The organism is Lysinibacillus sphaericus OT4b.31, assembly GCF_000392615.1.
Taxonomy (GTDB): Bacteria; Bacillota; Bacilli; order Bacillales_A; family Planococcaceae; genus Lysinibacillus; species Lysinibacillus sphaericus_B.
Genome location: NZ_KB933398.1, coordinates 2,186,033 through 2,243,703 on the forward strand (window position 1 = coordinate 2,186,033; position 57,671 = coordinate 2,243,703).

Annotated in this window: 49 protein-coding genes, 1 pseudogene and 1 riboswitch (2 of these 51 running past the window's edge); of the genes and pseudogenes, 32 read left to right on the top strand and 18 right to left on the bottom strand. The window is 36.0% G+C overall.

All coding sequences use genetic code 11. From position 1 onward, the window contains the following. A protein-coding gene (locus tag H131_RS10015) for an MFS transporter (RefSeq protein ID WP_010859009.1) crosses the window boundary here: on the top strand, positions 1-1,157 show its 3' portion. The gene continues 34 nt to the left of window position 1, outside the view; only the last 1,157 of its 1,191 coding nucleotides appear in the window; its start codon lies off the left edge, out of view; its stop codon occupies positions 1,155-1,157. Positions 1,158-1,578: 421 nt separating this feature from the next. On the opposite strand, the gene H131_RS10020 is transcribed toward H131_RS10015, so the two are convergent. From H131_RS10020 to H131_RS10040, 5 genes are all read right to left on the bottom strand, one after another. Continuing rightward, the gene (locus H131_RS10020) at positions 1,579-2,193 is read right to left on the bottom strand and encodes a C40 family peptidase (protein ID WP_010859010.1); all 615 of its coding nucleotides are present in this window, start codon (positions 2,191-2,193) and stop codon (positions 1,579-1,581) included. 437 nt (positions 2,194-2,630) lie between these two features. Next, entirely contained in the window at positions 2,631-3,377 is a 747-nt protein-coding gene (locus tag H131_RS10025; protein ID WP_010859011.1) for an amino acid ABC transporter ATP-binding protein, read from the bottom strand. Positions 3,378-3,388: 11 nt separating this feature from the next. Next, positions 3,389-4,045, bottom strand: coding sequence for an amino acid ABC transporter permease (locus H131_RS10030; protein WP_010859012.1), 657 nt, complete (start codon positions 4,043-4,045; stop codon positions 3,389-3,391). A gap of 194 nt (positions 4,046-4,239) precedes the next feature. Next, complete coding sequence (locus tag H131_RS10035; RefSeq protein WP_010859013.1) at positions 4,240-5,034, bottom strand: amino acid ABC transporter substrate-binding protein; 795 nt, start codon at positions 5,032-5,034, stop codon at positions 4,240-4,242. Between the two features lie 343 nt (positions 5,035-5,377). After that, entirely contained in the window at positions 5,378-5,770 is a 393-nt protein-coding gene (locus H131_RS10040) for a ribonuclease HI family protein (RefSeq protein WP_010859014.1), read from the bottom strand. A gap of 184 nt (positions 5,771-5,954) precedes the next feature. Between H131_RS10040 and H131_RS10045 the strand changes: the two genes are divergently transcribed. Continuing rightward, positions 5,955-6,146, top strand: coding sequence for a zinc-finger domain-containing protein (locus H131_RS10045; RefSeq protein WP_010859015.1), 192 nt, complete (start codon positions 5,955-5,957; stop codon positions 6,144-6,146). Positions 6,147-6,454: 308 nt separating this feature from the next. Here the strand turns inward: H131_RS10045 and H131_RS10050 are convergent, their stop codons facing one another. Next, positions 6,455-7,438 carry an SEC-C domain-containing protein gene (locus H131_RS10050; RefSeq protein WP_010859016.1) on the bottom strand — a complete coding sequence of 328 codons (984 nt, stop codon included), beginning with the start codon at positions 7,436-7,438 and terminating at the stop codon, positions 6,455-6,457. A 225-nt stretch (positions 7,439-7,663) separates the two neighbouring features. On the opposite strand from H131_RS10050, the gene H131_RS24345 reads away from it, so the two are divergent. Then, positions 7,664-7,858 (top strand): hypothetical protein, encoded by a 195-nt coding sequence (locus tag H131_RS24345; protein ID WP_155242394.1) that lies wholly within the window; start codon positions 7,664-7,666, stop codon positions 7,856-7,858. A 3-nt stretch (positions 7,859-7,861) separates the two neighbouring features. Here H131_RS24345 and pepF read toward each other — a convergent pair whose 3' ends face one another. Beyond that, positions 7,862-9,709, bottom strand: a complete 1,848-nt coding sequence (pepF, locus tag H131_RS10055) for an oligoendopeptidase F (RefSeq protein WP_010859017.1) — start codon at positions 9,707-9,709, stop codon at positions 7,862-7,864. 355 nt (positions 9,710-10,064) lie between these two features. On the opposite strand from pepF, the gene H131_RS10060 reads away from it, so the two are divergent. Both H131_RS10060 and H131_RS10065 read left to right on the top strand, forming a co-directional pair. Further along, entirely contained in the window at positions 10,065-10,505 is a 441-nt protein-coding gene (locus H131_RS10060; RefSeq protein ID WP_010859018.1) for a Dps family protein, read from the top strand. Between the two features lie 135 nt (positions 10,506-10,640). Next, a complete protein-coding gene (locus H131_RS10065; RefSeq protein ID WP_010859019.1) occupies positions 10,641-11,165 on the top strand; it encodes a general stress protein in 525 nt (174 codons plus the stop codon). 417 nt (positions 11,166-11,582) lie between these two features. Here H131_RS10065 and H131_RS10070 read toward each other — a convergent pair whose 3' ends face one another. From H131_RS10070 to H131_RS10085, 4 genes are all read right to left on the bottom strand, one after another. Beyond that, positions 11,583-12,713, bottom strand: a complete 1,131-nt coding sequence (locus H131_RS10070) for a Ger(x)C family spore germination protein (protein WP_010859020.1) — start codon at positions 12,711-12,713, stop codon at positions 11,583-11,585. Positions 12,714-12,718: 5 nt separating this feature from the next. Then, the gene (locus H131_RS10075) at positions 12,719-14,158 is read right to left on the bottom strand and encodes a spore germination protein (RefSeq protein ID WP_010859021.1); all 1,440 of its coding nucleotides are present in this window, start codon (positions 14,156-14,158) and stop codon (positions 12,719-12,721) included. Further along, positions 14,145-15,224, bottom strand: coding sequence for a GerAB/ArcD/ProY family transporter (locus tag H131_RS10080; RefSeq protein WP_010859022.1), 1,080 nt, complete (start codon positions 15,222-15,224; stop codon positions 14,145-14,147). The genes H131_RS10075 and H131_RS10080 overlap by 14 nt, the downstream gene beginning before the upstream one ends. Positions 15,225-15,588: 364 nt before the next feature. Further along, a complete protein-coding gene (locus H131_RS10085; protein ID WP_010859023.1) occupies positions 15,589-16,485 on the bottom strand; it encodes a DMT family transporter in 897 nt (298 codons plus the stop codon). 134 nt (positions 16,486-16,619) lie between these two features. Between H131_RS10085 and H131_RS10090 the strand changes: the two genes are divergently transcribed. From H131_RS10090 to H131_RS10125, 8 genes are all read left to right on the top strand, one after another. Continuing rightward, positions 16,620-17,495: a LysR family transcriptional regulator gene (locus H131_RS10090; protein ID WP_010859024.1), complete on the top strand. Its 876-nt coding sequence runs from the start codon at positions 16,620-16,622 to the stop codon at positions 17,493-17,495. Between the two features lie 409 nt (positions 17,496-17,904). Continuing rightward, positions 17,905-18,579 carry a phosphopantothenoylcysteine decarboxylase domain-containing protein gene (locus H131_RS10095; RefSeq protein ID WP_010859025.1) on the top strand — a complete coding sequence of 225 codons (675 nt, stop codon included), beginning with the start codon at positions 17,905-17,907 and terminating at the stop codon, positions 18,577-18,579. A gap of 232 nt (positions 18,580-18,811) precedes the next feature. Then, positions 18,812-19,399, top strand: coding sequence for a TetR/AcrR family transcriptional regulator (locus H131_RS10100; RefSeq protein WP_010859026.1), 588 nt, complete (start codon positions 18,812-18,814; stop codon positions 19,397-19,399). 5 nt (positions 19,400-19,404) lie between these two features. Beyond that, complete coding sequence (locus H131_RS10105; protein WP_036131304.1) at positions 19,405-20,493, top strand: DUF418 domain-containing protein; 1,089 nt, start codon at positions 19,405-19,407, stop codon at positions 20,491-20,493. A 110-nt stretch (positions 20,494-20,603) separates the two neighbouring features. Then, positions 20,604-20,798 (top strand): hypothetical protein, encoded by a 195-nt coding sequence (locus H131_RS10110; protein ID WP_010859028.1) that lies wholly within the window; start codon positions 20,604-20,606, stop codon positions 20,796-20,798. A gap of 427 nt (positions 20,799-21,225) precedes the next feature. After that, complete coding sequence (locus H131_RS24955; RefSeq protein WP_010859029.1) at positions 21,226-21,444, top strand: hypothetical protein; 219 nt, start codon at positions 21,226-21,228, stop codon at positions 21,442-21,444. A gap of 201 nt (positions 21,445-21,645) precedes the next feature. After that, positions 21,646-21,741: riboswitch (SAM riboswitch) on the top strand. Positions 21,742-21,812: 71 nt separating this feature from the next. Next, positions 21,813-21,974, top strand: coding sequence for a YezD family protein (locus H131_RS23630; protein WP_010859030.1), 162 nt, complete (start codon positions 21,813-21,815; stop codon positions 21,972-21,974). Between the two features lie 240 nt (positions 21,975-22,214). Further along, positions 22,215-22,793 carry an ECF transporter S component gene (locus H131_RS10125; protein ID WP_010859031.1) on the top strand — a complete coding sequence of 193 codons (579 nt, stop codon included), beginning with the start codon at positions 22,215-22,217 and terminating at the stop codon, positions 22,791-22,793. 170 nt (positions 22,794-22,963) lie between these two features. Here H131_RS10125 and H131_RS10130 read toward each other — a convergent pair whose 3' ends face one another. Both H131_RS10130 and H131_RS10135 read right to left on the bottom strand, forming a co-directional pair. Further along, positions 22,964-23,380 (bottom strand): YhfM domain-containing protein, encoded by a 417-nt coding sequence (locus H131_RS10130; protein ID WP_010859032.1) that lies wholly within the window; start codon positions 23,378-23,380, stop codon positions 22,964-22,966. 449 nt (positions 23,381-23,829) lie between these two features. Next, positions 23,830-24,318, bottom strand: coding sequence for a flavin reductase family protein (locus tag H131_RS10135; protein ID WP_010859033.1), 489 nt, complete (start codon positions 24,316-24,318; stop codon positions 23,830-23,832). 659 nt (positions 24,319-24,977) lie between these two features. Here H131_RS10135 and H131_RS10140 point away from each other — a divergent pair. Further along, positions 24,978-25,763, top strand: a complete 786-nt coding sequence (locus H131_RS10140) for a VOC family protein (RefSeq protein ID WP_010859034.1) — start codon at positions 24,978-24,980, stop codon at positions 25,761-25,763. A 302-nt stretch (positions 25,764-26,065) separates the two neighbouring features. Here the strand turns inward: H131_RS10140 and H131_RS10150 are convergent, their stop codons facing one another. Next, positions 26,066-26,266, bottom strand: a complete 201-nt coding sequence (locus tag H131_RS10150) for a cold-shock protein (RefSeq protein WP_010859035.1) — start codon at positions 26,264-26,266, stop codon at positions 26,066-26,068. A gap of 210 nt (positions 26,267-26,476) precedes the next feature. Here H131_RS10150 and H131_RS10155 point away from each other — a divergent pair, with 210 nt between their 5' ends. Further along, positions 26,477-28,156, top strand: coding sequence for a formate--tetrahydrofolate ligase (locus tag H131_RS10155; protein WP_010859036.1), 1,680 nt, complete (start codon positions 26,477-26,479; stop codon positions 28,154-28,156). Positions 28,157-28,401: 245 nt separating this feature from the next. On the opposite strand, the gene H131_RS23110 is transcribed toward H131_RS10155, so the two are convergent. Beyond that, complete coding sequence (locus tag H131_RS23110) at positions 28,402-30,744, bottom strand: EAL domain-containing protein (protein WP_010859037.1); 2,343 nt, start codon at positions 30,742-30,744, stop codon at positions 28,402-28,404. A 504-nt stretch (positions 30,745-31,248) separates the two neighbouring features. Here H131_RS23110 and H131_RS10165 point away from each other — a divergent pair. From H131_RS10165 to H131_RS10175, 3 genes are read left to right on the top strand one after another with little or no spacing between them, the layout of a single operon-like run. After that, complete coding sequence (locus H131_RS10165; RefSeq protein WP_036130073.1) at positions 31,249-31,470, top strand: hypothetical protein; 222 nt, start codon at positions 31,249-31,251, stop codon at positions 31,468-31,470. Further along, entirely contained in the window at positions 31,460-31,960 is a 501-nt protein-coding gene (locus H131_RS10170; protein ID WP_010859039.1) for a sigma-70 family RNA polymerase sigma factor, read from the top strand. The genes H131_RS10165 and H131_RS10170 overlap by 11 nt, the downstream gene beginning before the upstream one ends. Further along, the gene (locus tag H131_RS10175) at positions 31,957-33,216 is read left to right on the top strand and encodes a DUF4179 domain-containing protein (RefSeq protein ID WP_010859040.1); all 1,260 of its coding nucleotides are present in this window, start codon (positions 31,957-31,959) and stop codon (positions 33,214-33,216) included. The genes H131_RS10170 and H131_RS10175 overlap by 4 nt, the downstream gene beginning before the upstream one ends. Positions 33,217-33,497: 281 nt before the next feature. On the opposite strand, the gene H131_RS10180 is transcribed toward H131_RS10175, so the two are convergent. Beyond that, on the bottom strand, positions 33,498-34,931 hold the full coding sequence (locus H131_RS10180) for a BglG family transcription antiterminator (protein WP_010859041.1): 1,434 nt from the start codon (positions 34,929-34,931) through the stop codon (positions 33,498-33,500). Between the two features lie 587 nt (positions 34,932-35,518). On the opposite strand from H131_RS10180, the gene H131_RS10185 reads away from it, so the two are divergent. Next, entirely contained in the window at positions 35,519-37,252 is a 1,734-nt protein-coding gene (locus H131_RS10185) for a methyl-accepting chemotaxis protein (protein WP_010859042.1), read from the top strand. Between the two features lie 520 nt (positions 37,253-37,772). After that, complete coding sequence (locus H131_RS10190) at positions 37,773-39,125, top strand: lytic polysaccharide monooxygenase (RefSeq protein WP_010859043.1); 1,353 nt, start codon at positions 37,773-37,775, stop codon at positions 39,123-39,125. A 175-nt stretch (positions 39,126-39,300) separates the two neighbouring features. On the opposite strand, the pseudogene H131_RS26115 reads toward H131_RS10190, so the two are convergent. Continuing rightward, a pseudogene (locus tag H131_RS26115) lies at positions 39,301-39,447 on the bottom strand (IS5/IS1182 family transposase); the annotation flags it as partial. A 270-nt stretch (positions 39,448-39,717) separates the two neighbouring features. Between H131_RS26115 and H131_RS10195 the strand changes: the two are divergent. Further along, a complete protein-coding gene (locus H131_RS10195) occupies positions 39,718-41,901 on the top strand; it encodes a M60 family metallopeptidase (RefSeq protein ID WP_010859044.1) in 2,184 nt (727 codons plus the stop codon). 748 nt (positions 41,902-42,649) lie between these two features. Here H131_RS10195 and H131_RS10200 read toward each other — a convergent pair. Then, positions 42,650-43,672, bottom strand: coding sequence for an MBL fold metallo-hydrolase (locus tag H131_RS10200; protein WP_010859045.1), 1,023 nt, complete (start codon positions 43,670-43,672; stop codon positions 42,650-42,652). 167 nt (positions 43,673-43,839) lie between these two features. Between H131_RS10200 and H131_RS10205 the strand changes: the two genes are divergently transcribed. From H131_RS10205 to H131_RS10255, 11 genes are all read left to right on the top strand, one after another. Further along, entirely contained in the window at positions 43,840-44,850 is a 1,011-nt protein-coding gene (locus H131_RS10205; RefSeq protein WP_010859046.1) for a fumarylacetoacetate hydrolase family protein, read from the top strand. Positions 44,851-44,944: 94 nt separating this feature from the next. After that, positions 44,945-45,526: a TetR/AcrR family transcriptional regulator gene (locus tag H131_RS10210; RefSeq protein WP_010859047.1), complete on the top strand. Its 582-nt coding sequence runs from the start codon at positions 44,945-44,947 to the stop codon at positions 45,524-45,526. A gap of 472 nt (positions 45,527-45,998) precedes the next feature. Then, on the top strand, positions 45,999-47,528 hold the full coding sequence (locus H131_RS10215) for an esterase/lipase family protein (protein WP_051112185.1): 1,530 nt from the start codon (positions 45,999-46,001) through the stop codon (positions 47,526-47,528). Between the two features lie 1,269 nt (positions 47,529-48,797). Then, the gene (locus H131_RS10220) at positions 48,798-49,673 is read left to right on the top strand and encodes a helix-turn-helix domain-containing protein (protein ID WP_010859049.1); all 876 of its coding nucleotides are present in this window, start codon (positions 48,798-48,800) and stop codon (positions 49,671-49,673) included. A 462-nt stretch (positions 49,674-50,135) separates the two neighbouring features. Further along, complete coding sequence (locus H131_RS10225; protein WP_010859050.1) at positions 50,136-51,362, top strand: diaminopimelate decarboxylase family protein; 1,227 nt, start codon at positions 50,136-50,138, stop codon at positions 51,360-51,362. Beyond that, positions 51,340-52,527 (top strand): arginase family protein, encoded by a 1,188-nt coding sequence (locus H131_RS10230; RefSeq protein ID WP_010859051.1) that lies wholly within the window; start codon positions 51,340-51,342, stop codon positions 52,525-52,527. The genes H131_RS10225 and H131_RS10230 overlap by 23 nt, the downstream gene beginning before the upstream one ends. Beyond that, positions 52,524-53,666, top strand: coding sequence for a diaminopimelate decarboxylase family protein (locus H131_RS10235; RefSeq protein ID WP_010859052.1), 1,143 nt, complete (start codon positions 52,524-52,526; stop codon positions 53,664-53,666). Before H131_RS10230 ends, H131_RS10235 begins: the two co-directional genes overlap by 4 nt. Next, on the top strand, positions 53,663-55,123 hold the full coding sequence (locus H131_RS10240) for a hypothetical protein (RefSeq protein ID WP_010859053.1): 1,461 nt from the start codon (positions 53,663-53,665) through the stop codon (positions 55,121-55,123). The genes H131_RS10235 and H131_RS10240 overlap by 4 nt, the downstream gene beginning before the upstream one ends. Positions 55,124-55,147: 24 nt before the next feature. After that, entirely contained in the window at positions 55,148-56,107 is a 960-nt protein-coding gene (locus H131_RS10245) for an ABC transporter ATP-binding protein (RefSeq protein WP_010859054.1), read from the top strand. Further along, entirely contained in the window at positions 56,079-56,858 is a 780-nt protein-coding gene (locus H131_RS10250; protein WP_051112147.1) for a hypothetical protein, read from the top strand. The genes H131_RS10245 and H131_RS10250 overlap by 29 nt, the downstream gene beginning before the upstream one ends. Before the next feature lie 151 nt (positions 56,859-57,009). Continuing rightward, positions 57,010-57,671, top strand: partial view of a phosphotransferase gene (locus H131_RS10255; protein ID WP_010859056.1) — the 5' portion only. The gene runs 274 nt beyond the window's last position; only the first 662 of its 936 coding nucleotides appear in the window; the start codon lies at positions 57,010-57,012; its stop codon lies off the right edge, out of view.

Consider the following 57,671-nt stretch of genomic DNA (forward strand, 5'->3'; position numbering starts at 1 on the left):
AGCGGTTCATTAGTTTGTTTTTGACGAATATATCCGTGTTTTTTGTTTTCTATGGTTTGGTCACGACATTGCCGCTCTATGCGATTGGCGAGCTTCACCAAACAGACAAGGAGGCGGGACTATTATTATCGGGTTTCTTATTATCGGCAATTATTGTCCGTCCCTTTTCCGGTAAATTATTAGATGTCTTTGGGAAGAAAAAACCATTAGTCATCTCTATTGCGGGCTATTTTTTATGTACGGTTTTATATTTATTCATTCATCCATTTGGGCTGTTATTGGGCTTGCGATTTATTCAAGGGATATTTTTTAGTGTTATTACAACCGCGGCAGGTTCATTAGCAGCGGATATTGTGCCTGTGAGCCGCAAGGGAGCAGGACTGGGTTATTTCACAATGTCTACAAATTTAGCCGTCGTTATTGGCCCATTCATTGGCTTACTATTAATTCAATATAGTAGTTTTAATGTGTTATTTATTGTCATGAGTATATGCGTTTTAGCAGGTGGTCTATTAGCAGTCACGATTAATACGGATGATTTACCGCAACCTGCATATCAAGGGAAATTGACATTTAAGTTTAACGATTTATTTGAACGTAAGGCTTTACCGGTTGCTGCCATTGCAAGCTTAATAGCTTTTTCTTACGCGAGTGTGTTATCGTTCTTATCGATTTACGCACAGCAAAAGGATTTAATGGCTGTTGCGAGTCTTTTCTATGCAGTATTTGCGGCAGCAATGCTCATTACACGTCCATATACAGGGAAGCTCTATGATATGAAAGGGCCACAATTTGTTATCATTCCGGGCATACTATCGTTTGCTATCGGGCTTGTTATGCTGGCGTTTGTATCAGGACCAGTATTATTTTTGTGCGCAGCTATCTTTGTTGGTTTTGGCTACGGGGCAGTGACAACGAGCTTACAGGCTTTAGCTGTACAATCAACGGCCCATACACGCAGTGGTTATGCAACCGCAACATACTTTACAATGTTTGACCTCGGTATTGCACTAGGTTCTTATATTTTAGGAATGGTGGCCGTACAAGCGGGCTATGCTGCCGTTTATTTAACTGGAGCAGGTTTACTGGTTGTAGTTTTTATCATTTATCTCCTGCGTTTAGCCAAAATAAAAGCAAAAAATGTAGCTCACATATAAAGACAGCACTGGCATCCGATAAAATTCCCTTATAATTCGACTTTTACTGCAACATAAGATGGGGCGATTTTTGTTTTTTTGCTTAGCGCAGCGGTTCCATCGAGAAAGGAAGTTAAGCAACCCAAAAATTTTTTAATATCATTTCCATACTTAACGGGGATTTTTTTCCGTTGAGTTTTTTCTTGATGTGCAGATTAATCATTTCAAAGTATAAACTGCCCACGAGATTATCGCTCAAGTCATCACCATGACATCACCTCGCAGCGAGTTATCAGGAGTTAGCATTAAAGCGACAAACATACAGTAGCTCTGAACCACTCAACCCGCCGAAAGTTCAGCCGTAGTGGATGGTAGATTTATAGTGAAAAAAGACAGAAAACAAACTCGATTTCTTCCGAGTTATTTTCTGTCTGACAGTTTACTATAAACGACCGTACCCCACAAAATACTGCTTCCAATAGGTGCTATTGATGTTAGCGATGGTAACGCCACTATTGCTGGCATTAATCATTTGATTATTGCCAATATAAATGCCTGCATGTGAAATACCTGGCTTATATGTATTAGCGAAAAATACTAAATCACCTACTTTTGGTGTACTTACTTTTTTTGCTGAATTGTAAAAACCTGCTGCTGTTTTACGAGGAGTCGAAATACCTGCGTTATTATAAACGTAAGTGATATAGCCTGAGCAATCAAAACCTGTGCTCGGTTTCGTTCCACCAAATGCGTATTTTACACCTAGTTGTTGTTTCGCAATTTGTACTAGGTTAGTTGGTGTATTAGGTGTAGAAGGTAGCGTAGTATTGAGGTTTAACTTTTGTCCAACAAAAATGTTTGAAGAAGATAAGTTATTCCAGCTCATTAATGTTTGATAAGAAACTCCGTGTTGATTGGCAATTTTCCATAAAGAATCACCAGATTTTACTGTATAAGTTGCAGCTGACGCTGTCTCAAAAGTTGAAAAAAGTACAGATGAACTTAATGCTAATGCAGCTATTTTCATGCCCCATTTAAACTTTTTAATCTTTGTCAAAATATGTATCCTCCTATAACTTTAAAGCTTATAATTTGGTATATAAATGATATTAACATTGTAATATTACAGTTACATGTCAACAAAATAACATTAAGGATACATTTCAAATGTAGTGAAATAATAATAGGTGGGGTATTATGCTGAGGCTTCATCCGTTTTTTTTAAGGCTGTGTTTGGAATGGATGGAAGGGGGAACGTGAAATTAGCCCAGCCATCGTATTAATAGTGGGCGATGTTTGCTAAGTAATATGTATTGTCTAACCTAAAACGAATACGAGGCTGTTCTATAGTAAAGACAATATATAGGCTATTTTTTTGATATAAAAGTAAAAATCCGCGTAGACTCCTGCAACTCATGCCTTGCCCCTGCAGAAAGCGAAGCGGATTTTTACCATATAGGAAGACGGGCGTTGTTGTTTGACAGCCCTGTCTTGTTATTTTAAGTTCTTTTGTAAGAAAGCTTTTGTCCGATCGTTTTGCGGATTCGTAAAGAATTCTTCAGGATGATTTGCTTCGATAATGTCGCCACCATCCATAAATACCACCTTGTTTGCTACTTCGCGCGCAAAGCCCATTTCATGCGTTACGACGATCATTGTCATATGTTCCTCGGCTAAATCCTTCATGACTTTCAATACTTCACCTGTCAACTCTGGATCGAGCGCTGAGGTCGGTTCATCGAATAATAAAATCTGAGGATTCATCATCAATGCACGTGCAATGGCTACACGTTGCTTTTGTCCGCCAGAAAGTTTAGCAGGATAGGCTTTCGCTTTCTCGGCTAGTCCAATTTTTTGTAGTAAATCCTGACAGCGTCGTGCAATGGCATCCGAAGACTCTGTTTTCAGCAAACCCGGTGCAATCTCAAGGTTTTGCTGCACAGTTAAATGAGGAAATAAGTTAAAGTGTTGAAATACCATGCCCATTTTGGCAGTAATTTTTTTTATGTCCTGCGGTTTTGCATAGTTTCCATCTTGAACTAAATAATCGCCGTCCACACGAATGCTTCCACCATTAATCTCTTCTAAATGAACTAAGCTTCGAAGCATTGTGCTTTTACCAGAGCCAGATGGACCAATAACTGCAACGACATCATTTTTCTCAATGTCAAATGTAATTTGTTTTAGTACTTCCAGCTCACCGAATGATTTCTTCAAATTCGATATTTCAATAAGTGCCATACATGTCACCTCTATTCAAATTTAAAACGTTTTTCAAGCCACTTAAATAATACAGTTAACACTAGCGTCATGACTAAGTAAATAGCGCCAGCAATAAAGTACGGTACAATTGTGAAGTCACGATTTACTGCTGTTTGTGCAAAGTGAAGTAGCTCTGGTACAGCCACAGCGTATAGCAGTGCTGTGTCTTTAATTAATGTAACCGACTCATTGGATAAGGCCGGTAACGCTACACGAAACATTTGTGGCAAAATAATACGTGTCGTTGTTTGCCATTTAGACAATCCTAATACTTGTGCTGCCTCGTACTGACCTTTATCAATAGCAAGTAAGCCACCTCTGAAAATTTCCGCAAAGTACGCTGCGTAATTTAATATAAAGCCAAGACAAGCAGCGGCAAAGCGGTCAATTACTAAATACTCGCCTATTACGGGTATCATCGGCAAACCAAAACATATTAATAAAAGCTGTAGTAGAAGTGGCGTACCACGCATCACATAAATATACGTATGTGCAAGCCAAGATAGCGGTTTAATCCGACTTTTTACAGCTAATGTCAGCAAGAAGCCGAATGGAATCGATACGAGAATCGCAATAATGAACAGCAATACCGTCATTTTTGCTCCTTCAAGCATCGGCAAAATCATTGTTTGCCAGTAGTCCGCCATAAATATTTTCCCTCCAAAAAGATAAGAGTTTCACAAGGAAACTCTTAGCCATAAATATCATTCAATTATCCCGTAATTACGGTTGCTAAGACGCCCACTTGAAAATGAAGGTCAAGCACCCATAAGTACCTGATTGGTTCAACTAATAATCGAGGGGCGATAAAAAGAATCCCCACCCAATTATACGTTTCACTTTATTTTAAAACCTTATCTTCACCAAACCATTTTGTAGAGATTTCAGCAGCTGTGCCATCTTCATTCATTTTATCTAATGCGGCTTGCAGCTTTTCTAACAATGCTTCATTTCCTGGTTTTACACCAATACCATATTGTTCTGGTGCAAGAGATTCTTCTAATAATTTGAATGTATCAGGTTCTTGCGTCATGTAATATTCTGCGACAACCGCATCAATGATGACTGCATCTACTCGACCTGTTTTTAAATCTGTTAAAGCTAAAACGTTATCTGCAAATTCTGTAATTTTTTTAATTTCTTTGTGAATTGGATTGCTGTTTAAGGCATCCGCTGCAGAAGAAAGGGCTTGAATACCAACCTCTGTACCTGCTAAATCACTAAGTTCTTTAATCGATGAATCTTTTTTTGTTAACACTACTTGCGAGTTTTCTAGATATGGCTTTGTAAATAATACTTTTTCTTTACGCTCATCTGTAATTGTATAGCCATTCCAAATTAAGTCGATACGACCACTCATTAATTCTGATTCTTTTGTTTTCCAATCAATTGGTTGGAATTGTGCTTCCATCCCCATATGTTCAGCTGCTGCACGTGCTAAGTCGATATCGAAACCAACAATTTCATTTTTATCATCACGGAAGCCCATTGGAGCGAATTTATCATCGATACCAATAATAATTTTTTCTTTTTCTGCGTCACTAGAACCACCTGTTGATTTTTCATCTGAAGTGCCACATGCGGCCAAAGTTAGCACGGCAGTAAGCATGATAAGTAATGTGAAAATACGCTTCATTGTCAAATTTCCCCTCGCATATTAAATGTAATACTAGCAAATAATAGTTTTGCGCTTTCTCTTACTAAATTACTAATGTGTTAAAGGATATCACCGTAGTATAAAGTTGTCAATATCCATGGGGTATAATTCGAAATTTAACTATATATTTGAACTATTTCGCGCCATTGTTGTTGGGAGACTATCAAAGCTCACGATGTAAAGAGTGCCAGAAATTCGTAGCTGTTGCCGCTAGAATCTTAAAATTTTTTAGTTCTCTTATTATTGACAGATGTCAGTGAAAGGATGAGTGAGGCTGAAAAACGGAGCATTGAAAAAAGCGCTTGATCATGTTGTCAGCGCTTTAGTTCTTTTCGTGTTGAATGGCCGCACGTGCGAGCGCATCAGCCGCTTTATTTTGTGAATCAGGTACCCACTTGATGAAAAATAAATCGAAGCTACCAGCAAGTGATAAAGCCTGTTCAAGATAAGGTTTAAATTCTTCATTTTTTACATATTCTTTTTCCATAGAGGCAACAACAATTTTAGAATCGGAGCGTACGGAGACAAGGGTTGTACCAAGCTTTTGTGCTTCTTTTAGGCCACGAACTAAGGCGGTAAATTCAGCAATATGATTATTCGTATGACCAATATACTCACTTATTTGGACATGATGACCCTCGCCTTTAATGAAAATGCCAATACCGCTTGGCCCAGGATTACCTGCACTAGCTGCATCTATATAGACTTCTAACATATAAATCCCTACTTTTCGATTAGATTCAATGATAATTGTACAGCAAAGGAGCTGTTAAACAACCTTCAATACCATCATAACAATTTCTGTTAATTAAGGGTGAACAAAATAGTTGCTTGTACAAAATGTTCACTTCATAATAGTAAGAAGTGAAATTTGGACGTGAAAGGGGTGAACGTTCTTGATGGATAAAGTGACGGTTATGAAAGATATTGATGAACTGCATGATATGTATTGTGCTGATTGCTTAGTCATTAAGCAACTGCGTAGAGAACGTGGTAAAACGGGAGCTCATCGCTTCTGTATTGAAGCTTGTACGGTAGGGGAGCGACTGCAATTTTTGGGGGAAGAACTATTAAAAGTATATAGTAAATAGAGTGATTACCTGACGTCGAAAAACCACCACCCGATTAAAATTACTTTTTTGCATAAAAATAATCATATTTGAGCTTTCGCGTGCATAAATAATAGTATGTTCGGAAATAATAATATTGGTTGGTTACCATAGAAAAAGTTACTTTGTTATCTGCTATGCAGATGGCAATAGTAGCTTTTTTTATTGTATGCATAGTGAAGTGCAACATCCACAAGGTTGTTTCAATGATGGTCGTTGATAGGGATACCATAATAAAGCCGCACGTTCAAGGTCGGAACCTGAACGTGCGGCGCGCAAATAAATCTATTTTATTTAGTCGCTACGTAATTACTTAGGTCTTGATAGTACTTTGTCAAAGAAGTTGCTGAAATATCAAATGTTGCAGCAATTTCTTTCACCGTCATTGATAACGATTCGAAAAGCTCTTTTTCTTGACCATAACGAATCGCCCCCGCAGCGATAGCCGCTTCTTTACGTGCAGAAGGTTGTCCTTCAATTAAATAATCTTCTAATAGCTCTAACATCGGTTCTGTATCGCGTTCATTTTTCTCAAGGAAATCTTTAACTTGTGCAAGGACACCGTTTTCAAAGCTAGTAAATTCTTCGCCTTTGTAGCCGTTAGACACAAGCAGCTCCCAGAATGATAAATGATCCTCTTTTAAGAAAGCCTCCACTTTTTTCCCAGAAGCCTCGAAATTTTTCTTCAATTGTACAAATACCTTTTCATGGTCTAGAGGGAAGAAAATAAGTGTTGAAACAGCTAAGTAATGTGTTTCTTTTTTCGTGCCATCGGGTAGGATGAATGCAAATACATGCATGCCCTCAGGAATTGGCTTGTCGTTTTCGCGACGGATAAAGATTTCTTGCTCTGACAACACATGTGAAGCTTTAAAATAATTCTCCTCTACAACTGACACGGTACCAATAAATAGTGTAGGTTGTGACCAACCTTCTAATACTTTTAAAGTAGAAGGTCGAACCGTCTTTTTCTTCGTTTTCTTTAAATAACTTTTCCAGATAGATGGCTCTTGATGGAAGAAGAAGTCGTCCAACGCGATAGCCTCAATAAGCTCACGCTGTAGTACGCTCTCTAATTTAGGCTGCCATGTGCCCACGTGCTCGATATAGGCACGGACATCTTTGCGTTCTGGGTACTCTAAATAGAATGTTTGTAGTACACGCTCTAATTCTTCAATTGCTACAGTTTCTACTGTTACTTGCTGTTTACCTTCACAGCATTTTTTATATTTTTTGCCGCTACCGCATGGGCATGGATCATTACGTTTTACCATAATTAGAAACACTTCCTTTGAAAATTGTTAGTCGAATTTTGCTAAATAAATTGCGTACACTTAATAATAACGGTACTTTTGTACGAATGAAAATAATTATCTATTTTGAAATATCGAAAAAGTGTAGAGGGACGCCCTGATTCTAGTATATGTACGTATATTCTCGCTTAGAACTAAAAAAAGAAAACCATCTACGCATTAACGCTAATTGATTCAACGGGCAGAGTGACGGATAGAACAGGTAGAGTGACGGAAAGAACAGGTAGAGTGACGGAAAGAACAGGTAGAGTGACGGAAAGAACAGGTAAAGTGACGGATAGAAATAAAAAAGCAGCCTACAACAGTAGGCTGCATGTCACGCTGGAGAAGATACCATCCCCACGGTTAGAAGTTTCACTAAAAGCCCGATTGTTTAACTAACAATCATTGGGGACGAAGAAAACCTCCACCGATTAAAGTTTCACTTGAAGCTTCAATTTCCTTTGTTAGTCGTTCAAGTTCATCGATCAGATGCCCGATATAGGCAATCGTTTCTCGAAGCGGTTGATCTGTTGTCACATCAACACCTGCCATTTGCGCTAGCTCTACAGGTGATTTTGTACCACCAGCTTGGAGAACCTGTAACCACTCATCGACAGCGGGGCTGCCTTCTTTTAAAATACGCTGCGATACTTGTGTTGAAATTGTTAAACCTGCGCTATAAGTATATGGGTATAAGCCCATGTAGTAGTGAGGCTGACGCATCCAAGTTAGCTCTGCACCTTCAGAAATGTCTACTGTATCGCCCCAGAAATCTTCAAGGACCGTGCGTTTTAATTTATTTAAAACAGTCGCATTGACAGATTCGCCAGCGTCCACTAATTCATAGACCTTGCGCTGATAAGCAGCTTCTAGTAAATGTGTTACGAAGTTATGATAATACGTTTTTGATACGATATTTGAAATGACCCAACGTTTGAAACGAAGGTCATCATTATGTGTTAATAAATAATTTGCCAATAGCATTTCATTCATTGTGGATGGCGCCTCGATAAAGTAAAGAGAAGGGCGACTATTGAAATACGATTGATGTCCATGTGCATTCACAAAATGTCCTGCATGGCCAAGCTCATGTGTGAGGGTAAACACCTCATTCATGCGCGCATTCCATGATATGAGAATGTATGGATGACTGCCGTATGGACTGGAGCAGAACGCGCCAGTTGATTTGCCTTTGTTTGGCGCAAAGTCAATCCAACGCTCGTTAAATGCTCGTTCAAGCATATTTTGATAATCCTCACCCATGACTGCCAGGGATTTTTCGACATAATCTTTCGCCTCAGCCATTGTTAACTTTGGATCATAGCTTGCATCGAGCGCGATTTTTAAATCAGCAAATGTCATTTTTTCTAAATCATTTGCTTGCTGAATCAGCTTCGCATAACGACGCATATGCGGTGCAAGCTCTTGTGTGATAAGGTCAATTTGGCGATTATAGAGTGAACGATCTACTTCTTGATCAAATAATAGATAGTCAATCACAGAGTCAAAACCTCGTAAATTAGCTATTGTTTTTTCTTGTTGAATATGTGTGTTATATACTTGCGCTGTTGTATGCTGATAATCACGTAGCTTGCTAGAAAATGCATCAAATGCTGCCCGACGCACATTTGTATTTACTTCAAGCTCCCAATCATTTTCAAATAATACAAAGCTGAGAGGGTGTTTTGTTCCATTTACCTCGAAATCACCGAAATTCATATCGACAAGCTTTGTTGTGTTATAGATTTCATAGGGAGCATCAAAAGTGGAGCTAAGTGCCGCAAGTGCCTTTTCCACTTCAGGGTGCAATTGGTGAGGCTTCTTTTTTAATAATTCTTTTAAATAATGCTTATAAAGTGGGCTCAACGCAGCAGCTTCCTCTAAAATGGTTTCATCTAATGCTAATAATTCACTACGCACAAATGATAGCGCACTACTAATTTTTCCGACAGCTGTACTGAATTTCGCAGCACGCATTTGCGCCGCATCATCCGTGCGATCAGCCTGAATGTTTAAACTAGCGTAAGCGCCAATCGGGACGAATTTTACTTGCAATGTTTCAAAAGCTGTTAGAACATCAATCACTTTTTGTGCATCTGTAATGGTGCCTTGATACGTACGTTCAAAATTTACCGCTTCCTCCACTAATTGCGCTAAAGTAGGTTCAAAATCTGTGTCATTCTCAAGTAAATCTTGTAAATTCCAAGTTTCTTCTAGTGGAACATCTTTGCGTAATGGTAAAACCTCCATGTGTGAACACCCCTTTATTGTAAGTGATTTCATTATAACGAAACTATTTCGGAAAGTGAAATAATTAGAGCGAATAGTTTTAATATTTTGCTAGTTGATGAACAAAACTCATTGGGGTCATGAATACATCCCTTTGAAGTCATGTGAAAAAAGAGAGCTTCGTACTATGTTCGTGTAGTAACTACCATTTTACGAGGTTCTCTTTTTGTTATGGTTTAAGCACAAAAATAATGATTTGCCAATGTACATCATTGTTTATGTTTTAAATTATGATAGTAGGGAAAAATGAGTGTATAGCCAATGCACAATGCAACGCATACTAAAGGCTAGAACTATGATAATTGGAGGAGAAAATATGACACAAAACTTAAATAAGCAATTGAATAAGCTTGTAGCAACATACTCGGTACTTTATACAAAGTTGCATAACTACCATTGGTATGTAACGGGCAACGCCTTCTTTACACTCCATGCAAAATTTGAAGAATTATATAATGAAACCACGTTAAATTTAGATGAAATTGCAGAGCGTATTTTGTCGAAAGATGGTAAGCCCGTTGCTACATTAAAGGAACATCTGGAGCTATCTTATATAGAGGAAGCCACAGGGAAGGAAACGACTGAGGAAATGGTGGAAACAACGATCTCTGATTTCCAAAAGTTAATGAAAGCATTAAATTCAACAATGGCGCTAGCAGCAGAAGATGGGGACGACCGTACAGAGGATTTACTCAATGCAATGTATCAATCGCTTGAAAAACATACATGGATGTTAAAAGCATTTCTTGGCAACTAAATCATGAACTAATAGGACAAAGTGAAATGAAATATTACAAATATTACAGTATGATGAAAAAGATGTAAAAGGCGTTTCTTATCCCACGAGCTGGGTAAAAACATAGTAAGCCATACAAAATAGGAGGAATTGAACATGATGAATGAACAAAACCCACAAATTGAGGTGGCACATACAAAAGACGAAATGCTGCACATTTTAGAAAGTATGCGATTAGCTGGATATCATACAGAAGATATTCATATTATTGCAAAGAATCAAAGGCAATTAGAGGATGTCAAATGGGATCCGGATGTTACAACGCATGCAGCAGGGAATTGGGTAGACCAGTTTAAATCATGGTTTACTGGTGAGTCTGCTGTGACAGAAGGGTTAAAACGTTTTGATTTATCAGAAGGACAAACAGCGTATTATTCGCAGCTTGTCGAACAAGGAGCCATTGTCTTATTTGCTGAACGTGATGATACAAGTGAGCCACTGATAACGGCATCTGATGATGAAGAAAATCGCTATCGTCATGACCCGCTGGATCCACACGTAACAGCGCCAGGACCATTTAATGATACAGTTGGCAATGTGGAGACATCCGAGCAACGTGAAGAACGCTTAAAAGCTGAGGAACGCATGAATGACGCCGAACAAATAAGAAGATATCTATAAAATAAAACAGTAATCGGTGGGGATTTACCTCTCACCGATTACTTAGAAACTTAGGTTAAGACCGGATTTTGCCTTCCATATTCATCTGTGGAAGGCTTTTATAATGTGAAAAGGGAAGAAGTGCGATGAAAAGATGGATTGCCCTTGTGTCTAATGCAATGGAAGGGTTAGGCTGGTTGACCGTGTGAATCGGATTTAAGGCTTTTCACTACTTTACAGGATATTCTGTAGCATTGTGAATCGAAGCTTAAACAGCCCCGTACTTTTCTGATGCAAAAGCGTGGTATGCGATGGACTAAAAAAGAAAGAAAAAATGACAAAAGACATCGAGAATGAACCTTCTTGATTACCTTTTGTCATACAATGACCTCATTGTTTTCGAAACGCTTATTAATCACTCAATACCACACAAATAGACTATTTCTTAATTTTTACAGCTCCCCCATCTTTCACAAAAACGTTGACGGTGATTTGATGAATAGAAGTATTCGTTAGGTCTTTTATTTCCTCTTTCGTCCATGTATTGGATTTGAATCGATAAGCTTTTTCTGAAAGATTGAAAACATCGGCATTAATTTCTAGTCCTTTATTAAATGTTTGTTGGATTTGAGATGATATGATGGCCTCGGTTTCTTGCGCAATTTGTTTTCTATCAAGATTTTTTGGATTTTCTGTAATGGATGCTTTAACATCTAACTCGACATCATATTTCGGCGCTTTCCCATCTACTATTTTAATTGTATGCTTTATATTATCGATAGACATCGAAACAGATTTATCTTTAATGGCCAGCTTCATGTTTTTAAATTCTTTATTAAACCAATCTAGTCCTGAAAGCTCCTCCTCTTGTAGCCACCCTGTTAATTTTTTATTTGAAAGAAAATATGCGCCACCAATGGTTAATATTTTTTTTGCGTCGTTATCTTCATCCCAATAATCATCTGTTACATCTATTGAGGGAATCATTAACGAACCAATTGGCTCATAAAATCTTTTTATGATGTTTTGTACGGTGACTGTCGGAAAAAATGTATTAAAAAACAATTGTTCTTTTGGATCATAAGTAAATGTTAAGTTTGGCGGTTTATAAAATAACCCTCGTACGTTCATTATTTCCTTAATATTACGTTCATACGCATAAATTAACGTATTGTAACGCAAATAATAGTCTCTACTAAAATAATCTAAAAAATCATCCAGTTGTCCATCTAACATGTTTTTGGAAATAAATATAGCTTGTATATGCCCATAATAGAGGGGGTTAACTGAATGCTTTTCAATATCATCGATCGCCTCTTGGATTGTGTCACCTTCTCCATGCCCAATAACAATTGGAGCAGGTTCTTTCCCGATGTCTGGTTCCGAACCAGTGATATTATTAAAACCAACTGCTTGAAAATATAAATGATATTTATTGTCAGAAAAATCAATACCTAAAGCCGTAACATAAATTTCACTTTGAATTTCTTTTATTCCTGAGCAGCCTATTAATAGCCATGATAAATGACATAAAATGATTACTTGCAGTATCACTTTATAACGAGCCATTAAATTCACTCCTTTTCTCGGTGAGCATTATACATACGGTCTTTCGACTTAAATTTGAACGGCATTTTCAAGAAACCTTTCATCATATCTGGAAAATTAACTTTATACAGTGTGGAAAGATAAGGGCGTCCAAAGCTTTCCAATGAGGAAATATATGTTAGTAAAAATAATACACAGACAAAAAAGCCATACATCCCAAAAAAAGAAGATATGATTAACGTGACAATTCTCAATAAAAACACATTTCCCAATATATTTTGATTAATTAATGTATAACTAGAAATGACAGTAAGTGCGCCTACTACTAATGTTGACGGGGAAGTAAAACCAGCTCTTATTGCAGCATCCCCAACGATTAATCCTCCTAAAACAGCGACAGTTTGACCAACCGTTTTAGGTAAGCGTACCCCTGCCTCTCTAAAAAGGTCGAAAAAGATTAGCATGATAAAAATTTCGATAGAAGAGGACACAGGTAAACCAATTTTAGATGTAGATATCGATGCTAATAATGGGAAGGGGAGTTGGTTCAGCTGATGAACAGTCAAGGCAATCCAAAACCCTGGTAAAAAGATACTGGTAAATAAAGAAAGTATTCTTAAAATGCGGGAGAAGCTTCCGTAAATGAAACTGGTTTGATCATCTTCAGGCGCCTTTAAAAGAAGTAATAAATTAACCGGCCCAATAAGACAACTTGGGCTGCCATCAACCAGTATGGCGAAACGGCCTTGATTCAGTGAATTGACGACAAAATCGGGTCTTCCGGTATAATCGATCAGTGGGAATAGTGCCGATGTTTTATCATAAAGTAATTCCTCTATATGATAGCTACTGGCAATCACATCTACATCGATCACATCTAACTTGTTTTGTACATTTTCTAAAATATCCGGTTTTATAAGATTATCTAGATAAAGAAGTAAAACCCTTGTCTTACTAGTAGTCCCAATTAAATAGCTCTTACTGCATAAATGATTACTTTTTAATCTCATTCGTAGCAATGAAAGGTTCGTATCTATATTTTCTACAAAGCCATCACGAGGTCCCCTTAGTGAAACTTCCATATTGGATTCATCAATTGCACGTTCAGGAAGTTTCGCTAATTTGATTGAATATACCGTATCTGATTGGCAGTGATAGATATAGATGAATCCAGAAAAAATGCCACTGTTTATGTCCTCAAGTTTTTGCAAATAATCATGTAACTCTTCAACCTCTAAATAGCGATTTATTATTTTTATATCATTCATATGTCCTTGTTCAGCAAGTCGTCTAACACTCGGTAATAACGTATTAAAATAAAGGTCGCTATCAATTAAACTTGGACAGTAAAAAAAAATGATTTCTTGGTTTTCATCATGAAACCAATAATGCTTATGGCTGATTCTTATATCCGTTTGCTTACTTAAAGCTTGCTGCAAACGCTCCCTATTCCTATGTTTGTTCAAATTGTTTCCCCCTTTTCAGGCTCAATAATATATAGGTAACAATAATAAAAATGAATAAAAATACGAATATTGAGGGAAGATAGACCCTATTTACAAAAAAAATAAAACTAGAGACGGACCAAGGAATTAGTAATCCTAATGTTAAGCAAAGATATAAAATGGAGAGTAAACGATTTCGATTTTTTTTCATAAATGAAGATAATATATACATAAACAAACTGACTCGAATAAATGAGATCGACAATATGTGAAATACGGATAATGAATCCAACCTCGTTAGATATTTACCGAATGACAAAACTTTCCATTGTTCGTTCACTGGGAAAGTCATTTTTTTTGCTATAAAAATCCCAAATTCAGCAATAGTAGAGGTCATTGTAATAAAGGCTAATAAAAGCAAGACAATCGATATGACGATAATCCCTTTAAATTTTAGTTTTTCTTGTGAATGCGCTATTAATACAAATAACATAAAGCCGATTTCTAAAATGCCAATACACATATATATAACACCGAATAGGGTTGAAGAAATATTACCTGTATTTATTGGGTACAGGAGCTGGTATTCATTGTTAACGGAGTTGCCTATATTAAGTAGTGCAAATAACAAAATGTAAAGTGTACCGATAATTAGTGATTGAATTGCAATAGTTTTTATTCCTTTCAAAGATCCATAGAAGCACAAGACAATAAACAACAGTACATTGATGAGATAGGGATACTCAAATGCAAAATTCTCATCAACCCAAATCATTGTAAATTTAAGTGTTATGAAAGTTGATAAAAGGATATAGACGGCATATGAAGCAATGACGATTACGTAGAGCGGTTTATTGTAATGAACCGATATAAATTGAGGTAAAGACCTTTTATTTAAGGAAGAGGCAATTCTTGAAATAACGAGGGCCAACAGAAAGAAAGGCAGTAAACTTATTAGAGCACTGATCCAAGATTCACGTTCAGCTTCCGAAAATATCGTAGGAATTAGCATAAATTGTACCAAGAAACTACCGGATAAAAATAATAGGCAATATATATGTAATGGTTGAATAGTTTTGTTCATCATCAATAAAAGCCCCCTTATTTCTGTGTCCCGCATTAACGGTCAGTAAGCCCGCCCACCTCAACTGACCGTAAAAGCCCGAATGGTTCAACTACCAGTTTCATTTTATAGTATTACCTTCTATGTAAATTTCAATCAAAGGGCTAAGGAGGTTTGTATAAATAAATGTTGTTAAAACAATGTTTTGAGAAAGCCATTTCCTTAAAGTGTGTATAAACAAGTATCTACGGGATATACGAAAAACCAGAGTGATGGCTGTCATCACTCTGGTTTTTTATTCGAGCTGTGTATGTTTTTACTGTATCGCTGCTTGAATAGGGAAGTTCGCCGGTTGTAACTCCGATTCCGTCGCTAGTCTGATACGGTTTCATATAACTTTTTCCTGGGCTTGCTTTTTAAGAAAGCGTGAAAGGTGCATATGTTCAAATTGTGCGACAAAATTACCGATTAAAATAAAGCTACCACCAATCAGTAGTTTGACTGTCAATCCCTCGCTTAAGAACATCATTGCAAACATGGCAGCAAAGATTGGCTCTAAGGAGAAAATGAGACCTGTATGTGTAGCAGAAGTGTACTGTTGTGCAACAGTTTGACCTACGAAACAGAAGGCACTACAGATGATACCGAGCCCGATAATGGCCATCCATGAAGCAGCTGTTTTTGGCAGTGTTGGCGCTTCCAATAGTAGTGTTAAAACGAGCGCATATAAACCCGCAAATCCAAGCTGGTAGATTCCGTATGAAATCGATTCTACGCTACGTGTAAACTTGCTGTTTAAAAGTAAATAAATAGAATAACCTAACGCTGCAATCGCCACTAAAATATCACCTTTTTGGAATGAAAACGAACCTTGGGCAGTTAAAACTGTGATGCCAATCATCGTACAAACAATCGCAAAACTAACAGCTCTAGATGGCAATTTTTTGTCGATAAAGCTACTGATAATAGGTACTAAGACAACTGTTAAGCTTAAAATAAATCCAGCGTTTGATACGGAAGTCGTTTGTAATCCAAATAAACTAAGTGCGAACACAAGGAGTAAGATAAAGCCTTGGATAGCTGCGTATTTTAATGTTTTGAAATCGACCTTTATTATGCGTTTATAAAAGATAATTCCTGCTGCTAAAAATGCGATGATACAGCGTAATGCCACCACATTATAAACAGCCAATGTTTCAAGTCCCATTACCATAAACGTATAAGACAATCCCCAAAACATTGTAACGATTATCATCAATAAATTTGCTTTTCCTTGATTACTCATTATGCTCACCTACAATCTGTGTACTAAAACAGTTTTATACTAAAATTTACTATATATCTTGTGTTGTGATTAGTAAAACGAATGTTTATAATGATTAATATTAAAATAATTCATGTATGTCGAGGGAAATGCAAATGAGTTTAGTTAAATATGAGATTTTAAATAAAGTAGCAGAACATGAAAGCTTTACAAAGGCAGCTGATGCACTAGGCTTAACCCAATCAGCCGTAAGCCACGCTATATCTAGCCTAGAGAAGGAATTTGGCTTTGCACTGATTCACCGAAGTCGCGCAGGTTTGACCTTAACGAGTGAGGGACAATCCATGTTGCGTGCTATGCGCCATGTACTGGACGCAGAAGAATTATTACAGCAGGAAGCAGCGCATATTCTCGGTGTTACGCGTGGGAAAGTGCGTATAGGTGTGATATCAAGTATCTCTTCCAACTGGATGCCGGAAATCGTTCGTATTATGGACAATCAATTTCCTGGTATTCAAGTGGAACTTCGTGAAGGGGATTACTATGAAATAGAACAATGGCTACTAAGCGGAGAGGTAGACGTTGGATTTTTAAACGGACAAAAATCTGAGCAATATCAATTTATCGAGCTACAACAAGACCCTCTTTTGTGTATTGTCTCCGATAAAAGTCCACTCTATGAAAGAACTGAAATTGATATTGTGGAACTTGAGGATATGCCATTTATCATGACGTCATACCGTGGTACAAATGATGTCAAGGTGATTTTGGAGCAGTATCATGTGAAGCCGAATATTCGCTTTGAATTGTCGGAAGAAGTCGGTATATTTTCGATGATTTCGCATCATTTAGGCATTAGTATTTTACCGCGATTAGTCATTAATCGTTTACCATCTTCATTAAAAGCCATTCCATTGAAGCAAGGTGGCTATCGTACCATTGGCCTTGCCATGAAGCGCCATGCTTCACCAGTGACCAAGAAATTTGCGGAAATTCTAAGCATTTGGTTAAACGAACAAAATAACAAATAGGTTATTTTGTCTTTTTACGTTAAAATAGGACATGTATATTTATCTTTATTCAATAGGCATCCAACCCGCCTACTGAATGAAGATAAAGCCTCTGGCGGAAGCCACTGCTGTTGAATGGAGACCATGTAGGGGATTAGCTGTTGTCGCGCTCATGCGACAATTTATCTGCCCTATGTGATGCGACAGGTGTCTGGCTAACTATCCGCATTGGTAAAACCGTCTTATCCTATGGTTTTACCGAAATGACCGACATCCTATTGGCCTTTGTGCAGGTCTAAGCCCAATTCAATATGCGGATAAATTGTTGATCTGTGACAACGAAGCGTCAGTGTTAGATGTATGTTGTACTGAAAGCATCGCGATAGGGACCATTACGCCGAGGCGTAATCGAATAAGAAAAGGTGAGTGTATGGGGACAATACAAGGGAAAACCGTACTCATTACAAGTGGGGGAACACTTGAGAAATGGGATCGTGTACGAGGGCATACGAATTTGTCGAAAGGAAGCATGGGGTGCTATTTGGCTGAAGCAGCACTTGCCGCTGGGGCCGATGTATTGTATATGCACGGCTATTTCGCGCAACTTCCGACAAATCACGATAAAATGCGTACAGTACAATTTGAAGGAATTGAAGATTTAGGGAATAAGGTGCGCCATGCTGTCCAAGAGCAAAAAGTGGATATCGTAATTATGGCAGCAGCTGGTTCCGATTGGGTGATTGACAAGGTGTATGATCAATCAGGTAACTTAATGGAGGAAGCGGGAAAAATGCCTTCTGATGAGCCGCCAATTATCCACTTTAAAAAAGCGCCAAAAATACTTGGGCAAATAAAGGACTGGCAACCCGATGTTACCCTTGTAGGCTTTAAACTAGAAGCAACAAATGATGTAGATTTCTTACTGGCACGTGCACGTTTACGTATGGATTCGGCACATGCACAGTTTATGGTAGCGAATAGCTCGCAGTCCTTATACGGTGGAGACGAACCACACTGGATTGTACCAGTCGAAGGACAACCAATAAAAGTGATAGGCAAAGAAGAAACTGCAAAAGCATTAATGCAATGCTTACAAAAAATTTAAATCCATATCATCGAAGTGTAGTTTTGTCGTCCGTGAAAGAATCTCTAGCAGCGCTGTCATTTTTCTAAGGTAATGCCCTCAAAAAAACCTGTGCAGATTGAAAGTGAGTCTGTACAGGTTTTTTGCGTTCATATAGATTTTTAGGGAAAATCTAAATAGTACTTGATTTACAACATAATTTACCATATTATTTACTTACCGGTAGGTAAATAAAACTTTCTGGAGGAATAATATGCGTAATCGCGAAGAAACATGTAAAAAAATTATAGAAACAGCATACGTTATGTTTTCGGAAAAAGGATTTGATAAAACGAGTTTGTCCATGATTGCGTCAGAGGTCGGCATATCTAAACCTGCAATCTACTATTACTTTAAATCCAAGGATGAATTAATCGAGTATTTATTTGATGAAATATGCAAAGAGATAGCGTTAGGCAACACTTTTGACTATAGTAATATGACAAAAACAAATCTCAAGCACAAGTTGTTGGAAATCGGCTACCAATCAATTGACGAGCAAGAGTCGGATGTGCATTTTAATAAAATTTTTAATCAATACGTGTTGTTAGCTTCACGGGATGAGAAATATATGGCGAGGCTGCTGGATATTCAAACTGGTTATTTAAAGAGCTATCACGATTTATTTAGCTATGCTGTACAAATTGAAGCGATAAGCGATACAAACCTTGAAACTAAAGCTCATATGCTGGCGATGGTTATCGATAATATTGGGAATTTCATGCTAACTGGCAGCAAATTAGATTATAAAGGCATTTGGAAAGAAGCTGTAGAAAGTGTATTGAGAGAGCAACCGCTATGACGAAGGTGCATGCTAGTCAACGTATTGAAGGACTTGATTTTGCTCGAGCCTTAGCGATGTTTGGTATGTTGGTTGTAAATTTTGGTGTCATTACGGGCGCAGAGGGGAATGGCCCTACTTGGTTGATAGGGGTTCAAAGCCTCTTCCAAGGACGTGCATCTGCCATATTTGTCATATTGGCTGGGATAGGAATCGCGTTGATGACAGCCAAGGCAAGAGCTACAGAATCCCCTTCCCTTATACAACAAAATAGAAAAACACTATGGAAAAGATCGCTTTTCCTGTTTGTGTTAGGTATGGTTTTGTATGCTGTAGGCTGGTCAGGGGATATTTTACATTATTATGGTGTATACATGCTGATTGCCTCATTTTTTATCGTGTCCTCAAACAAAACAATCTTGTTGTTAACAAGTGTGCTGTTAGTTACGGCACAAACGTTTCAAGTAATCTTTAATTATATGGCAGGGTGGAATCCACAACAGTTTTTATTGGAATATCTTGATTTTTGGACTTTAGAAGGGTTTTTGAGAAACTTGTTTTTTAACGGCTATCACCCTGTATTGCCATGGATTTGTTTCTTTTTCATAGGGCTAGTTTTAGGACGTTTCGATTTAACGAAAGATACCATAAGAAAAAAATTGCTGATTGCTGGCCTTGCTATAACGGTAGTAACAGAAGTCATGTCAAAAGTATTGATGAATGTAACAACTAAGTCCGTTCTGGATGCGGATAGCGCATGGTTTCTCTTTGAAACAGGGCCAATCCCACCGAATGTCTTTTACATTGTTTCCAATACTGCAACGGCACTTATTGTCATTGTTGTTTCCATTTATATCGCCGAAAAATTTGCTGAAAATGGACTGATACGTGCCATTATCCATACAGGTCAACTGACATTGACCCATTATGTAAGCCACGTCTTTATAGGGATTGGCATTTTAATAGTGTTAAACCGACTTGAGCATCAAACGATAGCGTTTTCCCTACTATTCTCGTGTCTTTTTTTCGTCGGCAGTATGCTATTCTCTGTACTATGGAGACGAAAATATAATAGAGGCCCCATGGAGATAATAATGAGAAAAGTAACAAAGTAGAGGAGCAAGAATTCGCTAAACAAAAATAAATAAGCTGCCTTACATAAGATAAAGGGCAGTAAGAACCTTCCAATAAACGTTTACGTCTTGTTATAAAAAGGGGTGGGATAATGGGTTTTTGGTATTTCTTACTATTATTTTTAGGGCTATTTTTAGTCATTAAAGGGCTCTTTATGAAAAAGCCATCATTGTTTGTTAACAAAATTAGTTTCGTATTAGTAGGGCTGTTCTGTATGTCATTATCATTTTTTATGTTCTCAGCAGGAAGTGCCGAAATAATGGCGAAATTGTTGAATATGAATTAAAGAGGGGGACGATTCTTACTTAATTGCCACTCGAATACACTGAGTAAATTATCTTATGAAGATCTAAAAATCAATTAATAAAAAAGGACACATATGGTGTCTTCAGATTGTAGACAAACTCAAAAAAATGAGTTTGTTTACAGTCTTTTTTCTTTTAAATATAGAAGCACTAAATGAATCCGTTGATTTCCGCAACGGCGGACGCTTTTCGCGGGCATGGCTGCAATCTCCTTGCGGGGCCTTTTCGCTCATGCTATTCCCGCAGAAGTCACCGCCTGCGCTCCAATCAACTAATGTACGTCTATAAATGATTGATGTCATAGCTAGGATGAAGAAAAATAGTAATATGAACACGATCAATTAGAAATGCTGGCAATTGACCAAATGGTGCCTGAAGATCATTTAGTACGCAAATTGGAAGCCGCTCTTGATTTTAATTTTATCTATTCATTCTATTTTAAATGTACTTATCGTAAAGGATGACGGGATCGGTCAGGTAGGTAATGAAGAGTGTGACCCTAATAATCATGAAGGATGGGCTTATATCAAAGTATTTCTATTAAATGGAAAAATGTCAATTGCAAAATGCACTCCTACTGGCTTATGTTTTATTATTTTTATTCCCATGAAAGGGGAGGAATCCTAACAATATTTTATTAATAGATGACCACGCTCTGTATATGCCTCCAAAGAAAAAATCCGTTCGCTTATTTTGATTATAAGCAAACGGATTTTTTTTACAAAATGAACCATTTTACTCAATTCCTTAGTATTCAACTAAGTTTTGTAATATTTATATTGACAATAGGTTTTCAGAATTATAGAATTATTTCCAAGAAACGTAATACTCTTATCAAGAGAGGTGGAGGGACTTGGCCCAGTGAAGCCTCGGCAACCGACTATATCGGTGCCAAATCCAGCAGAGATTTCTGAGAGATAAGGGGGTCCATCGAATCATCCTGATGCGTTGACCTCTTTTGTACAAAAAAGTATATAAAAGAAGGGGTGTATCTAATGTCTCAAACAGCAAAGACTGCTGACATGAAGTTACAAGCAATTGCCAAGGCCATTGAAAATCTACAATTTGGCGAAGTGCATATTACCATTCAAGATGGTGTCATTGTGCAAATTAATCGACTTGAAAAGCAACGATTTCCACAGAAAAATAAAGAATAATCGCAGCTGACTAGGAAACTGGAGGCCACATCATAGGCAAGGATCATTTCCTTCGCCTATATGTGGACTTTTTTATCCCGCAATAACGGTCAGTAAGACGCCCATCTTGAGTGGAAAGAAGGAATCAAGTCAACTGACCGATTTTGCCTGACCGGCACAACTAACAATCAGCAGTATGAAGAAATTGCTACGGATGGAAGTTTTACTTTAATTGGCGGCACTTAATAAGGGGCGAGTAAGTTGAAATTAAGATATGTTATGAATATAGGTGTGCTGAGTAGTATTTCTATTGTATTAATGCTATTTAATTTTCCACTACCACCGTTTCCGAACTTCCTACAGGTAGATTTTAGTGATGTGCCTGCCTTATTAGCGGCTATAATGATGGGACCCGTAGCGGGCATTTTAGTGGAGCTATTAAAAAATATGCTGGATTGGCTATTGTCTGGAAGCATCACAGGTGTACCGGTGGGGCATATAGCCAACTTCGCAACAGGTGTGTTATTTATTATCCCTGTTTATTTTTTCTATACAAAAATACAGCGTGTGAAGGGACTTATTATTGGTTTGCTAGCGGGGACTGTTACGATGGCAGTTGGTATGAGCTTACTGAATTATGTACTTTTCTTACCGATGTACACATTGTTTTTAGGGATGGAACCTGTGAAGGGTGCCTCCTTAAAGGATATGATTGTTTTAGGGATTTTACCATTCAATCTTGTTAAAGGTGTCATGGTGATGAGTGTGACATTGTTAGTATTCCGGAATATTCGTGCTTGGCTGAACCAACAACGCTTGAAATATAATCGTGCTTCATAAACAAGAGAAATATAATTGAAAATGGGTCGCCCTCGCCACATGGCAGCCCTTATTTTATTTGATTCCGCAATAACGATCAGTGCAAAGATGAGACCGAGTTAACTCGTAAAAACCCGATTAGTTCAACTACCAATCAGTGGGAAAGAAGCAACATCCCACTGAATGAAGTTTCACTTTATATCGACAAGGTTAGTTTCTGTTAGAGCTTCGAATAGCTTTTGAGAATCTTCGGTGTTCAAATGCACGTATTGCTGTTCTCCTTGCACGACTTCAATTGTATCTTTACTCGGACTGATCCAAACAGAGTATGGAATGGCCTTGGCATGAATATCTGGATTGACAAACTGAAAAATGAATTGGTAATCAGCCTCTCTGGCCATATCTACTTTCATCTGTTTCCATTCAGCATTATGAAGTATTTTTTTAGCAATCTTCACTTTTTTTGCATTGGTGATTTCCTTAAAGTCTTCATATGTACAAGTATCATTCATTTTTTGAACCTCGATTCTTTGCCGCTCCATACCGGTGCAACTTGCAGCAATGAATACGAACAATACAAGAACAAGTACTTTTTTAAAATAGAACATCGTTTTCTCATTCCTCTCACTATATGATATCGATTGAAGGAAGTGGTTGATGGAAATGGAAGGGGGGAAGGTGATAGGGAACAATTTTTTAAGCCGATTTAATGCTTTATCAATAGGAGTATTCTATATTGTTTATAGTTTTTTTGGTTGCCAATTCTAACTAAGTGAAGCCTTTTTTTATTTTAGTAGAGAAGAAAATTCGGTATGCCTGTTTTTTTAGCAATTTTTCCTTAGGGTTAAGCTCTGTAAAATCCTCCTAAGAGTGTTCTCTGCTAGATGAATGAAAGTGGGTTATCCATCAAAAAAAGGAGTTACTTCAAGTTGTGAATTTGAGGTGACTCCTTATCTGTATTGAATTACGTAAGTTTTCTGCACGAATGCAAACCATCTGCGTAAAATGAGTAGAAGAATCACTTGTTTTTTTAGCATATGCCTATCGGGAACTGAGTCTACTCGTAAAAACTTGTAGGGATTTGCCCTAAATGCCGGCGATGGTAGAGCAGTGGTTCTTTCTGCGTATTATCAATTGCCAAGACTTGCCCAATGAAAATCGTATGGTCGCCTGCATCGATTTGTTTATATGTTTCGCATTGTAATGTGGATAATGTATCATGTAAAACTGGTAGACCATGTACAGAGGTGGACCAAGTTGTTTGAGCAAAACGGTCAGGAATTCTACTAGCAAATAATGTACATAAACGTGCTTGATCGCTCGCTAAAATATTGACTGCAAATTTTTTTGCTGCTAAAAAATGAGCATGAAGTTGCGACTTTTTATCGAGTGACCATAAGATGAGAAGCGGATCAATTGAAACAGATGCAAAAGAATTTACGGTTAAGCCAATAGGTTCGTTTGTGTCATTAAATGCTGTAACAACTGTGACGCCTGTTGGGTAATTGCCTAGAGCTTGTTTAAATGCTGTTACTTTATCAGTCATGAAAATCACCTCTTGTTATGTTATTTTGTCCCGCATAAATCAACTGACCATAAAAGCCCGATTGGTTCAACTATCAATCAATGGGGGAAGAAATCAACCCCCATTGATCGAAGTTTCACTATATCCCGCATAAACGGTCAGTAAGACGCCCACCTTAAGTGGAAAGAAGAGCTCGAGTACACGAAGTGGTCGATCAACTGACCATAAAAGCCCGATTGGTTCAACTACCAATCAATGAGTTGCCGTTAAATTCGGAAAAATTTATTGGAAACTGTTAATCATCTCGTAATCTTCGAATAATAAGACGGTTGCATAGCCTTCCGCAAAACTATGAAAGCGAGAAGTTAGATTTGATACGCTCGGCTGTAGTATGTTGTAGCGCCTTTTTTACAGCGAACTGCCAACCTATAGCATGTTGTTATTTAATCATACGATAATCCGTCCTGTTTGTGAATTAAATGCCGAAGCAGCATTTTTCGCGGCTAATGCTATTCCTTTTGTAAAATGAGGAGAAGCTTTTGATAAGCCGAAAATGCAACGTCATATGGGTGTCATAATAGACAAAGATTTCTTAACTATTAGAAAATTCTTACTATTATTTTAAACCAACAAAACTAACAGGTAAAGTATATAATAAAAGAATGAAAGGGGGAACAATCATGACTTTATATTTCGACCATTTAGTTCATCAAGTCCAATCACCAGAAAATATAAAGGATTTCTTAAATAAGCGGAATATCCATACAGTGAATGGTGGACAACACACGATGTGGGGAACGTATAATACGTTAAGTTATTTTGGCTTAACGTATATTGAGCAAATTGCTGTCTATGATCGCGCGCTATTTGAGGAAGCGGCGAAATTACCTTATACATTACATCATACGTTTAAAGAAAACAAGGAGCGTTACGGGTTTTCGCGTATGGCTTTACGTACTACAAATATTGACGAAGAGGCAGCTCGTTTACGTGCACTGGGGCTAGAAGTTTACGGACCAGATGCTTGTAGTCGCACACGGCCAGATGGCTCAGTTGTGAAATGGAAGCTATTACACTTTGGTCAGCCAGAGCAAGCCATCGATTTTCCATTTTTAATTGAATGGACAGATGATGATCAAGAGCGTTTTGCACAATTAGAGGCCAGTGGAGCAATCAAAACGACACAATCTATTACGATGGAGTCCGTGCAATTTTATGTACAAGATGCGGAAGCTACGGTACAACGATGGCGAGAAGTATTACAATTGCCCGATCCTGACAGACAACCACAATGTATTTCCTTACAATTACCGAATATGCGCTTGGATTTTTATGAAGAAGCAGTGGCAACCAACATGATGCTTGGCCGCAAAAGTGAAGGTCCTTTTGGTGTAACCTTACAAGATACAGACCGCACAAAAGAAACATTAATCTTCCCAGCCGCATTTTATTGGATCAATCCATAAAGAACAGGCTGAAAAGAGAATCGCTGGTAGAAGAGCAGAAATCGCTGGTAGAAATGCGAGAATCGCTGATAGAAGAGCAGAAAACGCCGGAATCCCGAGAACTGATGGATAGAACAGCAGAATTAACGGATAGAACAGCAGAACTGACGGATAGGAACGCTGAACTCACGGATAGAATCACTGGAATTCCGAGAATCGAGAATCGTCGATAGCTATCCAGAAAACCTATAGAAGTATTAAATCAAACCATACTTAGAACAAAAAGGAGCTGTTCTTTTAGTGAACAGCTCCGTCACGCTTAATTATAATTTCATAACATTGGATGCTTGTGGGCCGCGATTGCCTTCCACTACATCAAATGCAACCTTTTGACCTTCTTCAAGTGTACGGAAGCCTTCCTCTTGGATCCCCGTAAAATGTACAAATACATCTTCGCCATCATCACATTCAATAAAGCCATAACCCTTTTCATTATTGAACCACTTTACGATTCCTTGTTGCATAAGCATTCGCCTCCAGTGCGCTTGAATGTAAAACTATATCAACTAAGTCTCAGCATAATTGATAAGATGAAATAATTGCATTTTCTCTTAGAACATACCTGAATTGCTACTCGATGTCAATTGATTGTCGAAATGTTGCATAACTAGTTATGTTTTATTTCACAATAAAGTCTATAATGGAGTTGAACAACAGAGAAAGTAGGATGCCAAATGACAACGAAAAATCAACCATTATCAGATCTAGAAATCGCTAGTCAAGCGGTTATGAAACCTATTACAGAAATTGCGAAAGCTGCAGGAATTCCAGAGGATGCACTGGAACAATACGGTCGCTATAAAGCAAAAATCGATCCATTGAAGATTACAGCACATGGTGAAGATGCAAAGGTCGTATTAGTAACAGCGATTAGCCCAACTCCAGCTGGTGAAGGAAAATCGACCGTAACAGTCGGACTTGCAGATGCCCTTCATCAATTAAATAAAAACGTCCTTGTCGCACTACGTGAACCATCCCTTGGTCCAGTGATGGGCGTTAAGGGTGGTGCCACAGGTGGTGGTTACGCGCAAGTAGTACCAATGGAAGATATCAATCTGCATTTCACTGGTGACCTTCACGCCATCACAACAGCGAATAATGCTTTAGCAGCCTTTATCGATAATCATATCCACCAAGGCAATGTGTTAAACATCGATCCGCGTCGCATCATATGGAAACGCGTAATGGACTTAAATGACCGTGCACTAAGAAAAGTAGTCGTTGGACTAGGTGGTCCTGTACAAGGTATGCCACGTGAGGACGGTTTTGATATTACAGTTGCATCAGAAATTATGGCGGTATTCTGTTTAGCAACAAGTATTGAAGATTTACGTGAACGTCTAGCTAGCATCGTCATTGGTTATACATTTGAGCGCGAGCCGGTATTTGTGCGTGATCTGCAAGTGGAAGGTGCCTTAACATTATTATTGAAAGATGCCTTTAAACCAAACTTAGTGCAAACACTAGAAGGCACACCTGCCATTATTCACGGTGGACCTTTTGCTAACATCGCACACGGCTGTAACTCCATTATGGCAACACAAACAGCACGTAAGTTAGCCGATATCGTTGTGACGGAGGCGGGCTTCGGTTCGGACTTAGGCGCTGAAAAGTTCATGAACATTAAAGCACGTAAAGCTGGATTTAAACCAAGTGCCGTGGTGCTTGTAGCAACGATTCGTGCATTAAAAATGCATGGTGGTGTAGCGAAAACAGCACTAGTAGGCGAAAACGTGGATGCCCTGTTACAAGGAATTGAAAATTTAGCTAAACATGTTGAGACGATTCGCGCATTTGGCGTTGAACCAATTATCGGGTTAAACCGCTTTATTACGGACACAGAAGCGGAGCTAGAGGCAGTTCTGAACTGGTGTAAAGAAAATCATGTACGCATTGCACGTACCAACGTCTGGGAAGAAGGCGGCAAAGGTGGCCTTCAGTTAGCGGAGCAGGTGCTTGCAGTACTGAATGAAGAAAACAACTTCTCACCTTTATATGAAGTAACGGAATCAATTGAGGAAAAAGTACGTACAATCGTGCAAAAAGTATATGGTGGCAAAGACGTCAACTTTACCGATCAAGCAAAAAAACAGATTGCCCAAATCGAAAAGTTCGGCTGGGATGTCTTACCGATTTGTATGGCAAAGACCCAATATTCTTTATCCGACCAACCAACTTTACTCGGTCGTCCTGAAGGCTTCACTGTGACAATCCGTGAAGTTATTCCAAAGCTAGGAGCAGGCTTCTTAGTTTGTTTAACTGGCGATATTATGACAATGCCAGGTTTACCGAAACAACCAGCTGCCTTACGTATGGATGTCGATAGTGAAGGACATGCGGTAGGATTGTTCTAAAATTCGATAGAAAATATAACGTATAAAAGCTGCTCCTTTAAATTATAAAGGGCAGCTTTTAATCTTTTTAAGACAAGGGCTACAGTCATTTATACAATTGAATTATCAGATCATTTCTCTTAGTTTATGAAACAAAGTCATATAAATAATGGCGGATAGAACATGAGATATTTTTAATCAGCATCTGGCCTTTCGTTAGAGAATGCGGCTGTTTGTTTATTTATGTCATTAAAGAACCTTATTTTTTACTGATTTGTGGAGTTCTTTTCCTCCATCAGCAATTCGACAAGTTTGTCTTCCGAAACAGGCCTACTGAAATAGTACCCTTGTACAAAGTCGCAGTTCCATTCTTTGAGCAAATTATACTGTTCTTTTGTCTCCACCCCTTCTGCAACTACATCATGACCTAATTTATGGACAAGGTTGATAATTGATTCGATAATCGTTTTTTCTGCTGTTGCCGATGTCATATTTTGAATAAATGACCTATCAATTTTAAGGGTATGAATCGGCAATACATTCAAATAGTTAAGTGAAGAATAACCGGTGCCGAAATCGTCCTGAGCAATCTTTATTCCTAGGCTTTCTAATTTTCGTAGTATGGAAATTGAGCTTTCAAACGACTCAACTAAGATACTCTCAGTAATTTCAATTTCTAAATGTTCCGGCTTCATCTTCGTTTCATTCAAAATGAGCTGGACTTTATCCACAAAATCTGTTCTTCCTAATTGTAAAGCCGAAATATTAACCGCCATCAGGAAGGGATAACCGAATTGATGTTGTAATTCGACATTTTTCAAGCAGGCTTGATACATGACCCATTCGTCAATTTGTGTAATCAAGCCTGTCTTTTCTGCAATCGGAACAAAATCTTCTGGAGAAACAAATCCAAGCTCGGGGCTATTCCAGCGCACTAACGCCTCAAACCCTCTGATCTTTCCAGTAGCTGATTCTATCTGCGGTTGATAATGAACGTTAAATTCATTTCTTTCTAGCGCTAGACGCATCATTCGCTCGATTTGGTCCTTTTTGATAACGAGTTCATTCATCTTGTCATCAAAAAATCGATGGTTATTTCCCCCTAATTCTTTCGCTTTATACATGGCGATATCAGCATGTTTGAGAAGCTCTTCTTGAGTCACTCCATCAATTGGATAACTCGCGATTCCCATACTCATTTGAACAAAAGTGATTTGGCCATGAATAGTAAAAGGTTGAACAAAGCTATCACGTAACGTACTCAACATTTTTTCCAAATTAGCATGATCTGCGCTATGTTCTAGAAAAATGACGAATTCATCGCCCCCCAAGCGTGCAACCATTCCTTGCGAACCTATACAAGACTGCAATTGTTCTGCCATCTTCTGAAGTAACTCATCACCAGCCGAATGCCCAAGTGTATCATTAACTTGCTTGAAGTTATCCACATCAATGAAAATAATGGCAAACTTAGATTGCTCTGAACTAGCCTGTGTGATGGCCTGTTCTAGGGTAAAGACAAACTGCCTCCGATTAGGCAAATTAGTTAATGGATCGTACAATGCGAATTTACTTAAAGAGTCAATCATATGATTATAAGCGTCTCCAAGCTTCTGAAACTCATCTTGACTTGTGATTATGACCTGCCCCGACAAATCCCCTTCGCTCACTTTCTCAGAAGCATCCACTAACACCTGCAAAGGTTTCGTAATCGAGCGAACAATAACGGAAATCAGAATAGATGTTAAACAAATCGCAATGAGCAGCACGAAGAGGGTAATATTAAAAATTGGTTTGACACTTTGAGCAATCTTAAGTTGATCAATTTCAGCAATAATTCGCCAATCCGTTTGTGCATTTGTAAGAAAAATCGCCTTTTTAGGGTTTCCATTAACTTTAAAACTTATATCACCTGATGTACTTCTCAGTATCTCGTCATAGTAAATTCCTTTTGGCTTTTCCGCAAGTTTTTCCTGAGGGTGGGCGACGACTTTTCCTGTGGGATCCAATATATATAAAATATCTCCCTCAGCAATTGTGAGTTGGCTCACGCTACGCGTCAATTCCTCCAGGGAGATACCGACAGCTACAACCCCCTTTTTATCACTAGTCTGCCTAGACATTGTGACAACTGGTTTATTTGATTCTGATAAACGAGGGGCAGTTATGGATACTATCCCCGGATTCTCAACTGCAAGTTTATACCAGCTCTGTTCTAGTGGATTGTAGTCAGAAGGAAGGGTTAGATGGGGTGAAAACATGAAGGCGCCATCGTGCGAAGCGACTCTGGTCATAATAATATCTGTACTCAGGGATTGAAATCTGTCAATGATCTCTCGTATCTCCGAATCTCCGTCCTCTTGATTTGTTTCTATGTTATCTGCATCGATACTTTGAGCCAATAAAGAAATCTCCTGTTTTGGCAAACTCAACATTTTATCAATATAAGTATCTAATATCTGTAGATTCCTCTCAAGCCCTTCCATCGTTTTGTCAGTAATCTGCTCGTATGCTGTTTTATACGAAACCCAGCCAATCAGTGCGCAAGGGATACAGAGGATAAGGGATACAGATATGATTAATTTATTTCGTACACTAAATGGATTCACTAACATCATCCCTCTTTTCAATTGAGCATTTAGCCTTACTCTAAGGCCTTGATACACAAGGTTTTTCAAGCATCAGAAAAGGGCTTTGGGGGTGAACAGTGATTACTTGAAGTTCCGTTTTCTTCACACCACGGACAACATCGATTGAAATCTTATTATTTATCCGAAAATACAATATCTCCTGAATGAGATTTTCTCCAAAGTCCCTCTTTCTATTGCCACTACACTGTTCTCAAGAACCCTTCTATCTATTATAAAATAGTATTATTATTTTAAATTTTTAGATTTTACTCTTGTAGCAAATGAATAAGGGTAAAAATTAATACAACCCACCATATATCTTGATGTGATCAAAAATGTATGGTGTAGTTTTGTAAAAAAAATTGATAATTTGTTATAAAGTTTGTTTGGACATTTATGTTTTCTTGTGAAGAAATGTATTTAAACTTACGCAGCGGTAGAATTGAAGAAAAGTAATTGTTATTTCAGAAATGGGGGATAGCTTTGATTGAAGTAAGTTTAACATTATGTTTAGTGAATTTCTTGAACGAACGGGGTAGGTTAGTTGAAGAAGAAATTAAAAACTTATGTCTTCAAAGGAACATCTTTGACGCAAAGTTTAAAGGCAAATCCATAGACGGTTTCCTAAATAATTTTAAAATTTTTGAACGAAATGAAGCATCGCTCCGTCTAATGGAGGAAGGAGGGGAAAAGGATGGAATTTGAAATCGTGCAGCGTGCTATTCGTGGGGATCATCAAGCGATACTTTCACTTATTGAAATGGATGAAGATATTTTATATCGCATGGCTTTTACATATCTGAAAAATGAGCAAGACGCTTTAGACGTGATGCAGGACCTGGTTTACAAGGCACTGAAAAAAATGCATACCGTTAAACAGCACGAATATGCCAGAACATGGCTCGTGCGCGTCTTAATCAATTGTTGTAAAGACCATTTGCGAAAACGCCAACCAACCGTTCCAATTGAGGAATATCACCTATTTGAAGGGGCCATCTATTCTGATATGGAGCGGTTATTGGAACATTTATCCTTGTCGGAGCAGCAACTCGTCTATATGAAATATTTTCAGCAACTAAAAAACAAAGAAATTGCCGAGCTAAATGAAATTCCGGAGGGTACTGTAAAGTCTAAGCTTCATCACATACTAAAGAAGCTTAGAAACTTCGCTGGAGAAAAGGAGGACTGGCTATGAGTAAACTACCGATTGACGTTCCAAAGGAGAAACTTCAACAAGTTCGGATGGATATGTTTCGTAAAGTTCAACGAGAAAAAAGAGCAAAGAAGCGCATTGTTTCGGTTGCAATAGTCTCTTTGTTTTGCTTAAGCCTTTTATTTTCAATTCGTGTTTCTCCTACGATTGCTAGCCATGTTGCAAAAATACCTGGCTTTCAAGTAATTGTATCAGCGGTTGTAAGAGATAAAGGGATAAAAGATATTGTGGACAATGAATACTATGAAGAAATCAATGTGACGCAGTCTAAAAATGGCCTATCGCTTACATTGCAAGGCGTGATTGCAGATACCTCGGGATTAGTACTTTACTATGACGCCGATGGCTCATTTGATATTTCGGAATTACAGTTGGAGGAAGTTCAATTGTTCCAAGGGGACGAAAAAATTAAAGGCGGAGGTTCATTTACAAGCAATCAATCAAATCAAACACACATCTCTTCTACAGTAGAATATGGTTTTTCAGAGCCTTTCGCTTATACTTCAAAGGATTTTAAAGTGGTTTTTCGTTTTTATGACAAAGATAAGGGGAACATTGAAATTACGATACCGTTTTCACTACAAAACGAAATCGCAAAGGAGAAAACTATTACTGCGAATCGTACTGTAGATGTCGAGGGTCAGAAATTTACGATTACACAAATTCGCCGTTCTCCATTAAAAACGGCACTCGATATTGAAGTAGACGAAGCGAATACGATGCAAATTTTATCGCTTGATGATATTGCGGTCGAAACGGAAAATGGGGAGCGAAGAGAAGGCATTAAATACGCCATGGCAATGGGCAGAAATATTCACGACGGTAAATTCACGCTATATTTGCAAAGTAATTATTTCCATGATTCAGATTCAATCAAAATAATAATTGGAGCTGTTCATGCCGTTCCAAAGGGCGAGGATTTTATCGAAGTTGATTTTGGCACAAAAGAAGTACTCACGAAGCCCGATTATTTGGATTGGGATATTTCTGTAACGCAGCAAAGTGTATCAGTTGCTGCAAAGAAATGGGATGATAGAAGGCGACATACGTTTCTAAATAGCGCTGTAAAAGCAGATGGCACGACGTTAAAATATACAGGTGGCTCGTTTTCAGATGATGATGAGTACCTATTTGCGACGGAGAACTTTGAAAATTATGATGGCAAAGCAAAAATATATTTAAGCTATTACTTCAATCCTATTGGAGAAAATATTGAACTGAATATTCCATTGAAATAAAGTGCAGGTGTTCAAAAAGGCTCTCCTTTTTGAACATCTTTTTAATTTTTCCATACTTTTGTTAATATTCCTGTATTGTGTGCTACCTTGGTCACAGGAGGAGAAAAGATGGATGAATTATAAATAGGGTAATATAGTACTTCCTTGTTTGTGTTCTTATATCTAAAATGCAGTGGGCTAGGCGTTTTTATTTTTGGTTAAAAGAATAAGCACGCATAGCGAGAGCGAGAAAAAACGGGATACTATAGCAGTATCCCGTTTTTTCTCGGTTTTTTAGGTGCCTATATTTTTAGATTATTTTTAATCATTTTGATCTCACTGTCGCTTAACAATGGACTCACTTGAAGGACAGGTATATCGTTCGTTACTAATCCATATATATGATGATTTGTTGTAATAATTGCATCCAGATCTCCATGAAGAGCAAGACTAACCATTTCATGTGCTTGATTAGTCGTCATCAATCTAATATGCCCATTGATATGGTCTAAGAGTTTCAACATGATATATCTCAAGACACCAAGGTCATTCATGTACAATAAAATTGTTTTTTCTTTTTGTTGCATTTCATGGCCTTTTTTGCTAGCCATAAAGTACATCGTAATATCTGCAAAGTCATCATCCCTAAACGATTCTGCATAATTACAGTTACGTACAATTGCTTCTTGAATACAATTGTAAAGGAAAGCTTGTTTATTTTTAATGATTGATTTATGGTGATTTGCATAGCTATACACTTTAGTTATCAATCTTATTTTCGCATGTTCGAAATATTCGTGGCATTGCTGCACCAAGATAGGGTCGTTCGAAAAGGGTAATTGAGTTTGCTCCTCTACATATTTTATCACGTTCATTATAGAATCCAATTGAGGTTGTAAAATTATTTTATTCATACTCAAGCAATCATCATCTTTCTTCTTTTCAATCCTTGCTGCACCAAGTATCAGTGCTGCTCCATAATGAAGCTCAGTAGGGATAACCATAACCTGAATGGATTCAAGATAGCTTTCTATAAGAGTTAGAAGCCAATCAATTGAATTGCCTGATTCAACAAGAACTGCAGGGTATACGAACTCTGTTATATATTTTTTTTTAATCATGCGGCTCTGCCAAATGGATAAAAGAATCGGCAGTTGTGCGTAAGCATGATCAGAAAAAGTAAAACCGCCTTTCCTTTCAATTTCACTCATAAATGAATATATTGATTCTGAAGATTGTTCTGATACCAGATGAAAACAATGCTTTCGTAAATAAAAGTCAAAATAGAACTGGCGTAAATGAAACTCCTCGCCATTGATTCTTATCGGCCTCATGTCTATTTTTAAATAATATTTCTTCAAATCATTCCTCAATAATTCCAAAACTTTACTGATTGTACTTGCACTATAGTATAGCGCTTGACTAACTTCTGAGAGGGAGCAGCCTGATTCATTCCGCATAAGAAATGTGATTAAATTATGCAGCTTGTCCGTTTCATTAATTAGATGTTCGAAAGCTAAACTTGTTTGATTGGGGGGGCGATGTAAAAAAACTCCTTTTCCTCGTTGAGTCTCAATTAGCCAATTCCCTGGAAGGAAAGAAGTAAGCTCTATTAAATCTTTTCGGACTGTCTTGATTGAGCAATTCAACAACACAGCTAATTCTTGTGCCGTTATCCAATCTTCGTGTTCTACTAAGTGCTGATATAGCTTGATTAGTCTGTTTGAAGTTGTCACGGTATGTCACCCCCTGATAAGGATCTCTATCTTCGTACTTACTAAAGCAAAAATTAACTCCAAGCGATTACTCTAATAGATTCAATTGCTCAATACTTTGATTCAGAGACGTAGGACTGTAAAAAAATTATTTGCACAAAACAAAACAGCATAAAAATACTAAACATTGTATTAATATAATAACTCCTCAATAATTTTATCGTCAACAAATACCTGCTATTTACCTAGGTGTATTCTCTCAACTACGAATTTTCTCATGACATTATCAAACACAATATAGCCATTCTGATAAGGTTTATACATAATGGAAAAACGCTATCTAATGATATTTTAGAATCTGTACAGATTTATGGAGATTGTACTGGTATTCTCGTTGGGTATGTGGCTAGCTTCGCGGTTTCGTGATGGATTATAAAATTATAGCATTATATTATTTTTTTTGTGAAGAGGGATAATATATTACCTTAAAATGTGTTTTATTCAAACTTCAAGTAACTTTAGTACTATTTTACATTAAACATTATTACAGATTAGTCGATATTAATTTGGTAAATCAAGCGTTTACATAAAATGGAAGGGGAATGGAAATGAAGATACGTACAAAGTTAATTATTATTTCATTGAGCCTATTATTAATTCCAAGCTTAATAATAGGTGTAAGCAGTTATTATTCTGCTAAAGAGCACTTGGATGATTTGGGAGAGAAAATGCTAAAAAATAATGTAGAAATGGCACTCCAATTAATTGATTCAATGAATTATGCCGTTCAAACCGGAGAAATATCATTAGAAGAAGCCCAAGAAAAAGTAAAACAAAATTTAATCGGGGATTTACAAAGTGATGGTTCCCGTGCAATAACTACTAACGTTGATTTAGGTGAAGACGGCTATTTTGCAATTTACGGATCAGATGGTCAAAGAATAGCCCATCCTTTCTCAGAAGGAAAAAATGCTTGGGAGAGCGTTGATAGTAATGGGATTTATATGATACAAGATATGATAAAAGCAGCAGAAAAGGGTGGGGATTTTACTTACTATTCTAGAGAAGTGCCAAATCAACCTGATACAGAAGAGGACAAAATAGCCTACACTGCTTTAGATCCGAACTGGGGATGGGTGGTAAGTGCAAGTAGCTATATGAAGTCATTTAATCATGGAATTAACTTAATCCAACATATGATTATGATTACACTTGGCATGAGTATTTTGATAGGAATAATAATTATATTTTTATTTTCCAGACATTTGGCAATTCCAGTTCAACTCATCACTGAAAGTGTGCAAAAGATTGCTAAACAAGATTTATCTTTTAACTATATTAAAGTTAAAAATAAAGATGAGTTGGGTGATTTAGCTAGTGGAATAAATAGGATGACTGCAAGTTTAAGAGATATTATTCAATCAGTTTCAAGCTCAGCGGAGCAAGTTGCTGCTACATCCGAACAACTTACTGCAAGTAGCGAACAAACGAGTACAGCCTCAGAGGAAATCACGGAGTCTATTCAGCAAATTTCTACTGGACAAGATAAACAACTGTTTGGAATGCAAGAAGCAAATAACTCAGTTTCACAAATATCATCTAGCATTACAGAAATAACGACAAATATTAAAGAATTAAATGATCTATCAATTGAAACTTCTAAAGTTTCTCTTTATGGGAATGAAGTTATTACACAGACCGTGGAACAAATGAATCAAATCAATGAACAGAGCATGGTGACAACTGAAGCAATGCGATTACTTGAAAGTAAATCTCAAGAAATCGGTGAAATTATTAATGTAATTACTAGCATAGCAGCGCAAACAAATTTACTTGCTTTAAATGCAGCGATTGAAGCAGCACGTGCAGGTGAGCATGGGAAGGGCTTTGCTGTTGTAGCTGACGAAGTAAGAAAATTAGCAGAGGAATCAGGAAATGCGGCAAACGACATTGCAGCTTTAATAGGTGAAATTCAAATTAATACACAGAATACAGTACAAACTGTAAATGAAGGAAAAATAGTAGTGGAGACAGGTATGAACTATGTTGAAAATGCCGGAAAAACATTTGAAGCAATTGCGGCCGATGTAAACTTGATTAATGATAAATTATCATCAGTCTCAGCCGAAATTCAAGAAATTAGTGCCAATACAGAGGTTCTAGTAAACGAAATACACAAAACAAAAGACGTTACCAATCAGTCCACAAGTTATACGCAACATGTCGTAGCAGCTGCTGAAGAACAGCATGCGTCAATGGTTGAGATGACAGTTGCTTCCCGTTCTTTAGCAGAGATGTCACAACAACTTCAAGATCTAGTTTCTGATTTTAAATCAATCTAATAATAGGTTCACCAATGATCTAACCTGGATCCTATAAAGTAGATTTTAAAATGATGTACGCCGATAAGACTTAGGTGGCTTTAGATCTAATAGCTAAAAACAAAATATCCAATTTCCAGAGAAGGATTATAATATAGACAAGAAAAGATCTATATTAATATTAATGTATGTTGAACTGAACCCCGAATAGAGGGCACTTTAAAAAGTGACCCTATTCGAGGTTTTTGTTCATTTTGTAAAAAATCTTGTTATTCCAGAACATAATAAATTAAGATAATCTATAACTTGAACGTTTTATGAACATTCTATTAAAATTTATAGCTCTTTTAAATAATAATTAACCCAATGATAAGATTATTGTTATATTTAGAATTATTTATGGACATCTTTCGCGAATAAACATATTCATTTAATACAGCTATTACCACATTAATACATAGTTTGCTAAATTGTAAATTCATAGCTATCATACAAGAGTAAATATAATTTCATACAATAAAAACGTAAGGAGACTACTTATATGAACACTAAATTCACAAAATTAAGTAAAAAGGGAATAACAGCGGCCCTATTAGCAGCTGGAATCATGGGGATTTCAATGGCACCAAATGCATCTGCCCATGGGTTTGTTGAGAAACCAGCTAGCCGATCCGCATTATGTAGCCAAAATTATGGGGCACTTAACTTGAATTGCGGAAACATAATGTATGAGCCACAGAGTCTAGAGGCACCAAAAGGATTTCCACAAGGTGGACCAGTTGATGGTAAAATTGCCTCTGCAGGAGGTCTGTTTGGTGGTATCCTAGATCAACAAACTGCAAATCGCTGGTTTAAGAACACGATTACAGGGGGATCAAATACCTTTACATGGAAGTACACTGCGGCACATTTAACAAGCAAATGGCACTATTATATTACAAAAAAGGGATGGGATCCTAATAAACCATTAACCCGTGCTGATCTTGAGCCAATTGGAACTGTCGAACATAACGGCTCTGCTGCTTCAAATAATCTAACTCATACAATTAACGTACCAACTGATCGTAGTGGCTACCACGTTATTTTAGCTGTTTGGGATGTAGCTGATACTACAAATGCTTTCTATAATGTCATTGATGTTAATTTGCTGAATAATGGGGATGTTGATAAGGAAGCTCCAACTCAGCCAAATGGATTAAATGCAACGAAAGTTACTTCTAACAGTGTCGAGCTAAAATGGAATCCTTCTACAGACAATGTGGGTGTAAAAGAATATCAAATATTACGAGATGGTAAAGCAATTGGAACTGTACCGGGAACAACATTCACAGATAAAAATTTAAAAGCGAATACAAAATATACATATACGGTGAAGGCAGTGGATGCTGCTGGAAATGTTTCTAAAGAAAGTGAGTCTGCAGTTATAGAGACAATGAATGCAGTTCCTGATACAGAAGCACCAACGCAACCAACTGCACTACACACGATGGGCGTAACATCCTCAAGTGTAGACTTAATGTGGAGTGCATCAGAGGATAATGTAGCAGTTGATCATTATGTTATATATCGAGGGACACCAGTAGGACAAATGACTGTAGTTGGAACATCCAAAACTACATCTTTTATGGACATGAATCTACAATCAAATACAACATATAAGTATGCAGTCACTGCTGTTGATGCAGCTGGAAATGAATCCATTAAAAGTTCCATTTTAACTGTGACTACAAAAGAGCAGGGGGCGTCTTATGAGCAATGGAATCCAAATAAGGCGTACACAAAAGGTGATAAGGTAGAGCACCAAGGTAAAATATATGAAGCTGTTCAAAGCTATCAAGGAAATGGAGATCCAAATTGGATATTCGCATTGTCTTTATGGAAAGAAATTAAATAAAAATAGAGTCCAAAAAACCTTACTTATTGAAAGGTTTCAGACTGGCGACAAAAAGCATCAAGAAGCTAATTCTCGATGCCTTTTGTCATTTTTTTATGTTCAGCAAATGGCATTCTCCTACCAATGAGAACATACTCTTCGAACAATTTACTCTTTATTTAAGAGCTTGCCATGTTCAAGTAGCAAGCTTTTTCAAATTCATGGCAGCAAAAGTAAGCATCCGCAAAAACATGTTCAATTGTTTCTTTTCGCCTCGCATAGATTTGCTTAATATAATCCGAAGGACGTAATGTTCGTCTATATCCACTTGCTTTTCCCATATATCGTTGAATGATGCCTTATATAATGAACAAATTATGACAATAAAGGTATTATTTTATATTATTTTCTATTATTTTGTATTGATAATACTATTCAAAGTGTTTATTGATATGTTTATTTGATTTGTATAAGGAATGAAGAGAATAAATGAATTATAATGCGTTGATATTGGTAGGTTTATAGGAAAATTGTAAAAAAATGTGTCAAAAGGTACTATGGAAATATAAGTAATAGTATTACTTGTAATTAAATAAATAGTAGGAGAGATATGATGGAAAGAAGACAGAAACAAAAAACAAAAAAGTTAGTGATGGCAACTGCTCTATTTTCTATGTTGGCTACCGGAATAACGCCTTCATTAGAAGTCTTTGCGGAAGAACAAACACAGCAACAGAAAGTATCTAACGTGTTAAAAAACGAAAAATCAGTGGCTGTGGAACATCGGAAGTTTGCAGTTCCAGGAAAAGGGGATATCACGAAATTCCAAAAAAGCGAAAGAAGAGATAGACCATTTAGTCCCTATGAACCGACTGGGGTATACGCAAGGCCTAATGAACAAATAATCATTCAAGTAGCAGGAAATCAAGATATCGAAGCATACATTGGAACTTTTTCGTATGATGCTTCATGGAGAGAAGATTCAAAAATTAAATCCTTTACATTAAAACCTGGTTCAAACACTATACAGTCTCCAAATGGTGGAATGATATATTTTTACAATAAACAACAAGTAGGCACCATTCAAACAACAATAACAACAGGTGGAACGGCTACCCCTCTCTATGAACTCGGAAAGCATACAAAACAAGATTTAATAGATATGCTTAATCAATATCCAAATGCACATACGGTGGAATTAAAAGGGGAGCGTGTATTGATAACTGCTAGCCCGGCACGTGTTAAAAAATATTTGATAGGTTCTAACACAGATCCTACTCAACTATTGAAAAAGTTGGATGAAGCTACTAGAATTCAAGATAAAATATCTGGATTATCTGAAGATCAAGTAGATAAACATTATCTACACTATGTTGAGGATAATCATTCACTAGATTATTTTATGTACGCATACCCTTATCGAACTGCATATGTAGGAGACGCAATCCAACATGTCTTAGATATTAATAAATTTATTAATGATGGATGGGGCCCGTGGCATGAGGCGGGGCATATGAGACAACAAAATCCTTGGGCTTTTTATAATATGACAGAGGTTCAGAACAATATTTATAGTCTTGCAGTAGAAAAAACATTTGGTCATCCGACCAGATTAGAAAAAGAAAGTGTTTATCCTAAGGCTTTTCACTACTTAGAACAGCAGAATAAAAATTATGACGAGATTAGTGATCTTTTTGTTAAACTTACTATGCTATGGCAATTACATCTAGCGTATGGAGAAGAATTTTATCCTAAATTGCATCAATCGTATAGAGATATGTCTGATAGTATGTTACCTAAAAATAATGAAGATAAGAAACAATTATTTATGATTGAAGCCTCTAAAGCAGCTCAACAAAATTTAATGCCATTTTTTGAAAAATGGGGATTACGACCAACTAATGATACAATCCAAAAGGTAGCAGCCTTAGGGTATCCAAACTTGACAGCTGAAATTTGGAAAAGTACCGATTCTAATCCAATTAAACCGGATACATCAGAATCTGGCAACATTTTAGATGGTAACCAATTTGCCTGGTCGCTGAAAGGAATTGGCGATGTTGAATTTGCAAAGGTAGATTTGAATAAATCGACAGGAGAAATGCAAGTTTATCTAAAAGCAGGTGTGCCACATCACTACTTTGATAAAACATATGCAAGCATACTAGTGCAGAATTCATCTGGACAAGTGGTATACAATAAAGATATTTATGGAAACAAACAACAGAATGCAGAACAAGAAAGAGTGTCAGTAAATGAAGGAGATTATATTGAGTTGACACATCTTGAAGGTGGAAACCGGGCTACGATCACAAATGTAGATAACGGAAAACAAGAAAGCTTTGAAGAAAAAGGCATCTACAAAGTTACAGTAGAGGGTCTAAAGAAGGTAGAAAAATTACCAGAAGTAAAAACTCTGGATGGTAACCAATTTACATGGTCGCTGAAAGGTATTGGAGATTTTGAATTTGCGAATGTGAACTTGAATAAATTGACTGAAGAAATACAAATCAATTTAAATGCAGGTGTACCACACAATTACTTTGATAAAACATACGCAAGTATAGAAGTGCAGAATTCATCTGGACAAGTTGTATACAATAAAAATATTTATGGAAACAAACAACAGAATGCTGAATTACAAAAGGTACCAGTGAAAATAGGCGACAAAATTGAATTGACACATCTAGAGGGGGGACACAGGGCTACTATTATGAAAATAGACAATGGTGAACAAGAAAGTTTTGGGGAAAAAGTAGTTTATGAAGTCACTTCTACAGGTTTGTTAATAAAGTAGCAACGTTATTTAAGGTTTAAACATTACAATCCATAATGAAGCGCATTTACATATGGTTTCTATCCTTTTCTAGTTTCGCCTGAATTAGGACCTTCCAAAAAGTAGCTTTAACTTCTGATAAATATGGGTTTTATGAAAAGTGTATAAAAACGTGCATAAATAAAAAAAACAACAGGAAAAAATGTACACAACGTGGAGTTTATTATTATGGCGTATGGTGGATGGATGAAAAGGAAGCGAATTTATCTTATGACGAAGCTTCCTATGCCTTCGTTTTAGAAGTAGATTAGCTATTCCATTTAAAGGGCGCTATTGTTTAATAAAACTTAGATTTTTAAACGACTTTATTGTTATATTTTTAAGTACAGTGAAGTATCTTATATCGAAAATTAAACAACTATATTTTAACCCCGTCCTAAATTTAGAACGGGGTTATGCTTGTTTTAGGTTTTAAAATTACATAACTTTATTGTCTTTTTACAACAAAATCCCAGTCTGCTTGTTGGTCTTTGAGCAAAAATAAGCATGGTTTACAAGTTGCCCGGCTTCGTTTAATACAGAGCGTGTGAGCCTCAATAAACTTTACTGTTTAGTAGAAAAGCCTATTTATATAAAATATTGACAGGATCCTTTATCCAATTTATCCATTACACATTACATTTAACAGTGAGACAGGTAGATACTTTCTTGTATTTGTGGTAAGAGATGTACGAATCCAATAGTCTCTGCAGATGCTATGCTTGCATGGCTATTCTTGCCACACGCTCATAGGGTCCCATGGCTTAATCCGATCGCCATATTTCTCGGGCAAAAAAGCTTTCATGTCTTCCAGCTTTGCAGGGACCTCGTTCCAATTTGGAAGAGATGGCAACCCCCGTTTGCTTTTTAAGAGGATATCCACCGTAACATACAAACGTTCTGGCTGAATCCAATGAAGGAAGCGAGAAATATCGATTTGCTTGGTCAGAGACAAGGAATCAATCTCGTCATTGTAATGCTTGTTGAACTCACTAATCAGGTTCAAGAGGTAGTCTCTCTGCTCCTTCACGAAGTCCAGGCCGCAGATTGCGCCATGTCCTGGAACAACGATTTCGGGTTTAATGTCATCAATAATGCGATCAAGCACTTTAATCCAGTTAAGGGTTCCCTCTTCACTGTATGCCGTACAACCGTTAAACACAACATCGCCGGCGAACAGCACTTTTTCTTTTGGCATCCACAACAGCAAGTCACTGTCAGAGTGGGCCGGAGCTACATTGTAAATCATAACTTCAGTATCGCCAAGACGTATGTTGATATCGTCCTTTATCTCAATATTCGGGTGCACCCATTCTACGCCCTCCAGGTTAAATCCTTCAAATTCCGCTGCAAAAAATTGCTCGCCCTGAGTCGATTCCGGAGAATTCTTCCCTCTTTTGATGACGCTATCCATCCAGGCGATATTTTCGGTAAGACGCTCTCTGGCCGCTTCCTTGTGCATAATAATGCAGGCATCTTCAAATACTTTGTTCCCCCAGGCATGGTCGCTGTTATAGTGCGAGTTCACCACATAGGCGGGAGAGCCGCCATTGCTTACTTCCTTAAAAGCATCTCGCATTTCTCGCGCATGGAACAAATCGAAGAACGTGTCATACACCAGGCCTTCACCTTTGTTGATAAACCCGGCATTGGCCCAACTGATACCACGATACGGCGAAATACCGGCAAAGACGCCATCTGCGACTTCAAAAAATTTAACCCGAGGTTTTTGGATAATACTTCTATACTTCATAACAATTCTCCTTTGCGTATATGTTTTTTGGGGTTAGTCACACTGACTATATCTGTATAATAGAGAATAGAAAATAAAAATGCAAGCGAGCACTTGCATGCATTTGCTCTATGCAATATGATAATAACTGAACAACATCACATTACATGGATGGAGGCGCTACAAACATGAAACTGGTAACCTTTCACACCAAGACTTCGAAGGAACGTTTGTTTGGGCTTGTCATTAACGAGAAATTTGTCGTGTCTTTTGCCGCAATCATGAAAAAGCAGGGGACATTCGTTGACAGTCTACAAAGTATGGACAGCTATCTACAACATTTGCCGGCAAGCCATGCTGCCGCTAAGGAGCTGATGCAATATGCTGTTGGACAGCCGCATCAATTCAATGAAAATGAAATCTGTCCAATTGCCGCGGTAAAACTGCTGCCGCCGATTCTGAACCCGGCTGCGCTTATTGATTTCGGGTTGACGCCAAGACATCTGAGAAATGCTGGCATAAATCTGCTACAAAGAGAATACACAGGGGCGGAAAGAGAAGAGTTTAAACGAAAAATTGCCGAAAAATTCCAGCGGGAACCGAATAAAGTAACTTTCAGTTATTACAAGTGTAACCATAATGCATTGATTGGCGATGGGGCTACAATTCATTGGCCTTCGTACTCTTCTTACCTGGATATCGAACCGGAGCTGGCCTTTGTTACAGGGAAGGGGAACTGCATTGCTGGTTATGTTATTTTTAACGACAGTACTGCTCGCGATGTGCAGTGGCCTGATTTTCAGGCGTTGACCGGACCAACGCGGTGCAAAGATTTTGATTACAGCAAAGGAATAGGACCATTTCTGGTTACGCCGGATGAAATCGATAACCCGCTGGCACTGGATGTGGATGTACGCATCGGAGAGAGACTGCACTGGAAGGGAAGCACATCCGAGTATTCCGCGCACCCTGCAAAAGTGATGGAGGAGGTTCTCAAAGTTTTTACGCCGCTCCCGGGCACGATTATAGGAATGGGGACGATACCTGATTGCTGCGCAATCGAGACCGAACAATGGCTGTTGCCCTCTGACCGAATCCAAATTACGTTCGATAAATTAGGCACGCTCACGCAATTGGTGCCTGATCATGTCAAGATTACGGAAGCAAGTCGCTGGGAAAAAAGAAGTGATTTACCTTAAATAAACGTTTATGAAGATGATGGACCCCGAACCCTATTTGCATATGCATAACTTGTAGTATAATAGGTTTAACATATGCAAAAGGAGTAATACAATGCATACTTCAGACAGAATCATTGAAGCCGCGACACGGCTCATAAAAAAGAATGGCTATCGGGGAGTAAGCACCAAAGCCATTGCAGCGGAAGCTAAAGTCAATGAATCTACGATTTTCCGGCATTTTGGAAGCAAGCAAGGAATACTGGAAGCCATCATTGAAAGACATTCGGATATCCCGCAATTTGAGAAACTGTTAAAAGAGGAAGCGACCGATAATCCGGAAGTCGACCTGCTGAATGTAAGCCGGCAGTACCGCTTGTTTTTCCATAAAAATGTGGACATAATTTTGATTGGCATCCGCGACAAAGGAATTTTCCCCGAATTGGACAGAGTGCTGACCGATCCGCCGGTGAAGCTGCACTCTTTGCTGGTTGAATATTTTGAACGACTGCAGAAGAAAAAAATTATAGCTAGACAGGATGCGCGTCTTGCCGCCATGTCTTTTCTCTCGACGTGCTACGGCTTTCAGATGAGCGAGCTGATTCACCAGCAATATCAGTCCCAACTCGTCACCGAGGAAGAGTTCTACAAGTACATTGTCTCATCGTTTGTTAAAGGATTAATGTCTCAGTCATAAAAAGGGCACTGAGTGTCATATTGAGACAGTAAGAAAACACCTTATTTTACAACCAGTTGACGGTATTGAACCGGCGACTGGTTGTTTATATTTTTTTGTCTAAATTAGAAGGGAATCATTTCCTATTTATAGAATATTGGGATAGATGGAAGGTGGGGTTAGCTTGTCTATACATCTTTCGAGACATATTTATTATCGTTAATACCCGTTAATCAACACCTGTTTTTGTAGACTTTACAATATAGCTGATTATCTCTCATTGTCATCAAAGACTAGCAAATGAGTCAATATCGACACACCTTAAAAGAACTTGGTATACACGAGATATGTCTCGCAAAGGAAACCGTTACGATAATGTAGTAATCGAGAGTTTTTGTGGAATTATGTTGAATTGCTTTTCTACAGCTTTACGAACTTCATCAATAATGATTAGGAGGAAAATAATGTGAAAAAATTGGGTTCGTTATTAATAATGGTCACAATTATTCTTTTTTCTACTTCAGATGTTTTTGCCTCAAACCTGGTTGAACCTTATGGATTGAAGCCACCGGGTGAAAGCTTTACACCTGGAGAGTGGTTTCTAGGAGATACTCCATCTAATGTTGATCCGAATAAACCACCTATTGTTTTCGTTCAAGGGAAAAACGGCAACGCTACAAGTTGGTATGGTAATACAGAATATCACGGTCTTAATGACATGTATACAAAAGCTTATGAAGCAGGGTATCAAACTGTATTTCTTCAATTATACGATGCGGCAGGAAAAGGTTCTTATAGTCAATACGATAATGGAAAATTATTAGCCTCTATGTTAAAGGAAATCAGTCAACATTTTAACGGAAAAAAATTAAATATAATTGCCCATAGCAAGGGTGGGCCCGATACCCAAGCAGCATTAGTTCTTAATGATGCTCATTCGTACGTTGGTAGGGTCTTTACTTTAGGTTCCCCTCATTATGGATCAGAGTTAGCTGATCTTGCCTATAGCTGGTGGGCAGGTTGGCTAGCTTCATTACTCGGTGAAAAAGATGATGGCACTTATTCACTTCAAGTTGGGGAAATGGAACACTTTCGCTCACTAATAGACAATCACCCCAACGTAAGCAAGAACCACTATTATACAATTGCTGGTACTAATACAGGACCATTTCTATCTGCACTCTGGATGGGGGGTCTATATCTTTCCGATCCAAATGATGGATTAGTCAAAGAGACAAGCACTAAATTATCTTACGGAACACATTTATTTACCGATACCTCACTTGACCATGACCGTATTCGCATGGGATCTGCAGTATTTTCTAGATTGGAACAGTATTTACAGTCTGCTTCTACTGCTCATATCGTTGAAAACAATGAATACTTTTCTCAATCTGATACGTTTCAAGAGTTGGATGCTTCTCATTATTTTTATGGAGGAAAGTTACAATCGTCAAATGATGTTACACATTCTTTTTATGTGGATGCTACACTCGATAATGTTAAATTATGGACAGGATTAACTAGTGATAAGATAGAGTTGTTATCTCCTTCAGGGAAAAAATATACCAACCAGACAATCAAATCAATGGAGGAAGCCTCCTTCTTTAATGGCGTAGTACCCCATACATTTACTGACGTTATTTCTGAGAAGGGGGAATGGAAGATAAATATAAGCACGCAGGCAGGAGATAATGCGTATTTACTGGCAGTTCAACACGGGGGTCCATCTTTGATTAAGGTGAGTATTCCAACAGTAGCATTAGAAACGAATAATATCATCACAATGCAAGCTAATCAACAATTACAAAAACTTACTTTCGATGTACGAGTACTAGATCCAACAGGTAAAGATATTGCTTCTTCTCTACAAATCCAAAAGGTTAATCAACAAAACTTTATGGTAAATTTTCCAGAGAATAAAAAGTCTGGTGTATATAATATAACTTTAAATATTTCCGGTGAAACGTTACAAGGTGAGCCATATAATAGGACCATTGTTCGTTCTAAATATATAAAATAGACATTTGCAATAATTAGAAAAATATAATTTCAAAAATGAGGCTGGGACAAAACAACTCACCTCAAAAATGAAAAACCTCGAAAATTTTACGATTAGTAAAATCTTCGAGGCTTTGTTTTTTTAGTCTACTTCGTAGTCATTTTTCTCTGCTACGGCGGACGCTTTCCGCGGGCAAATTGGATGAGATTTAGCATGTCCGTAATATCTTGTCCCTAAATATACTGATTAATGCTATGGAAAGTACATTTGCGAGCGCGCTTTTGTGATGGTTCTACCCTGTATAAACTATTTCAGTAGTCGTACAAGAAGTTAGAATTCCTCGTGTACTATTTGAACTTTAGCTACTTTTCTCCAGAAGTTTGCTAATTCATGATTACGCTCCTAAAACCCCCCTCATTTTTGGGGAACGTGAAAATCTCAGACGACTCATTCTATAATAGGATGGAGTCGTCTTTTAGTATGTTTCCGGAGCATTTAAAAAACAGCCCAAGAACTATTAGTAACGTTTTTCATCAACTAAGTGGAATGTGAATTGCAGAGACTGCAGTGTCCGCATCAAGGCAGTGGCGATTAAAGTTCAAAGAATAAAAAAAGGAACATGGTGTGGATTTAAATTAAGGTTCGATAATTTATAAAAAAGTCTGATCATTTATAATAAAGTTTGATAATAGATTTACGAACAAATGAAGTCAGTATTATTTATTGCGCCTAAGGAGGTAGGTGGTTACTTCTTTTGTAGGCAATCCTCAAACGAGTAGTTTTATTACATAAGTTTTTTACGAATTGAATTTTATAAAGTCTATTAACGATTAAAAATATAGAATTGTATGTTTTAGGAGCAAAGTATGCCAAGATTACATTCCTAGCGAGATAGATCTAAATCCTGAAAATGACTGGAATAATGTTGTAATTTATATTCAATATCATAGAAGTACAATTCTATTCTCTTTAAAGATATAAGGGGGCACTATATCATTCTGGGGTCTCGCCAACATTTCGGAAATTGCAAAATAGTGGCGAAAAATTAAACCTTTTCGCCACTATTTTTATTAAAAACACTTATTAAATTTCTTAAATTATATTGATGATCCAATTGTTTCTATAAACATTGAATAACTTTCAGAACCAATAATGTAAATTACGGTTAATAAATACAAAAACTTCAACTTTTTCATATTTTACATCCCTTCTTATATTATAATTACATTATAATATAAGAAGTTAAATTATTTATTTATTTGTAATATATGACAAAAAGGGTGGGGTTAAATGAATTATGGAAGTACTTTTAGAAAATTAAGATTATATAAAGGGTATAATCTTGAGTTCGTGGCAAAAGGAATTGTATCAGTTTCATATTTATCAAAGTTTGAAAGAAATGAATCTGAAATCACTTTACCAAAAATTTTAGAATTACTTAACAGAATAAATGTCAAATTTAATGAATTTATTATTATAAATAATGAATTCAAAACCGATGGATTAGAATTGTTGCTGGAAAATTTAAGGGAATCATACTTGCAGGGGAATTTAAAAGCTTTAAATAGACTAATAGATGACGAAAATTCTAAATTTAAAAATACAGGATTACTAACTCATAAATTAAATAGTATAATGATTCAGGCCATTTGTTTGGATCTTACTCAAAGAAAAGTAGAAAAAAAGGACATTGAATTACTAATAGATTATTTATGGAAAGTAGAAATATGGGGGGAGTATGAAATAATTCTGTATGGAAACACTTTGCATATTTTAGAAGTAGATTCAGTAATAATGTTATCGTCTGAACTTATAAAGAAAAGTATGCTTTTCAAAAAAATGATAAGTTATCGACGTGATATGTACGGAATTTTTTTTAATACAATTAGGGTGTGTTTAGAATACAATAAACTAAAAGAAGTAGAATTATATTTAAATATTTTAAAAAATGAAGATATAAAAGAGACATTCATATTAGAAAAGATAATATTAAACTTTTACGACGCTATATTTAAAATGCATAACCAATATGATGAAGGGCTAGCAATTGCTGAGCGTTGTATACATATATTGGAAGAAGTTGAAGCCTTTAATTATGCTTTAAACTATGAAGAATATCTAAAAAAGTTTATTAAAACACTCTCTAAAAATACAGTAAGTTATTAATATTTTATCTGTTTTTTGAATTCCAACACTTATTAAATAATTTGTTTTTTTTAAAACCAAATTATTTAATAGGTGTTTTTATTTATAAAAAATAGCTATTTAAAAATATATGACGCTTAATTGTAATATAGAGGAAAAATATCAATACATTTTTTTTCTTGTTAAAGTTAACAGTATAAATAAATTAGCTTTACAGTATAAATAAATTAGCTTTTCAGAGATTCCGCTGAATACGAAAAATAATATAAGGAGGTGATATACATGAAAACAAAAAAACAATTTACTGTAGAGAAAACTACAGCTGCTGTAGTTAACTTAGATTTAACTATTTTAGGTGGTTCGCGTCCACGAGTTAACTAAACTAAATAATTTTAACCTTAAGTTTTTTATACTATAAATACTTAAAATTTCGTTATTCAGCGGAATCTCTGAGTAGCTATTAATATTAAAAGGAGAAAACATATGAATAAAAATATTGAAAAAAACCTGGAACCTTTATATTCTCAACCGCCCCAACAATTATTTGAAGTAATTAAAAATATACCAACTCCAGCTCTTATTTATGATTTAAATGGAATGACTGATGTTATTAGACGAATTAAAACTGACATTAGCATTGTTCCAAATACAAAATTAAATTTGGCAGTAAAAGCTATACACACGCCAGAGATTTTAAAAATCTACGCAAATTGGGGAATAGGTTGTGATGTGGCAAGTGTTGGGGAATATAAACTTGCAAAATATGCAGGTTTTAAAGAAATTACATCAACGGGTCCTGCCTTCACATTGAGTGATTTAGAATTTTTTAATACAGAAAATGTGATTGTTGATTTAGATTCAATATCACAAATAGAATTATATGGTCAGAAATATCCAAATACAAACATCGGTTTACGTATTCGAATTCCATTACCTGAAGAGTTAGAATCAGAAGCTACTTACGGAAAAGATAGTCGCTTTGGAGTCGAAATTAACAATCCTAATTTAAACCTAGTAATTGAAAAATATGATCTACATATAACTAGATTACATGTACATACTGGGCAGATGACACCGGATTCATTGTTATATAAAGCTGATTACCTTTTATCTATAGCTGAACAATACGAAAATATTCACACAATTGATTTTGGTGGAGGTTTTTTCCATTTATATGTAGATCGTAAAGAAACAAAAGAAGCATTTTATAAACTCAGAGAAATAGTTATTAATTGGAAAAAAAGACATGGCCGAGAAATGGAATTTAGATTTGAACCTGGAGGCGCTTTATTGGCAGGGTGCGGATATTTTGCTACTAAAATCATGGCAAAAGAATTTCATGACTTTTTCAATATAGATATCCTTACATTAGACTCATCAGCATGGAACTTAGCACCGTGGCACAAACCACAAGTAATACCAATTAACAGTCTATATTCGAACCCTCAGTTAGTGGAATATAGACTTGCAGGTAATACCTTATACGAGGGGGATATCTTTGGAAGAGACACTAATGGAAATACAATGGAGTTCTTATTGCCAAAAGATTTACAAGTCGGTGAGACATTGGTGATGTGTGCGTTCGGTGCATATACCATTACAAATTCAAGACAATTTAATAAGATACCTTTACCACAAGAATACTTATTAAAAAATGGAGTTTTAGATAAGCTTGGAGAAGTGAAAAATGAAAAAGAATGTATTTTATAAAGTAAAAGAATCTATCGTTTTCTTGCAAGAAAACGATAAGTGCAAAATTTGGGAACATAAATCTGGTTGGGAAGTAATATTAAATGAGGATATGCTAGATATTATTTCAATATTCACCATCCCAGTTAACAGAGAGTTAGCTTTTGAAAAAATGAAAAAGAATCATAATATTGATGGAAATAAAGCTATAGAGATTTTAGACTATCTAATAGGTGAAGGTATCATTGAACCCTATCATCCCCAAACCAATATAGTAGATAATAAAAATGGTATTTTTAATACTCCCTTAATATCTATTAAAGAATGTCTAAGTGGAGATTGGTGTGATATAGCATTTATTGGCATGCCATATGATCTGAATGTTACATATCAACCTGGCACTAGATTTGCTCCCAGCTATATAAGAAAAGTAAGCCGAGCAGTTTATAATTATGATTCTACTAGTTTGGAAGGATATTTTGATCCAATTGATAGAACTCAAAAGCTTGAAAACATACGATTAGCTGATTGTGGTGATATTAAAGCAATTGTATTTTCTAAAAATGGGTCACACTTCGATGCTTTAAAAGACACAATTTATAAACTTAGCTCTAAAAATATCCTTCCTGTTACATTAGGTGGAGATCATTCTATTGCTTATCCGTGTATTGCAGGTGTGTCAAAAGATAAAAAAATTAAAGTAATACAGTTTGATGCACATTCAGATTTTGGTCTTATAAAAATGAATAATTGGAGAGAGGACTTACATCATGGGAACTTTATGGATAAAGTTCTTGAATTAGAAAATGTTGAAGAAGTTATTCAGATTGGAATAAGACAAATTACTTCTAAAAATTATGAAAATATTAAAGTTCAAATATATCCAGATATAAGTATATTGGATATATTAGAAGAATTTATAGACACGTTAGATTCAGATATATCATATTATATCACTCTAGATGTTGATGTGTTAAATCCGTTAATCATGAGTGCAACTGGAACACCTGTTTCAGGTGGATTCGACTATAAAGAATTATTATTAATAATCGAAAAAATAGTAAAAAAAGTGAAAGTAATTGGATTAGATGTAGTAGAACTCCTACCTGGAAAAAGTGAAGTAGAAGGGATAATTATATCAAATATAATTTTAAAAATAATTACTATGGAAATGGAGAAAAAATGAGCATTCATCCTAAAATCCCAAAAATTTTACTAGAAGGTGAGCCATACATTAGTTCACCTGCTATTATATATGATTATAATTCAATAGTTAGTACTGTATTAAAAATAAAAAACGATATTGATATTATTCCTAATGTAGAATTATGCTTTGCAATAAAAGCAAATCGAAATAGGAAAGTATTAAAAATCCTTTCGGATCTAGGATTAGGTGCTGATGTAGCATCTATCCACGAATTAAACATAGCAAAAGAAGTGGGGATAAATCCTATTTATTCCACTTCGCCGGTATATAGCGAGGAATTTTTAGAAGAGTTGTTTAGAAGCGATATAACACCTGATTTTAATAGTCTTTCGCAGTTGAAAAAATATGTCGAGAAATATAATTTAAATGAACTAGGCATACGAATAAAAATACCCTTGAACTTATCGAATTCAGATATAACCTACGGTGAAAAAAGTAGGTTTGGAATTGATATAGATTCTTCTGATTACATTGAATATATGCGTGATAAAAATATAAAAATTAAACAAATTCATTTCCATATTGGAGAATTACAAAATTCATCTGTCATCAAAAATGCAATAGAATATATCACTCTAATATCTAATAGATTTCAAGATTTAGAAGTAATCAATATTGGTGGAGGATTAACGTATTTATATTCGGACGAAACAGAAGTTAAAAAAAGTTGGGAAACTATCAAGGAAAATATACTATTAATAAATATGAGATTCGATAGAGAAATCAAAGTGGTAATTGAACCTGGAATGTTAATTTTAGCTATGAGCGGATATTTGTATTCAAAAGTGCAATCATCAGATTTTGTTAATAACAAAAGAATTGTTACATTAGATTGCTCTGCTTGGAATTTAACTCATTGGGCATATCCTGTTTTAGTTCAAAGCTACTCAGATTCAATAAATGTTGAAGAACATACAATAGCTGGTAATACATGCTATGAGAATGATATTTTTATTTCTTCAGTAAATCATAGAATCCTAAAAATCAATGATGGTTTATTGATGACTCCTGTTGGTGCCTACGTAGCAAGTATGGCGAGGAATATGCATGGATACCCTTTACCAAATGAATGGATTTTAAAAGATGATAACTTTATTAAGGCAGGTGATTATTTATGACTTTTAATCAAGATTTATTATCAGAAAATATAGAAGAATTAATAGCACTAAAAGGTTTATTTAAAAATCAAATAGACACAAATGAATACCAAGAGTGGGAAAAAAAGTTGGATGGGACTATTGATTATATTTTCACAAATAATCACCAAAATTACGAATTATTGTTTATCCAAATTAACACTTTAACCATGGAATTAAGAGAAATTTGGATGAATTACGTCCAAAATATTACGAACAAACATTTAAAATCCCCGCCTTTACATATCATTAAAAATCTACCCCAATCTAACAAAATTGACTTTAGTTATGAAAGAAATATACAACCAGACTTCCTTGAAAATAAAGTTAGTCTGTATAGAGAAGTACCTTCTAATTGGGAAATAAGTAATGTATTATGCTCAAGCGGTATGACAGCTATCTCTACTATCATGCAGAGTTATTTTGCTATGTATAAGCCGTCGTTAAATAAAAAATTGGTCATTAGTACATGGCGAGATTACTTTGAAACTAGAGTCTTAACAGACTTATATAGAAATGAATTAATTGAGATTACAAATTATCCAACACAAGAAGAATTCTTTGATGTGATAGAGCATACAGATTTATTTTTCATCGAATTGGTACGATATAATTGGGATTTAGAAGTATTTAACTTGAATGAATTTTTAGAAATTCTGTCTAATAGTACGCCTAATAGATTAAGAATATTAATTCTAGATACAACATTAAGTGGTAACCATCATCAATTAGAGAAAATACTTAGTGGTTTACAGTATTTTCCTAACATTATAATTATCCAAGTACATTCTATTCTTAAATTAGATCAACAGGGACTAGAGCTCTCTAACGGTGGAGCTATCAGTGTTTATACGCTAAAAGATAATGTAGCAATACCAAGTGCGGAAGCTTTTGCAGGTTACCTTAGACAAGTTAGAACCATTTTAGGCGCTGGATTATCATACCAAGAGATAGCCTTATTGGATAATGAATTTGTATTTAATAAAAATAAATATAGTGATTATTGTAATCTTATCTATGAGAATAATAAACTAATGGCTGAAACAATTCATACAAATGGAATATTTGAAAAAGTCGTATATCCTTCATTATTCTCTGAAGTTGATTGGGCTAAATCACCATTCGTAGTATTTCATTTAAAAGAGGATCACTTGGATAATCATGGATTTTTATTAGGTGTCTTATCTTATGAAGTGAAAAAAAGGAAGATTAATTTTTATCATGGTTCTAGTTTTGGATTTAGAGATAGTAGGTACGAAGTGATTATTCCAAATACTAGCGAAAACAAAGGACTTTTTAAAATTGCAATGGGTGTAAGAAAGGGAATAGATCTATTAAACATAATCGAATTAATGCAAGAAATATCTGATTATAAAGATTTTTCAGAATTAAAAGCGTCTTATCCAACTGTTAATGCTATAAGATTTGATACTAAATAATATTAGTGTATACGAGGTGTCGAAATGATCAAAATTGAAAATATTCAAAAAAGTTATATCTCAAAATCTAATAGGGTAAATGTATTGGATGATGTTTCACTGACAATCCAAAAAGGTGAGATAGTAGGTTTATTAGGTTCGAATGGTGCTGGTAAGACAACACTAATAAAAATATTATGTGGACTAATTAATCCAGATGGAGGAAATATATATATCAATAATAAGATATTCTCCCAAAAAAGTTTAATGTACATTAGCACTGTTTTAGAGGGTAACAGAAACTTATACTGGCGTTTATCTATAATAGAAAATATTGAATATTTTTTAGGTATTAGAGGTTACTCAATCAAAAATAAAACAGAAAAAATAAATACTATTTTAAAAACATTCAATTTAATAGATAAAAAATTTGAATTAGTTAAAAATTTATCTAGAGGTATGCAACAAAAAGTTGCAATTATTATTGCAATTCTATGTGAAACTGAAATTTTGATTTTAGATGAACCAACTTTAGGTTTAGATGTTAAATCGAACAAAGAAATGATTCACTTTTTAAAACAAATTGTAGAAAGTGAAAATAAAACTATATTAATAAGTTCTCATGATATGGGATTAATTGAACAGTTGTGCTCAAGAGCAATTATTATAAGCAAAGGAAAAATTATTACTGATAATACAATTGAGAATTTAAATAGTTTATTTATAACAAAGTCTTTTATCATAACATTAACTAAAAAGTTAGAGAATCATCAAAAGGACAAATTATTATCTTCTTTAAACTTATTGCAAATATCTGAGTTAGAAGAAAAATGTGAAGTGATTTTTAATATAAAAGAAAATGATGAAATTTATTTACTATTAGAAATATTAAAAGAATTTAATGTACCTATTGAAAAATTTGAACAAAGAGATATAAACTTTGAACAGGTTTTCCTCAATATTATTGGAGATGAGAATGCAAATGGAAGTATACAATATATTTAAAGTGAACTTTAAAAGAGAATGGATACAGATGAAAAGATATTTACCTAATACCATAAGCGAATTGATTATTTTTTACATTGTTTTCTTAGGGTTTTTCCTAGGTATATCTCTAATAGGCGATCCAGAAAATCTGGATTATAACATCCAAATGATTATTATGAATTATATCTTTTGGTATCTGGTTCTATCTTTAACTCAGGGAATTGGGTTAGAAATTTCTGATGAAGCTGGACGAGGTACATTGGAACAATTAACAATTACTCCATATAAACTTTGGTTTATTTTTATTACAAGAATGACAAGTGTAATAATAATTAGTATGATATCCATTTCAATTTTATTATTTTTAGCTATGTTAACTACACGTCAAAACTTAAACTTAGATTTGTTATCTATTATACCAATACTATTGATTACTTTAATAGGGGTACTAGGTGTAGGCTACTTGATTTCTTCAATTACTATTATTATTAAAGAATCGGGATATTTAATCCAAATATTTCAATTTGTAATAATGGGAATGACTTTTATTCCTTTAACTACAGCCCCATTTTTAAAATTTGCTCCCTTTATGTATGGTCTACAATTAATCCGCGAAATAACAATAAATAATTTTTCTATATTATCTCTAAATATAAATGATATTGTATTTTTATTACTGAATTCTCTTATTTATTTTATATCTGGAATATATGTATTTAATAGAGCTGAAAAATTTGCTAAGCAAAAAGGCTTACTAGGACATTATTAATTATGTAGTAATAATTTGGAATAAAAAATTGATGAGCCAAAAAAATTAACTGACTGTCTAAATTTTAAGATAGTTAGTTGATTTTCACTTATTACTTTTACCATAGTTAGTGTAACTAACTTATATTAAACCATTAGAAAGAGATGAAGGAATGAATACAAAAGACATATTAAAAAGATTTGGTTTGGAAATAGACAAAGAACCGATAAGCATCTATCCATTTTCCCCGGTATATAAAGTCCAATATGGACAACAACAAGTCATTATTAAGAAAACACAATCGCCATTAAGTGCAGCTCAAAAATTGATGCGATTTACAGAATCGTTAAACTTGGCCCAAGTAAATATTGTCACACCAGTTGAATCTGATACTTTTACAAATCCTTTAGTTATCGAAAAAGACGTATTTGTGATGTACCCTTTTATTGAAGGTTATACTTATACAGCAAAAGATGAAGAAATCTATGCAGCAGGTCAATTATTAGGAAAAATTCATTATTTATCTCCTCAAACCAATAACTATCAATTACCAGTTTATGATGTTTTTGATTTTACTAAGCAGGAAGTGACAGATCATATGATAGCTATTCGTCAACATATTCAGCATACAAAACGCGAACTGAGTGTTGACTTGGTGGAAGAAAAATTAATACAAGCTGTGAACCAACAGACAGAATTGCAAGAGATAAAATTGCCTTATGTTGCTACGCCATATGACTATAAAGCAAATAATTTAATTTATACACCTGCACCATACCTAATTGATCCCGATAATGCTACATGGATTCCACGAATATTTGACTTAGCATTATC

Bases quoted from the DNA above. Each gene is read 5' to 3' on its own strand.
- H131_RS10025 (WP_010859011.1), bottom strand. From the start codon at position 3,377: ATGGCACTTATTGAAATATCGAATTTGAAGAAATCATTCGGTGAGCTG.
- H131_RS10030 (WP_010859012.1), bottom strand. From the start codon at position 4,045: ATGGCGGACTACTGGCAAACAATGATTTTGCCGATGCTTGAAGGAGCA.
- H131_RS10035 (WP_010859013.1), bottom strand. From the start codon at position 5,034: ATGAAGCGTATTTTCACATTACTTATCATGCTTACTGCCGTGCTAACT.
- H131_RS10040 (WP_010859014.1), bottom strand. From the start codon at position 5,770: ATGTTAGAAGTCTATATAGATGCAGCTAGTGCAGGTAATCCTGGGCCA.
- H131_RS10045 (WP_010859015.1), top strand. From the start codon at position 5,955: ATGGATAAAGTGACGGTTATGAAAGATATTGATGAACTGCATGATATG.
- H131_RS10050 (WP_010859016.1), bottom strand. From the start codon at position 7,438: ATGGTAAAACGTAATGATCCATGCCCATGCGGTAGCGGCAAAAAATAT.
- pepF (WP_010859017.1), bottom strand. From the start codon at position 9,709: ATGGAGGTTTTACCATTACGCAAAGATGTTCCACTAGAAGAAACTTGG.
- H131_RS10060 (WP_010859018.1), top strand. From the start codon at position 10,065: ATGACACAAAACTTAAATAAGCAATTGAATAAGCTTGTAGCAACATAC.
- H131_RS10065 (WP_010859019.1), top strand. From the start codon at position 10,641: ATGATGAATGAACAAAACCCACAAATTGAGGTGGCACATACAAAAGAC.
- H131_RS10070 (WP_010859020.1), bottom strand. From the start codon at position 12,713: ATGGCTCGTTATAAAGTGATACTGCAAGTAATCATTTTATGTCATTTA.
- H131_RS10080 (WP_010859022.1), bottom strand. From the start codon at position 15,224: ATGATGAACAAAACTATTCAACCATTACATATATATTGCCTATTATTT.
- H131_RS10085 (WP_010859023.1), bottom strand. From the start codon at position 16,485: ATGAGTAATCAAGGAAAAGCAAATTTATTGATGATAATCGTTACAATG.
- H131_RS10090 (WP_010859024.1), top strand. From the start codon at position 16,620: ATGAGTTTAGTTAAATATGAGATTTTAAATAAAGTAGCAGAACATGAA.
- H131_RS10095 (WP_010859025.1), top strand. From the start codon at position 17,905: ATGGGGACAATACAAGGGAAAACCGTACTCATTACAAGTGGGGGAACA.
- H131_RS10100 (WP_010859026.1), top strand. From the start codon at position 18,812: ATGCGTAATCGCGAAGAAACATGTAAAAAAATTATAGAAACAGCATAC.
- H131_RS10110 (WP_010859028.1), top strand. From the start codon at position 20,604: ATGGGTTTTTGGTATTTCTTACTATTATTTTTAGGGCTATTTTTAGTC.
- H131_RS23630 (WP_010859030.1), top strand. From the start codon at position 21,813: ATGTCTCAAACAGCAAAGACTGCTGACATGAAGTTACAAGCAATTGCC.
- H131_RS10130 (WP_010859032.1), bottom strand. From the start codon at position 23,380: ATGTTCTATTTTAAAAAAGTACTTGTTCTTGTATTGTTCGTATTCATT.
- H131_RS10135 (WP_010859033.1), bottom strand. From the start codon at position 24,318: ATGACTGATAAAGTAACAGCATTTAAACAAGCTCTAGGCAATTACCCA.
- H131_RS10140 (WP_010859034.1), top strand. From the start codon at position 24,978: ATGACTTTATATTTCGACCATTTAGTTCATCAAGTCCAATCACCAGAA.
- H131_RS10150 (WP_010859035.1), bottom strand. From the start codon at position 26,266: ATGCAACAAGGAATCGTAAAGTGGTTCAATAATGAAAAGGGTTATGGC.
- H131_RS10155 (WP_010859036.1), top strand. From the start codon at position 26,477: ATGACAACGAAAAATCAACCATTATCAGATCTAGAAATCGCTAGTCAA.
- H131_RS10170 (WP_010859039.1), top strand. From the start codon at position 31,460: ATGGAATTTGAAATCGTGCAGCGTGCTATTCGTGGGGATCATCAAGCG.
- H131_RS10175 (WP_010859040.1), top strand. From the start codon at position 31,957: ATGAGTAAACTACCGATTGACGTTCCAAAGGAGAAACTTCAACAAGTT.
- H131_RS10185 (WP_010859042.1), top strand. From the start codon at position 35,519: ATGAAGATACGTACAAAGTTAATTATTATTTCATTGAGCCTATTATTA.
- H131_RS10190 (WP_010859043.1), top strand. From the start codon at position 37,773: ATGAACACTAAATTCACAAAATTAAGTAAAAAGGGAATAACAGCGGCC.
- H131_RS10195 (WP_010859044.1), top strand. From the start codon at position 39,718: ATGGAAAGAAGACAGAAACAAAAAACAAAAAAGTTAGTGATGGCAACT.
- H131_RS10200 (WP_010859045.1), bottom strand. From the start codon at position 43,672: ATGAAGTATAGAAGTATTATCCAAAAACCTCGGGTTAAATTTTTTGAA.
- H131_RS10205 (WP_010859046.1), top strand. From the start codon at position 43,840: ATGAAACTGGTAACCTTTCACACCAAGACTTCGAAGGAACGTTTGTTT.
- H131_RS10210 (WP_010859047.1), top strand. From the start codon at position 44,945: ATGCATACTTCAGACAGAATCATTGAAGCCGCGACACGGCTCATAAAA.
- H131_RS10215 (WP_051112185.1), top strand. From the start codon at position 45,999: ATGGTCACAATTATTCTTTTTTCTACTTCAGATGTTTTTGCCTCAAAC.
- H131_RS10220 (WP_010859049.1), top strand. From the start codon at position 48,798: ATGAATTATGGAAGTACTTTTAGAAAATTAAGATTATATAAAGGGTAT.
- H131_RS10225 (WP_010859050.1), top strand. From the start codon at position 50,136: ATGAATAAAAATATTGAAAAAAACCTGGAACCTTTATATTCTCAACCG.
- H131_RS10230 (WP_010859051.1), top strand. From the start codon at position 51,340: ATGAAAAAGAATGTATTTTATAAAGTAAAAGAATCTATCGTTTTCTTG.
- H131_RS10235 (WP_010859052.1), top strand. From the start codon at position 52,524: ATGAGCATTCATCCTAAAATCCCAAAAATTTTACTAGAAGGTGAGCCA.
- H131_RS10240 (WP_010859053.1), top strand. From the start codon at position 53,663: ATGACTTTTAATCAAGATTTATTATCAGAAAATATAGAAGAATTAATA.
- H131_RS10245 (WP_010859054.1), top strand. From the start codon at position 55,148: ATGATCAAAATTGAAAATATTCAAAAAAGTTATATCTCAAAATCTAAT.
- H131_RS10250 (WP_051112147.1), top strand. From the start codon at position 56,079: ATGCAAATGGAAGTATACAATATATTTAAAGTGAACTTTAAAAGAGAA.